The sequence below is a fragment of the Gibbsiella quercinecans genome (genome assembly GCF_002291425.1).
Lineage (GTDB): Bacteria > Pseudomonadota > Gammaproteobacteria > Enterobacterales > Enterobacteriaceae > Gibbsiella > Gibbsiella quercinecans.
The window spans coordinates 4,659,527-4,717,197 of sequence record NZ_CP014136.1 but is presented as its reverse complement, the minus strand read 5'-3'; the positions used below and the strand labels follow the sequence as shown (position 1 = coordinate 4,717,197).

Sequence of the window (57,671 nt, the reverse complement as noted above, 5' to 3'; positions counted from 1 at the left end):
GGGACTATCGCCGAAAACATCGCCCGCTTCAGCCAGCCGGATGCCGAACAGGTGGTCGCCGCAGCCCGCCTGGCCGGCGTACACGATCTGATCCTCCGCCTGCCCCAGGGTTACGACACACCTCTGGGCGAAAACGGCAGCGGCCTGTCCGGCGGGCAAAAGCAGCGGGTCGCGCTGGCGCGGGCCGTCTACGGCAGGCCGAAGCTGACGGTGCTGGACGAACCCAACGCCAGCCTGGATGAGGAAGGCGAAAAAGCGCTGCTGGCGGCGATCGCACAGCTAAAGGAACAGGGCGCCACCCAAATCCTGATAACCCACAAACCGGCTCTGCTTAGCTGTGCCAATAAGCTGCTGGCGCTGCGTGACGGGCAAGTCAGTTTCTTCGGCCCGGCGGAAAAACTGCAACAGCAGATGACGAAACGCAAGCCGCCGCCCGCCGCCGGGGCATTCTCTCCTGGCCTGAGCATGGTCTATAACGCCAAAGGGCCACGCCAGGCTGCGCCCGAACGTTAATTTTCACTATTTGTGGGCATTTGCGCGGCCACGCTACCTTCACGGCGCGTGGCACCACGGAATCCCCTTATTGCACGAGGAACCGCATGTCTCTACACCCCGAGTCAGCACCGCCCCATGTTAACCGCCCGCCGACATCCTCCGCGGCCAGCCCCGCGCCAGAGCCCGCCGTGCTGCCGCTACACACCGACTCCGGGCGCTATCTCAAATACGGCTTGATGCTGGTGCTGCTGGGGTTCGGCGGTATGCTGCTGTGGGCTGGCCTGGCGCCGCTGGATAAAGGCGTCGCGGTTTCCGGCAAGGTGATCGTCACGGACAACCGTAAAGTGGTGCAGCCCGCCGCCGCCGGGCGCGTCGCTCATTTATATGTCCGCGAAGGGGACAGCGTGCTGCGGGGGCAGGTGCTGGCCGAGCTGGACGTCACGCCGGCCAAAACCCAGCGCGACAATCTGCGCATTCAATTATTGGAAGCCCAACTGCGCGCGGCGCGTCTGCAGGCCGAACGGGATGCGTTGCCGCAACTACCCACACCCGATCCGGCGCTGTTCACCACACTACCCGGCGATGAATTCCCTGCCTTAACCGTGCAGCAGATCCAACTGGGGCAACAGCAGTTGTTTCTCAGCCGCCGCGCGGCGCTGCGCCAGGAGATCGCCGCCATGCGGGCCGCCATCGACGGTAACCGCGCCCAGCAGCAAGGGACGCGCGCGCTGTTAGCAAGCTACACCCAGCAGTCCCGGCTGCTTGGCGAACAGCTCGGCAACCTGCGCCCACTGGCCGCAGAAGGCTACATCCCGCGTAACCGGCTGTTGGAGACGGAACGCCAGGCGGCCCAACTGCACGGCGATCTAGCCCAACAGAACGGCACGCTGGCGCAGATTGGGCAGCAGATCACCGAGCTGGAACAGAAAATGCTGCAGCGGCAGGAGGAGTACCAAAAAGAAGTGCGCACCCAGTTGGGCGAGGCCCAGCTCAGCATTCAGGATCTCGCTCAGCGTCTTGCGGCCGCAGAATATGAGCTGCAAAACACGCGCATCACCGCGCCGGCCAGCGGCAACGTGGTCGGCCTGACATTGCACACCGAAGGCGGCGTGGTCAGCAATGGGCAAACGTTGATGGAGATCGTGCCGCAGGGGCAACCGTTGCAGGTCGAGGCGCAACTCCCTATTGAGTTGGTAGACCGGATCGCGCCCGACTTGCCGGTTGAACTGATGTTTTCCGCGTTTAATCAAAGCACCACACCGCGCGTAACCGGGCGCGTCGCACTGGTGGGCGCCGACCAGCTCACCGATCCCCAAACTAACCTCCCCTACTACCCGCTGCGCATCAACGTCGACGAACAGGGCAAGCGTCAGCTATCCGGTCTGCATATCCGCCCTGGCATGCCGGTCGAGGCTTTTGTTCGAACCGGTGAGCGTTCCCTGCTGAATTATCTGTTTAAACCGCTGTTCGATCGCCTGCATATCGCTTTATCGGAGGATTAACTATGCGCGTTGCCGTTCGTCCCGGACGTTCATTTACCCAGCGCGTTCGTCTGCTGTTATGGTGCGTTACGCTGGGCTACAGCGCCCCAAGCCAGGCGTTGGGATTGGTCGAGGCCTGGCGGCAGGCGCTAAGCCACGATCCCGTTTTCCAGGCCGCCATCCATGCACGCAACGCCGAAGCGGAAGAGAAAAATATCGGCCGCGCCGCGCTTTTGCCGAAAATCAATTACGACTATAGCCATTCGCACAACGACTCCACCGTCACCAGCGGCGAATTGCGCAGCGATCGCAACTACAACAGCCACGCTTCGACGCTTTCGTTCCAGCAACCGCTGCTGGATTATGAAGCCTGGTCGCGCTATCAGCAGGGCGGCGCTTCAGCGCAGATGGGCAACGAGCAGTTGCGCGATGCCGGCCAACAACTGCTGGTGCGGTTGTTTCAGGCCTACAGCAACGTGCTGTTCAGCCAGGAAGAAATCGCGCTGGTTCAGGCGCAACGGCGAGCCTACCGGGAGCAATATCGGCTCAACCAGCGGCTGTTCGAACAGGGGGAAGGCACGCGCACCGACATACTGGAAACCGAAGCCAGGCTGAACCTAGCCGACGCGCAGTTGATCGAAGCGCAGGATAACCTCAACCTGAGTGAACAGGAACTGGCGAAGCTGCTTGGTGCGCCGATCGCCGCCGCACAGCTCGCGCCGCTTGACGCCCGGTTCGCCCCGCGCCCGTTGCAGCCGGCCAACTTCGGCCACTGGCAAAATCTGGCACTGCACCACAATGCGCAACTGCTGGCGCTCAGCCAGTCGCTGGCGGTATCTCGTTATGAAATTGAACGCAGCCGGGCCGGCCACCTGCCGCGTGTTACTCTGGTCGCCAACGCGCGCAAAAGCAGCTCAGACAGTGAAAGCAGTTATAACCAAAAATACGACACCCGCTCAATCGGCGTGCAAATCAGCGTGCCGCTGTTTGCCGGCGGCGGCGTATCGGCGGCCACGCGGCAGGCCGGCGAACGCTATCAGCAGGCGGCGAAAGAAAAAGACGAACAGATACTGACAGTACAATTAGAATTGCGCCGCCAGTTTAATCTGGTGACCAGCAGCCAGGCCAAAATCAAAGCGTATCAGTTGGCGGAACGTGCCGCGCAAGCGCTGGTGTTGGCGACGCGGAAAAGCGTGAGCGGCGGCGAACGGGTCAATCTGGATGTTTTAAATGCCGAACAGCAGCTTTACAGCACCCGGCGTGATCTGGCCGAGGCCCGTTACGCCTGGCTGAGCGCCTGGCTACAGTTACGCTACTACGCCGGCACACTGGATGAGCAAACGCTGCGGCAGTTGGCGGCCTATTTCGGCTAGCCATATGAAGAAGCCCGCTTCACCAAGGTGACAGCGGGCGAAGTGATTAGACTTGGTTGTGCTGCAACCGTTCACTGCGGTAAAAGTGCAACAGGCACCAGCCCAGCGCAATCAGCGCCAGCGGCGCGCCCACAAAGCCGACGTTCGACATCCCCAGGTGCAGGCTCACCTGGTTCCCCAACAGCGCCCCGCCGCCGATACCCAGATTGTACAAGCCGGAATAGATAGAGGTCGCCACGTCGGTGGCATCCGGCGCCTGGTTCAGCACCTTGGCCTGCATCGACAGACCAATCGACATGATGGCAATCCCCCAGACAGCGCACAGCATGGTCATGGTGGATTCACTGTAGGAAGCCGGCAACAGCAACAGCAGGCTTATCGCCAGCAACGCAATAGCACCAATGAAAAAACCGGATGGAAAACGCTCGCTAAAGCGGCTGAACAACACGCTGCCGATGATACCGAATGCGCCGAACAGCAACAGCATCAGGGTGGTGAAATTATCAGACAGGTGGGCCACATCCTGAATAAACGGCTCAATATAGCTATACGCGGTGAAGTGCGCGGTAATCACCACCACGGTCATCATATACAGGCCAACCAGCTCCGGGCGCTTAAACAGCATCGGGACGCTGGCCAGGGAGCCGGAGTGTTCACTCTTGAGCACCGGCAGCAGGCGCCACAGCATCAGCAACGCGACGGTAGCCGCCACTGCGATACCGATGAACGTCATGCGCCACCCCAGCAGTTGCCCGACGATACGCCCCAGCGGCAGGCCAAGCACCATGGCCAGCGCCGTACCGCCTGCCAACATGCTCAGCGCGTGCGCTTTTTTGCCCGCCGGCGCCACACGGATCGCCAGCGAGGCGGTGATAGACCAGAACACCGAGTGCGCCAACGCCACGCCGGCGCGGCTCACGATCAGCGTGGTAAAACTCCACGCCACGGCGGTCAGCACATGGCTGACGATAAACAGAATAAATACCCCGATCAGCAGTTTGCGCCGTTCAATCTTGCTGGTCAGTAGCATGCAAACCAAAGAGAACGCGGCCACAATCCAGGCGTAGATGGTGATCATCAACCCCACCTGCTCCGTTTGCATATCGAAGCTGCGGGCGATATCACTCAATAAGCCCACCGGGATAAATTCCGTGGTATTGAAAATAAATGCGGATACGGCAAGCACAAGAACGCGCATCCAAGCAGTCGAGCGCGAAACGCGAGATTCTTCTTCCATTTTTAACAAGGTCCAGAGCGGGTGGGTGCAGTCAATGCGGTATTTTAGCCAAGCATGATTACAAATGCGACATTCATCACATTTTTATTACGTGTTTTTATCAACAGCATCCTATCAAGAAACATTAGCGATAAACGCCGCCGGGCCGGAAAACTGCCCTGATTTCAATCACCGGCTAGACTTGGTGGAGATATAAGATATTCAATCCACATTTTGGGGCCACCATGTCAATAATTTACGATCGGGCCGTCGCCGGGTTACGCCATCTTTACGACAGCCGCATCAGCAGCCCGCCGGTGCTTAACAGCGCAGAGTTGTTCCCCGCCGCACAGCGCTTCACGGAAAACTGGCGGCAGATACGTGAAGAAGCGCTGAATGTGGCGCACAACCTGCAGCACATCCCGCGTTTCCACGAGATTATGCAAGAGCAAGCCTCCATTTCCGCCAACGATGCCCGTGACTGGCGAATGTTCGTTATGCAAGCGTACGGCCAGCCAATCCACCGCAACCTGGCGCGTTGCCCACAGTTGGCTGCGCTGATTGCCCGTTCGCCGGACGTGCTTTCCGCCTCCTTATCTTTTTTGGCTCCTGGGAAACAGGTGCCGCCGCATCGCGGCCCGTTCAGGGGGATCCTGCGCGGTTATCTGGTGCTCTCGATGCCCAAACGCGCCGACGGCGCTCCCGCCGCAGTGCTTAAAATCGCCGGCCGGGAATATCGCCTGAACGAAGGCGAGTTTTTACTGTGGGACGACACCTTTGAGCATGAGGTTTGGAACGATAGCGACCAGGTACGCACCGTTTTGCTGCTGGACGTGCGCCGGCGCGATCTGCCCACCGGGCTGCGCCTGCTGTCCAGCGCCATTATCGCCATGGTGAGGCTGAACGTCCGCGTGTTCCAACGTAACTGGTAAAAGCGGCCCACTTTATAACCACAACGGCCAATCCTGTTTAAAAATCATTCATTTCAAACGGATAGCCTTTCCTCTTCGTTATTTGACGCCATACTTACAACAACAGACAAACCACAGAGGAGTAAGAATGGAATTTCTTGGCTGGACTGCCGCAACTGGCGGTTTATTACTGTTGATGTCGCTGGCATCGGGTTGGATCAAACGTGGCCCGATCACCGTTTTCGCACTCTACCTGACGGCGGGCATCGTATGCGGCCCCTGGGTGTTAAACCTGCTGCAAGTGGATATTACGGCCCACGCGGAGCTGGCAAAAAATATCACCGAAATCGCCATCGCCGCGTCGCTGTTTATTACCGGCCTCAAGCTCCGGCTGCCGCTGAAAAGCCAGGGCTGGTACATCGGCCTGCGGCTTGCCTTTCCCGGCATGCTGCTGACGGTCGCCGGTGTGGCGCTGGCGGCGCACTACCTTGCCGAACTCTCCTGGCCGCTGTCACTGGCGTTTGGCGCCATCGTTGCGCCGACCGACCCGGTGCTGGCAAGTTTGATTTCGGTTAACGATGCCCGCGACAGCGATAATCTGCGCGTTTCGCTTTCCAGCGAGGCGGGCATGAACGACGGCAGCGCCCTGCCGCTGCTGATACTGGCAGTAATGATGATAACCACGCCGGGCGGCCTGTCGCTGGCGGCATTCGGCCAGTGGGCGCTGGTGGACGTGCTGTGGGCCATTACCGCCGGGGTGAGTATTGGTTTTGCCATGGGCCGCCTGGTTGGCCAGTACGCCACGCATCTACGCCACACCCATCAGGACGTGGCGCCGAACGATTTTCTGGCGTTGGCGCTGATCGCCCTCAGCTACGCAGCGGCGCAGGCGCTGGATGCTTCAGGCTTTCTGGCGGCCTTTGCCGCCGGCGTTGGGCTACGCCGGGCCGAGATCCGCGTGGTCAATCTGCAACCCGCCGACCAGTTTTCCGACAGCAACAACCGCCCGCCTGCCGAAGAACTGGTCAACCCGCATATCCGCCACGAACCGGGTGAAACCAACCCCACCAGCTCCGCCGGTTTAGTGGTGGGTGATGCCCTGTCGTTCGGCGATACGGTGGAAAGGCTGTTTGCCGCGATGATTATTATCGTGCTTGGCATTACGCTGGCCCACCACTGGGCGCCCATGGGGCTGCTGATGGCGGCGTTGCTGTTTGTGGTTATCCGGCCGCTCTCCGTCTGGATCGCCACCGCCGGCATGAAAGCCCCCGTTGAACAGCGCCTGATCCTAGGGTGGCTGGGCATTCGCGGCATCGGCAGCATTAACTATATCGCCTTTGCCTTTACCCATGGGCTGGCCGGCAGTGAGGTGACGCGCATGGCCGATATGGCCTTTACGCTGATCGTCGCCAGCGTGGTGGTGCATGGCATGTCGGTCACGCCGCTGCTCAGTTGGCGGCAGGCCAAAAAAACCGCCAGGGAGCGCGATAAGCCCTGATCCGCAGCGGTGCAAACACCCTTGAAATAAGCTGGGATTTCCTGCTTAACCCCGCGGGGCTACACCCTGCGGGGAAAATTATTTTAGCCGCGGCGGAATATTATCCCAGTAAACTTACACCGCTGTTTTTTATAAAACAGGCCTTATTTAAAACAAAATAGGAACATTGCAATAACAAAAAATACATAATGGCACATGAAAATAGCAGAAATAAGCTAAATTAAAAATAAAGATAAAAAAAGAAGATAAAAGCAATAATTAATATGTAGATCATCAGGTTAGCAAAGGTTCCTATCAATAAAACCGTATCAATATCTATTTGTTATTGGGATCTACCTCTCCTATCTTACATAAATTATAAAATTTTTTTAATTAATAGAGTTAGATCAAAAAATCAATTTGAATGAATAACCTATAGTACCCCCTAAAGAAGTAGGACAATTTTTTAATTAACGTAAGTGTCTCTGTGAGCGATGGGGTTACTATGGACTTTATTATTCAACTGGTCATTGTCCTGATCTGCCTATTTTACGGCGCAAAAAAAGGTGGTATCGCGCTGGGATTACTGGGTGGCATCGGGCTGGTCATCCTGGTTTTCGTGTTTAAACTCGAACCGGGGAAACCGCCTATCGATGTGATGCTGGTCATCATTTCCGTTGTGGCAGCGTCGGCAACGCTGCAAGCCTCGGGCGGCCTTGATGTGATGCTGCAAATGGCGGAAAAATTGCTACGGCGCAATCCTAAATATGTCTCAATCATCGCGCCTTTCGTGACCTGTATCCTGACCATTCTCTGCGGCACCGGCCACGTGGTGTATACCATTTTGCCGATTATCTACGATGTGGCGATTAAAAATAATATTCGCCCCGAACGGCCCATGGCCGCCAGCTCGATCGGCGCGCAGATGGGCATCATCGCCAGCCCGGTTTCCGTCGCCGTGGTGTCGCTGGTGGCGATGCTGGCCAACTTCACCTTTCACGGTAAGCACCTGGAATTTCTCGATCTGCTGGCGATCACCATCCCCTCCACTCTGCTCGGCATTCTGGCGATTGGGATTTTCAGTTGGTTCCGCGGCAAAGATTTAGACAAAGATCCGGAGTTTCAGAAATTCATTTCCGTGCCGGAAAACCGGGAATATGTTTACGGTGATACCGCCACGCTGCTGGACAAAAAGCTGCCGCGCAGCAACTGGGTCGCGATGTGGATTTTTCTTGCGACTATCGCCGCCGTTGCGCTGCTAGGGGCAGTGGCAGAACTGCGCCCGGCGTTTAACGGCAAGCCGCTGTCGATGGTCCTGGTGATCCAGATGTTCATGCTGGTTTCCGGGGCGCTGATCATCATCACCACCAAAACCAACCCGGCTTCCATCTCCAAAAACGAGGTTTTCCGCTCCGGGATGATTGCGATTGTGGCGGTGTACGGCATCGCCTGGATGGCGGAAACCATGTTCGGCGCCCATTTGGAACAGATTAAATCCGCCCTCGGGACGCTGGTGAAAGAGTACCCGTGGGCGTATGCGCTGATCCTGCTGCTGGTGTCCAAGTTTGTTAACTCGCAGGCTGCCGCGCTGGCGGCCATTGTGCCGGTGGCATTGGCGATCGGCGTTGACCCGGCCTATATTGTGGCCTCTGCGCCGGCCTGTTACGGCTATTATATTCTGCCCACCTACCCGAGCGATCTAGCCGCCATCCAGTTCGACCGCTCCGGGACAACGCATATCGGGCGCTTTGTGATTAACCACAGCTTTATTCTTCCCGGCCTGATTGGCGTGACAACCTCCTGTATCTTTGGCTGGGTGTTTGCCGCCATGTACGGCTACTACTGATTGTTAGCCCACGCGCTGGCGCCCTTGTGCAGGTTGTTCAGGATGCACAAGGGCGCCGCGAGGATGAGGTTAAAGACGCAAAATCGTCGGTTCGATAATCTCTACATCCGGGTTGGCGGCCTTCACCGCCGCCAAAAAGCCTAAAAAGTCATTATTAAAAAAAGTGATGTTATGCCTGAAACGGAACTCTTTTGCCCCACCATAGCGAGAATATCGCACAGCCCAGACGCGCCGGTTATTAATCTTCACCTCTGTCGGGCTGATTTTAACGATATCTGATAGCGGCACCTTGTAAACTTCGCTCCCTTTAATTTTATAAATATACGCTAAATCATAAAAATAGTTATCCGTTTTAATCCCCAGCAGCCTTCGAAAAAAAGACCTTTCAGAGATGCGTTTTATTTCGCCCGGTTTAAAATTCATATTATTTTTGGCCGAGGATTTATAAGAAGATAACTTGGATGAGAAAACCATGATGATAGCGAATAAAAACAGGATAATTATAATGCTCAGGATGATATTCATTCGCGGAACCTTTAAACACGGGCTACAAGATATAACATCAGTCTTTGTTGTGGTCAAGGCTAAAGCTACGGCACCATAAGTTGTATATAAACACTTCACCCAGAACAGGTTATATCCTGCGATTTTGGTAAGAAAAATATTAAAATATTTTTTTGCAAAAAAACGTTTGGCTGATAAAAAATGAACACCATTACATTAACGTAAACTAAAGGGCAACACATTCATGAACATTTACATCCACGAAAGATATTAATCCATACGGATTATAAGCCCCCCCCCCCCGGAATGTATCTTTACATTCCGGGGCGTGATCATCAGAACCAAATTTCAGTTTGCACACCAAAGCTCCAGTTGCCGCCGGAGGTAAATCCTGCACTACCGAAATCATCATTAACAGCATAACGATCCAATTCTTTATCCCAGTTCATGTACGTGACAAAGAAACGAATTTCCGGCCGAGCTTTAATATCAAACACATCGCCCACTTTAAACGTAGGGGAAAAAGTTAATTTGTAAAAATCCCCTTTTACTGCCTGATAGGTCTCTACAACGCCGTCATTATTGTACGTCCTGCCATTCGGATTTAGATCCATGTATTGCCACGAGGCTTCGTAAAGCAACGCAAAGTTTTGAGTGATTGCCTGTGAGGCACGCAGGTTAAAGGAAGCCCAGTCGTAACGGTCACCACTGCGATAACGATTTTCACTGTGTTGTGCAATCATTGACGGGGCGATTTCCCAGTTTTTCGTGACCGGCAGAATACCGTACGTTGCGAACCTCATCGAGGTTGCATCACGGGTCAGGTCACCATCACTTCCCGGCTGCCGTGCTTCTGCGCCAAGCCCACGCCCGAACTGCAACGCACTTTCTGAGCTGCCCGGCAATAAACCGTAAAATCGCTGTTTGTCGTGATAAGCCAGCATCGCGTAATAGCCATGCTGAGCTGTGTTGTCACTGCGCAATGCGTAACTTCCCGTGGTCGACGCATTGTCTTTCAGTCCATCATTACCCTGAGCCGTCATACCGGTAAGCATCAATTGCCAGTTGTCATAGAAATTATTTACGGTCAGCATCACGTTTTGCACATCATTATCGTGGTACCGATCACTACCGAGATCGCCAAAGTTACGAGCATAGAGCGAAAAGTCGTTTTTGAAATGCGGGGTCCACTGTACGTCATTGATCCCGCCCCCCGTACCCCCGAGGAACATGATGTCGCTGTCGGTGAAATGGATATCGAAATTATCTCTGTCGAACCGTTTGCCGGCCCACAAGGTGGCGTTTTTCACCGGCCCACCGAAACTCGGCAAGTCCATCATTTCCACGTAAATCTGTCGAATATTCAGATGATGGCTGTCGTTATCCTCAACCCATGGATTTGGATTATTCGCCCCATCGGCCAGCATGGTTTTAAACCGCGCTTTTGATCCGTCATCAAACTGAAGGTGTTTGATAAAACTGAGCTCAACGTAGTTATCTTTTTCATTACCCAGACGACCAACGTGCGCATCACCGCCGATTGAGCTGGCAGGAGAAATTCCCGGCCCACCCCGCGCACCGTGCCCATTACTATTGAATAACATACCGGAGCGAGCATAGCCAGAGAACTCAAATCCATCGGCTGTCGTGGTATTTTTACTCGAAGCCAATGAGGTTTCTGCAATTTTTTCCCCCGTAGTGGCCGTCTGTACTTCGACGGCCGACGTGCGGTATTCTAGCTGCCGTATCCTGTTTTCAGCCACCTTTGCACGAGTATTAGCATCCAGTGTTTGCTGCTCAGCCTGTGTGGCGCGTAACTGAGCCTGTCTGGCATCGTTTTCAGCCTGATTCAAACGTTTTTCCAGTAAAGACAGGCGTTGTTCTACGGTTAAAGTTCTTTCGTCGGCGAAGCTAATTGCCGGTAACATCATGCCAATAAAAAGACATAACATTCCTGCGTAATTTGTCGTAAAACGCATAGAGAGTCCCTTTGTCGTGGTCAGGAAATATTACTGTGCTTGACGGTTTTTCGTAAAATATCATTCACTGTTTAATTATTAATATCACGCGTGGCACTACCAATGGCATTACATTTCCTTTCATCAAGCTCATTTTTTATTTTTTCATAATTATCATCAAGGCGATAATAACGGCCAATCCAGAACATTGAGCAAAGAATAAGGGCCGCGGGGATATACAGGTAGCAAGCTTTGATAACCACTAGTGCCTGGGTGTTTTGCACCTGATTTGCCGCGTAACCGCCCGCAGAGAGCAGTATGCCACTGATTGCGCCAGCGCCGGCCATAGCAACCTTACCCAGAAAACCGTTGATTGAGGTCAGGATACCTGCCGTATTGATACCGGTTTTCCATTCGCCATAATCGACAGGATCGGCCTGCATTGAAAAATAGATGGCCGTGCGTTGCCCTGCACCTATAGATAATATAGTCACACCGACAAGCAGCCCCAAAATGGCACTCCCGGAGAATATCATTACTAACATACCCGCTAAATTAATGGCACAAGCGAATAAGTAGACGTAGCGCTTTTTCATTTTCTCCGCCATAAAGGGAACGGTTAACGTCCCTAGTAAGGGGACAAAAGTTGAGATACCTGCAGCAATTGCCGTAATATTCGGGTTACCAACATAATAATTAAAAAAATACACCAGTGCGCCAGTCTGGAAAAAAAACGCTCCCCACATCAGAAAAATATTAACGGCAAAAACGAACCAAGGACGGTTGTGACGCAAGCTGGTCCACGCCCGGTGAAGGGTCATTTTTTCATTTTGAACGTTAATGCTTTCTTTCACGTTAGCAAAGCTCAGCAACAGGAAAAAGACGGCAATCCCGCCGAAAATCATTGCGGTATAAAAGAATCCGGATTGTTGATTGCCATTGCCGAGTGAATGTACCAGCGGCAAGGTCGCCACGGCCACAACGGTAGAACCGAGCGACCCCATAACAATGCGCACTGCTGAAAGTGTTGTGCGTTCTTTCGAATCATTGGTGAGAAAAGGCAGCATTGCGCAGAAAGGGATATTCACCAACGTATAAAGAAACGACAGGCACAAATAGGTTAGAAATGCATACCAGAGTTTGCCCGTCAGGCCGAAATCAGGGACATAAAACGACATGATGCACAACAAACCAAACGGCACCGCGCCGATCAACAGATAGGGGCGGCAACGCCCCCAGCGGGTATTGGTATTGTCAATAACGAGCCCCATCAGAACATCGGCAACGCCATCGACCAACCGGGTTACTAAAAATATCAGTCCGGTATAATAGGCGGGTAGCCCCATAATATCGGTATAAAAGAACATGAGGTAGAGCGAGATCATCTGCCAGACCAAGTTACAGGACAAATCGGCGATCCCATATCCCAGGCGTTGCCGCCACAGGGAAAATGTCATTTTTTGCATGGTTTATTCTCTTGAGGGTGGTGGTTATTTTTTAAATGCGTTACAACCCGTATTTACGAATGAAATAAGCGGGAGTACAGCTCCAGGCATGGCAATAACTGTTAATTAATTTGCTGCCATAGGGAGAAAAATCGGGACGATTGGGGTCGTACAACTCCCAGAACGTATCAGCTCCGGCCTGAACCATGCCCCCCCAGTATTTTTTAATTTCGTGCACTGCGCGCTCGGTTTCACCAACACTTATCAATGCGTCGATAAAATGGTGCATCATGTAAGGCGTGTTCATCCCGATTTCGGGTTGTGTGGCCAACAGATTAGCAACCAGCCGCGAACGAAACGCTTCATCACCGACTCCCGCCAGCACCAGCCAAACCTGGGATGCACAGGATATTTGCCCATCTGAGCCACTAATGAAAAAGCCTTTATCTTCGTCCCACAATTCACGCATTGCCGCTGTTTCCAGTCGTCTTATATTCAGATCCAGCAAGGCGGTTTTGCCACGATCCGTCCGTTCTGCCAATTGGTCTGCTTTTTTAAGGCAATAAATCAGCACCCCCTGTGTAGCAGCTTGCTTATTCAAGGACGCATGCCAGTCAATAAACGACCACCAATTGTCACTGTCGCGAAGAATGCCATTTTCTTTGACGAGTTTGAGAGCAAGTTCAATCTGACGCCAGGCCGTTGGCCACAGATCATCCAACGTTGCCAAATCGCCTGTTACGGCAATATAATCAGCAAGTGTTGCAACAAAAAATAGTGCGTAATCAAGCAAAAAAGTATCGTCGGCAATCACCTCGGGTTTTATAAACAGGTTGGAGGAAACCATGCCATCCTCACGTGTCACCCCGGCAAACAAATACAGGCAGCGTTTCACCAGATCGTTCTGACCAAAAGTCTGGTAATTGACCAGCGCCTGCAAACGCAAATCCCCCAGCCACAACCGACGGTCACGTTTAGGCCCATCCTCAAACACTTCCTGCATGCAATTACGTAACGTCAGCACGCTGACCTGGTCGATTTTCCCCAGCAGAGCATCCGGGTGATGGACATGGGTGAGCGTAGTGCTATCTGCCGACGTCACTGTAGTAAGACGGATATCACTGAGCCGGAGATTGAACTTCGCGGAAGTCGACACAACGTGAATTTTTACGTACCGGCAGCAATAGCGACGTGGTAATCGAAGCTGTACCGGCAAAACGTCAAGGTACACATCTTCCTGCTGTAACCAACTGCTGCTCAGCCAGCCATCATAGCCACTGAATGGTTCGGCGACTTCGGCCGGCGTTTCACCAAATATTAATTGCAGATGCGCCGGGGCGTCCGGTGGGCTCCCTGCCGCTTCGCAACGCAAGCTCAAATAACCGACACAATGCGTCCCGAAATCGATAATGATCTCATCGCTGGGAGCCAGTTCCCACTGCGTCAGACTGGATATCGCGCCGCTCATTTCAGTTCGCCATCCCAAAATCTGCGAACTGTCCTCTGCGACATGAATCAAACAAACCGGCAGGCAGCAGGACTGCTGCAAAGTCGGCAGCAGTCCTGCTGCGGTAGTAAGAAAGTGTGGGTTGCGGTTAAATATAAGGTCGTTATTTTTCTGAATCCCTTGAGACATTCACTTACTCCTGTTCAATAATGTTGTGGAATCAAGTGTGCTCCTGGCGATATCTGCCAGCCATTCCGAAATTGCCAGTATTACTGCTGTAATGGCAGCCATAGTGGGGTAGTTACGGTAATGATCACAAATCCTGAAAAACTATTGGCTGCCCTGCAGGCAATAATTTATGTTGGTTTTCTGCCCGGAGTTAAGAACGATATGAGATACGTTGCCCTATGGATAAGCTCAGAGTTGAAGCCTATTTCCCATCCGTTGATGAAAAGCTGTCGATCTATTCCAGTGATCCGGAAGATAATAACCGCGAGCATTGCCATGATTTCAACGAACTCGTGATCGTCGACAGTGGGCACGGCCTCCACGTGATCAACGGGAAACCGGTGTTTATTCAAGAAGGCGATGTTTTTTTCGTGAGAGACAACGATTACCACTTCTACGATGAGCTGGGCACGCTCAAGCTGATTAATGTGTTAATAAATCCACAAACACAATTCCATTACCTGACGAACACCGAGGAGTTACTATCCCGCTTTTCAGCTAGCGAAAATAGCCATTACGGCTGGTTGATGCCGGAAGTGAAAAATCATTGCCGCAGCTTGATTGGTCAGATGTTTGAAAATGCACCAGACATCCAGACGTTACAACAAGAAGGGTTGTTTTTTCAGCTGATAATGAACCTGGTCAATCAGCAGGAAATCGGGGATCGTAGCCATACCCAATATAAGCTGCATCGGGTGCTCAATTATTTGCAAGAGCATTGCTTCTCTGAAATTAACTGGATCGACGTAGCGGATGAGTTTTTGTTGACGCAACGTACGCTATTTCGTCGCATCAAAGAAACGACAGGTATGACGCCGGAAAATTATCTAAAAAGACTACGGCTAGTTTCTGCCCGAATGAAAATTAAAAATACTGAAACATCCATTACCGATATCGCTTTTATCTGTGGGTTTTCAAATAGCAATCATTTCACTGCATGCTACAAAAAGGTTTTCGGGATAACCCCAAGTCAGGAACGGAAAATAAAATAAATGCTACATAATTACAAATCGGGGCTTATAACTATTGAACAATAGATATTTTAAATTTCCAAGTTTATTCTTAGCATTTACCTGAGTATTTTCCTATCATAGGCTAATAAGAAAAAATCCACTGCACTGCGCCAATATATCATCAAGCGACCGCGCCCTGTTCATCCAGGGCGCGGTGGGTGTAGATCAGAATTGATATGACAAGCTAACCGAGAAATTACGCGGCTCGCCGTAAACATAGTTATTCATGTAGGTGTAGTAGGTGCGATCGAACAGATTATTGACGTTTGCCTGTACCGCCACCTGTTTGGTGGCCTGGTAACGCGCGAACAGGTTAGCCAGTGGGTAGCTGCCCTGATAAACGCGCTGGGTGCTGCCATCCGGGGCGCTAATATCCTCAAACACGCGGTTCTGCCAGTTGATGCCGCCGCCAATAACCAGATCCGGCAAGCTGGGGACCTGATAACGGGTAAACAGTTTGAAGTCGGTTTGCGGCTGGTCCGGATTATAGCGGCCGTCTTTATCACGCGCGACATAACGCGTCGCGCCGAACGTCAACTGCAGATTGTCGGTGAGTGCGCCATTCAGTTCAAATTCCGCCCCTTTACTCCGTGCGCCCTTGGTGGCGTAATAAGCCTGCTCGCTGCTGTTATTAACATACACCCCATTCTCTTCAGTACCGGCGTTGTCCTGCTCAATACGGAACACCGCAACGGTGGTGGTCAGGCGGCCATCAAACCAGGCAGCTTTCAGCCCTGTCTCATAACTTTTACCGGTAACCGGCGAGAGATAGTGGCCGGAAGCGTCGCGATAGGTTTGCGGCTGGAAGATCGAGGTATAGCTGGCATAGGCCGACCAGATATCGTTAATGTCGTACACCAGGCCCGCGTACGGCGTGATATTATTTTTTTCCATATCGCCACTGCTGCCGTTCGTGCTCCATTGGGTATAACGCGCGCCGACAATCAGTGACAGCGGATCGGCCAACGAGAAACGTGCGGCGGTATAAGCGGATTTCTGGCGAATCACATCATCCGCGTTCAAATACCACCCCTGCCATTGCGGCTCGGCAATATCGCCATTCCAACTGTTGTTAAACGCGCCCATATCGCTGGCGGCGATATTGTAGTTGTCGAGATCGGTAATACCGTCCTGGCTGTAGGTCGCGTTATGCTGGCGATTGTAGCTGATCCCGGCCATCAACTGGTGGTGGCGCCCCAACAGCTGGAACGGGCCGCTGGCATAGCTATCGACCGAGGTAAGTTCACGCCTGCCGCGATCCATACTGCCCCAGCCAGTAGCGCCTTCGCCGGTGCTTTCATCCGGATAGGCCGAGTAAGCGACATACAGCAGTTTGTCGCTAAAGGTATTTTCCGCGTGGGTGCCGTTGACGTGGAAGCTCCAGCCGTTATCAAAATTATGCACCAGATCGGCATACACTTTGCGCGCGTTAGTGTGGAAATTGGCCCAGTCGGCGGCGGAGTTCAGGCTACGGTTATAGTGCGTCAGTGAGCCATTGCTGTAAAACACCGGCAGCCCGCCCCAGGTGGGGTTGCCGGTGTCGGCGTCTTCATAGTCGTAACCCAGCGATAAAGTTGTGCGTGCGGTGATATCCGCATCCACCACGCCGTAGAGGAATTTTTTGGTTTTATGGTAGCGATCCAGCCAACTGTCCTGATCCTGATACCCGCTCACCACACGGCCGCGTACCGTGCCGTCTTCATTCAACGGCCCAGAAACATCAGCAACGTAGCGTTGATTATTCCAACTGCCATAGCTGGCGCTGACGGTGCCGGTGAATTCTTTGCTGTCCGCATGTTTGCGCACCATATTAACTGACGCGGATGGGCTACCTGCGCCGGTCATCAAGCCGGTGGCACCACGCACCACTTCGATACGATCATAAATCGCCGTGTCTGAAGCGGCATCCCCGTAGTTCCACGAATCGCCTACCGAAGTAGGAATACCGTCAAAGGTAAAGTTAGTGATTTTGAAGCCGCGAGAATAATATTCGGAACGTTCGCTGTCGACCTGGTTGCTGGTGATACCGGTGGTGTTATTCAGCACATCAGTAACGGTTTGCAGTTGCTGATCCTGCATGCGCTGTTGGGTTATCACGCTGACTGACTGCGGCACATCACGGGGCGTCAGCAGCAGTTTGGTGCCGGCGCGCGTGGTTATTACCTGATAATCCTGTTTCTCGTCTATCGCCACGTCGCTGGCTGCTGCGGTGGCATCCACCACCATATCCTGTTGACTCTTGCTGGCCGCCGTCTGGGTGATGGTTTCACTCGCCTGCGCCAGCATCGGGTTGAGGAAGGCGTGTACCAGCATGGCCAACGACGACACCGTGAATGTTTTACCGATAGCATAAGCGCATGCTGCAGCGCGAGCTCCCCTGCGATTCAAAGACATTATATTCCCCGTGAAATTAAGCGTGAGCGGCTTCGTATCGCTTCTGTTGTTATGGGATTACGACACCGAAATAGCGGGAGAAAATCGCCCATTTCGAGGCACATAAAATAGAGAAGCGCATAAATTTGTAAGGATAATGATAATCATTTGCAAGAATAATCCTAAAGAGGTTTTATTTAAATATGTAAGTTTATGTAAAGACCATAATGGTCAACGAGTTATGCTGAATATTAACCCGGTAATTACTGGCGTTTTCATTTTTTAGCCCGCCATTAAGCGTGAACGTGGCGAAGAATTTTGCTTTTTCTGCTGCGGCGGATACCGCTTTGCGCGGCGTCGATTTGCTTAGTTTCCGTTAATGCGTATTATTCTCATCCTTTCCTTAACCTTTCCGTATGGCTATTGCCTGACGGAAAGCATTCATCCATTAAATGGAGTTCTGAATGAAAGCGTTTTTTAGTTCACGTATAGGCGCGGTTGCAGCAGCGGTTATTACCGCGTTGAGTCTGACAGCTTGCCAGGCACCGGCCAAAAAAGCGGAAACGCCGGTGGCTGCTGCCACTGCAAAACCGGTTGATCAGGCAGTGACACAGCGTGTATTAGGCGATGGGCTGTATGAACTGGCGTATTCGCCGGCGGCCAACGCCTTGTATGTCGCCAGTGCGCAGAGCTTTAAAGACGTGAACGGCGGTATGCTTTATCGCCTCGATCCGGTGACCCTTGCGACCAAAGGCGAAACCCATACCGATCTGAAAAACTTCGGCATGGCGATTGATGGCGAAGGCAACAGTTTCTATACCACCAATTCGCTGGACGGTAGCGTATCCAAAGTGGATGCGAAGAGCGGCAAAGTGTTGCAACGCCTGGCATTGGGCGGCGGTAAAGATAAAGACGGCGATGCGATTGGCGCACGTGAGATGCTGCTGCACGGTAACGAGTTGTATGTCGGCCGCGTGGCCGATCCTGGCTTCATTACCGTTATCGACACCAAAACCTTTCGCGTAAAAACCACCATCAAAAATGCCGGCAAATGGGTGACGGGCATGATTTATTCGCCGCAAACCGGGCGCATTTACGCCGCCAACGGCGGGGGCGAGATTCTGGTGATTAATCCCCGCAGCCATAAAATTGAGCAGCGCTGGAAACCGGATGATGGCAAAGCGTATCTGTTCCTGAATATGGCGGAAGATCCGGCCACCGGCCGCCTGTTCGTGACCGATGATTCCAAAGGCAAAACGACACTGGTGTTTGATATCCACACCGGCAAAGTGATCAAACGCATCGACGGCGACGCATTGGGCATTAAGTTCAATGCCAAACGCAATGAGCTCTACCTCAGCCAACGTGAATCGAAAAAAGTGCTGCAACTGGATGCTACCAGCTACGCGGTGAAAAAGAGCTGGGCGTTCGACACCAGCCCGAACAGCCTGCTGGTCTCAGCCGACGGTGAAACGCTGTATGTTTCGCTGAAACAGGCGTTTAACGAAGACAGTTCAACGAAAGGCCCGGATAGCGTGGCGCGCATTGCGCTGAAGTAGGTCCGCCAGGGAAGGCCTGCAGGCCTTCCCTGCGTGAAGCAGGTTTGCTCATGTGAACGCTTTCCCGTCAGCTCGCTAAATAATAATATTTTTTGAGGGTGATCATGTCCCGTTCTCCATGCCACAACTGTGTCAATCGCGTTGTTGATAACGCCTGCGCCAATTCTTTGTTGCCGAAACTTTCGCTATTAACGATGGTTATTGCCACTGCGCTGCATATGCCTTATGTCTCCGCCGCTGACACAACCAACAAAGAGGAAACGCTGGAAGTCACGGCGGCCGCTGGTAACGCGGGGAGCACGCAGGATACGGACTATAACGTGCCGGTGACCCGCGCCGCGACTAAAATGGCGTTGACCGCACGCGATATTCCCCAGTCTGTCAGCGTGATCAGCAAGCAGCGCATGCAAGATCAAAAGCTGGAAACCCTGAATGACGTATTAAAAAATACCACCGGCATTAGCGAGTTTAATTCTGGCGCAAACCGCAGCAATTTTTATTCGCGCGGATTTATGATTGATAACTATCAGATTGACGGCGTACCGGTCCTGATTGATTCCGCCTGGAATATCGGCGACACGCTGTCTGATACGGCGATTTATGACCGGATTGAAGTCGTCCGTGGTGCGACGGGCCTGATGACCGGGGCCGGCAGCCCTGCGGCCTCCATCAATATGGTGCGTAAGCATGCCGACAGCAAAACGTTCGAGGGCAATGTCTCTGCGAGTTACGGTAGCTGGGATAATCAACGTTATGTTGCCGATCTTTCCGCGCCACTGACCGAGTCAGGTAATGTGCGTGGGCGGGTTGTGGCGGGTTATCAGGACGGTGACAGCTGGCTGAACAATTACCACACCCAGAAGAAATTCCTTTATGGTGTCGTCGATGCCGATCTGACAGACTCAACAACCCTTTCCGTCGGTTACGATTATCAAGAAACGCATATCGCGGGAGCGACCTGGGGCGGCTTGCCCACCTTCTATCTTGACGGCAGCAAAACCCACTATGACCGCAGCACCAACCTTTCGCCTGACTGGGCCTACAACAACAGCGACGCTAAAAAAGTCTTTGCCAGCCTGAAGCAGACGTTTAGTAACGGCTGGGCGTTCAACCTGAGCGGTACGCACTCTGAAGCGACGATGGACAGTAAGCTGCTCTATATCGACGGCTATTTTGATAAGACCACCGGTATCGGTATCGGCCCCTATGCGGGATACGATTTGTTAGGCGGCACGGGCTACAACACGGCGAAACGTAAAGAAAACGCGGTAGACGCTTATGCCAGCGGCCCCTACACGCTTTTTGGTCGTCAGCATGAGCTGATGGCCGGCGTGACCTATATCCGCCAGAACGATCGTTACATCGGCACATCGACCAGCTTTACCTCGGCAGACGTCGGTGATTTCAATAACTGGGGCAATTATCCGCAGCCTGACTGGGCCGACCAAACGCTGGCGCAGGATAATACCATCCACCAGAAATCCGCCTATTTAGCGACACGCATCTCGCTGGCCGATCCTCTGCATCTTATTCTTGGCGCCCGTTATACGAAGTACAACGCCGCTACGCTGACGCAGAATATGGAGAAGAACAATATCACGCCGTACGCGGGCCTGGTCTATGACATCAACGACACCTATTCTGCTTACGCCAGCTACACGTCAATTTTTAAACCACAGACCTATCGCAATGCGCAAGGCGCTTATCTGGCCCCCGTCACCGGTAAAAGCTATGAAACCGGGATAAAAGGTGACTGGATGGACAGCCGCGTTACGGCGTCATTAGCCGTATTCCGCATTGAGCAGGACCATCTTGGCGCCACGGATTACGCGCTGGTGCCGGGCAGCACTGATTACGCCTATTACGAACAGAATGGCACGGTCAGTAAGGGGATTGAGTTCGAAATCAACGGAGCAGTGACAGACAATCTGCAGATGACGTTCGGCGCGACACGCTACGTTGCGAAAGACGGCGAAGGCGCAGCGTTAAACCCAACCCAACCGCGAACCTCGTTAAAACTGTTTACCCGCTATCGCCTACCGATACTGCCGGATCTGACCGTTGGCGGCGGTGTTAACTGGCAGACGCATACCTGGGATAACGTTGCCGGGCCGGACGGTGCATCCACGCTCTATGCAGAGCAAGGCAGCTATGCCCTGGTTGATCTTTTTGGCCGCTATCGCGTCACTAAGCAGCTTTCAATCCAGGCGAATCTGAACAACCTGTTCGACAAGACGTATAACATCGATGTCGGCAGAAACACGGTATACGGTGAACCCCGTAACGTTTCCGTCACGGCGAATTACAGTTTCTAAGGCGGTTAAGCGCGCCCTGACATGATGGCGTCTTCAGCCACTGTGCAGGCTACGGCAGAGGATAACGGCCTGGCCTGTGTGGGATGAAAAACGTTCAGGTTCAGGCTATTTCTGTGCCGCGGAGCACCCAACGCCAGGGCGAGAGAATAATTCGCACTAGGCAAGATAGACAAAAGCCCGCTTAAGGAAACTTAAGCGGGCTTTCTAAATATGGTTCCGCTGACTACTGGGAGCGCGAGCCTGTTTATAAAATTGTGTAATTGCCTTATTTTCCCGCATATCATTCAGATATGTGAGTCATGCTCTTCTTCCTGTATAGCTTGACTGACTTTCTTCTTAACTAACAAGAGGAAATCTCTAGGGGTAATTCCCCAGAGTTCGGGTGCAAAGTGAAGCCATAGTAATCCTGGAAGGTAGAATCCAGAGCGTCGCCGAGTGCTAGAAAACTGTCAATATCTTCAAGTAGGGCATGTTTCATTCCTGTATGAGAAGCAGCAATATATGCGTTAATTTTGGGTTCAATTTCATCGCTGTCATCAATTAGATCATAATCCTGGCCGAAATAAATTATGACGAGGTTATTGAGTTCGCTACTTGAATATTTTTCAAACATAATCAGTCTACCGGAAAGGATGTTAGAATGAAGTAAGATTTCCCATTATATTCGGTGAGTTCCAGACTCACTGTAACCCTGTAGCTATTGATGGTTTGATGATAGGTTCTTAGTCGACAGTAACTCTAATTTATCTTTATATCAATCTGCGATCTGTCTTCCACTATTCCCACTTGCCGTTTTTGACCAATCGCGATATCTTTTCTCCGCACCTGCAAAATCAGGCGCCAGGATTGGAACCCTGAGAAATGTTACAGGCGACATATGACGCGTCCGCGTCTTTTTTTATGTCGTGCGCTCGGCTATACCTCTATGGTGGGCTGGGCGGGGGCACCGTAAGGTGCGCCGGTTGCCTGTAACGCCGGTAGTTCCAACCCCGTTCAGTCCACCACCATGAGATTGGAACCTCTGGTGGTGGGTTTTAAAACCGTTACAGGAGACTGCCATTATGGCTACGATCCCCACTCAGATACACCCGTTACTTGCTGTTCCCTTCAATGCTGCCACGGATTTCACCGTATTGGCCGTTCACTGTGAAAATTTTGCCGAAACCCTGATTGAAAGCAACGATCCCACGCTGAAAATGGCGCTCTGCGGCAGAATTAATGCCTGTATGACACTGCTCCAACCCACGTTGTTAGAGCCTATTCCTCCCCATCTGGTTGAAAGCCTGACTGTTGACTCGCTTCCTGTCAGTTCTCCACGTTTTGATCCTGAATGCACTGAACTTTGTCACTACTGTATTGCTCTGACCCAGACTCTGTCAGGGCTGGGATTTGCCTCTGAAACGGAGAAGCATCTTAGCTGGCTGTTGTACGATCTGATTAACTACTTCACTGCGGAAATGAAAGCCCCGCGTTGGCTGCGTACTTCCGACGGCGTGAAGTTTATTGACGGCGTGGAGGTCAAAGAATGATGCAGTCTGACTGGCATCCTGCCGACATTATCGCCGGGCTGAAAAAACGTGGCACCTCGCTGTCAGCGCTTTCGCGTAACGCGGGGCTGGCGTCCTCCACGCTGGCTAATGTGCTTACCCGCCGCTGGCCCAAAGGCGAAAGATTGATTGCTGAAGCGTTAGATGTTGCGCCTGAGAACATCTGGCCTTCACGCTATCGCTGATGTTCCTCCGGCGCAGCCCGGATACGGAAGCTGCGCCGCATTTCGTTTATCTGATCCGTCATAATCCTTTGAACCGCAAAAACAGTTTTCTATTATCGGCCTTCTTACCACGAACTAAGCTCCCGCCAGCACGAAATGCTTCATGGCCTGAAAGAAGCGCCTGATGTATCAGTATGGTCGCCGTTTTACCAGCAATGCCGCCTTTGAAAACTGCCGGATCTGTCCTTCGATGGATTAAGGCTTTCTTCACGCTTTATTACGCTAAGGAAATCACAATGAATCTGATGAATAATTGTGCATCGCCTGCCGTAGATGTTATATTAAAATATAATATTCGGAGGTGCTCTATGTATACAACTCGCCTGAAAAAGGTCGGCGGATCCATCATGCTGGCGGTTCCTCCCGCCGTGCTGAAAACGCTGGAGCTGTCGACGGACAGCGAAGTGGGTATGACCATTGATAATGGCTGTCTGATTATTGAACCCCAGAAACGGCCCCGTTATTCGCTTGAGGAGTTGCTGGCGCAGTGCGATCCGCACGCCGAAATGAGTGAAGAGGATCAGGAATGGATTGATGCGCCTGCGGTGGGCAAGGAGATCCTGTAAATGGACAGAGGGGAAATCTGGCTCGTTTCACTGGATCCGATTGCCGGCCACGAGCAAAGTGGAAAACGTCCGGTGCTTATCGTATCGAAGGCATCGTTTAACAAGCTGACCCGGCTACCCGTTGTTGTTCCCGTCACCAGCGGCGGAAACTTTGCCCGCACAGCCGGTTTTACCGTCTCACTGGACGGCGCGGGAACAAAAACAACGGGCGTTATTCGCTGCGACCAGCCCAGAACCATTGATATGGGAGCCCGGAGCGGTAAGCGGCTGGAGCGTATACCCGATGCTGTCGTGAATGAAGTGCTGGCCCGACTGGAAGCCATTCTGAGCTGATGTTTTTTATGTAACCTGAACGAGGGCGCTACCACATACAGCGCTCTCATTTTTTATAACAACAAGTGATTAAAAAATCCTTTTGCAGGTAAAAACAGTTTCTCCTTTCCGCGCCATTGGATGTTGGTTTGATACTGCGGATTTGCGCATCGAAAAGGTTTATCACGCAAAATAATGGATAAAAAGCAAAAAACCAGACATCCGTAGATATCTGGTTTCTTTAATATGGCTCCCCTGACTGGACTCGAACCAGTGACATACGGATTAACAGTCCGCCGTTCTACCGACTGAACTACAGAGGAATCGTGTGAACGGGGCGAATAATAACGGGGGCCTCGCGGTTTGTCAAAGCGCGAAACAGCAAAAAAAGTGCGTTTGCTGCGCGAATGAACACATTGGCCTGTTTTTATCCATTTTGCTGATTTTTCGAAAGTTGTTGCACCCCTTTCACCGCCGCCGGGAAACCGTGCCGTTTCGCCGCCTCTACCACCGCCAGCGCCGCGGCCAGCAAGATAAGCAAGGCGGGAGAAAATGCGCCGGTGCCGAACCGCTCAAGCAAAATGCCGCCGATGATGCCGCCACCGGCAATAGCCACATTCCAGGCCGTCACCAGCATCGATTGCGCGACGTCCGCCGCGTCACCGGCCGTTTTCGCCAACGCCGTTTGAAACAGCGTCGCTGCCCCACCGAAGGCCAGCCCCCATAGGGCGACCGCCGCATAGACAATGGCGGGCTTATCGCCGGCGACGCCGAGCGCCAGCGCTGCAAAGGCAAACAGCAACGTGCTGGCGAGCGTCAGGGGCCGAAGGTAACGGTCAATCAGCACGCCGGTGAACCAGATACCGGCCAGTGACGCGATGCCGAACACCAGCAGCACCAGATCCGTGCGTTGGGCCAGGCCAGCAATCGCCAGGAACGGCGCGATATAGGTATAAAGAATGTTATGCGCCAGCACAAAAGCCAGCACGGCGAACAACACGGGGCGAATGCCGGGCAGCATAAACGTGTGCCCCAGCGGGCGGCGTTTGCTCTGCGCTTGCCCGGCGAAATCCGGCACCTGAAGGCGCACCCAGCCCATCAGCAGCAGTGCCAGCAGGCTCATAATAGCGAAGCAGGCGCGCCACCCTACCACCGCGCCCAACAACGTTCCCGCCGGCACACCCAACGACAGCGCCAGCGGTGTTCCCACCATGGCGATCGCAATAGCTCGCCCTTTCTGCTGCGCAGGCACCATGCGCGCGGCATACCCGGCCAATAACGCCCAAAGCAGCCCCGCCGAAACGCCGGCCAGCAAGCGTGCCACCATCGTCAGGGGATAACTGGTGGAAAACGCCGTGACGGTATTCGCGGCGAAAAATCCCAGAATGGCCGCCAGTAGCAGCGGCCGACGCCGGATCCCTTGGGTCGCCGCCGTCAAGGGGATGGCGGCCAGCAGCGAACCCAGCGCATAAACAGTGACGGTCTGGCCGATCCAGGCTTCAGAAACCGCCATACTGTGCGCCATCTGCGGCAACAGGCCGGCCGGCAACGCTTCGGTGAGGATGGTGATAAACGCCGCCATCGCCAGTGCTAACAACGGTGCCAGGGGCAATTTGGAATCGGTCACGGGAATACCTTGTGGTTAATAACGGTTCCGCAACGATAATTACCCATCGATTAAAGAAAAAGTAGGCTACAGTTCCTTGTTATGCGGAAATATCTGTCCGCAATGAGGGAGTGAGATGGAAAACTTAAACGGCTTTGCGGTGTTCGTGCAGGTGGCGGAAACCCGCAGCTTTGTCGCGGCCGGCCGCTTGCTTGGCGTTTCGGCTTCGGCGGTGGGTAAAAGCGTGGCGCGTCTGGAAGAGAAGTTCGGTGCGCGCCTGTTCCACCGCAGCACGCGCAGCGTCACGCTGACCGCCGAAGGCGCGATGTTCCTTGAACGCTGCCGCCGCATCCTCGCCGAGGTTGAAGCCGCGGAGCTGGAACTTTCGCAGGCTACCGCCGCGCCGCGTGGCAACCTGCGTATCAGCCTGCCGCTGGTCAGTTCGCTGGTGCTGCCGGTGCTGGGCGAATTTATGGCCGCATACCCCGAGATCGTCCTGGATTTGGACTTTACCGACCGGCTGGTGGATGTGGTCGAGGAAGGCTTTGATGCCGTCGTGCGTTCGGGAGAACCCGCCGACTCGCGGCTATCCGCACGCAGGCTGGGCAGCTTCGAGCTGATGCTGGTCGCCTCCCCCGCTTACCTGGCGCAGCACGGCACGCCGCAGGTGCCCGAAGACCTGCTCGAACACACCTGCCTGCACTACCGCTTCCCCAACAGCGGCAAGCTCGAAACCTGGCCGCTGCGCCGTGCGCCCGGCGAACCCGAATTGCAACTGCCCACGTCCATGATCTGCAACAACATCGAAACCCGTATGTGTTTCGCGATGCAGGGCCGTGGCATCGCCTGCCTGCCGGACTTTGCCGTCAGAACGCCGTTGGCCGAAGGCGGGCTGCGCCGCGTGCTGCCCGAACATGCCCAGCGTTTCGGCACCTTCTATGTGCTCTGGCCGGCCAGCAAGCACCCTTCCCCCAAGCTGCGGGCGCTGGTTGATTTCCTCTGCAGCCGGGTGTTTCCGCAATCGGAAGCCGGCGTGGCCGCAAAAGCCAGAACCAACGCATCGCCTGTGGCACGGCAAGATTGACACATGGAAAAGCATGCCGGGCCGCCAATGCAAGGCCGGCGGAAAAGACAATGGCCTGATCACACCCGCTGTCTGGCAATAGCCCCGAACAGGCTTTATTTATATAGGGTAGTGTTTCATGCCATTACCCATTCTTTTAATATCCATTAAAGTATCAGATTCAATTCTATACCCTTCATACTTCAAGTTGCAGGTGTGTTGGCTTTCCTCGCTCACCCCAGTCACTTACTCCAGTAAGCTCCTGGGGATTCGCTGCGTTGCCGCCTTCCTGCAACTCGAATTATTTTGGGTATATTAAATTACATTGTTTCTAATTTTAAATTAACAAATTAAAAACAACCCGCCATTGCACCAATTTGGCGCCCCGAAATAACACACCTCACCAATTTAGCGCCACACAACCCAATAAATAAAATTAATACATAAATATCAAATAGATAACCAAATAACAATAGGCGGTAATTTGTTATTTACACATAAGAAAATCACATCATTTTAAAATAACACCACAGCACAGAATTTAACTTCAAAAACTACGTTTATTTCTGAATTTAAATTCAATAAAAAAACAAAAACCAGATATTATAACCATAACAGTATTGTTATTGACAATTATATGACTACGGATATTATCAATTGTGAAGATTGATTTTTACCCGTAATTTTTATCCCACCATGTTATTAACGTTCACGCTTTTTTGCTTGTGAGGATGAATAATGGATATTAAAAAGCCCTATTTATTATTCCTTGGCGACGCGCACGATCAGTTAGCCGCTAAAGTGGCTATCGGGATCAAACAGTGGCACCCGGAATATTGCGTTGGCCAGTACCGCATGGCGGGCTGCCATGCCGACTGCCAGTTACCCGATATGGACATTAGCGCCGCCCGTAAGGCGGGTGCGCAAACGCTGGTTATTGGCGTCGCCAACCGTGGCGGGATCATCTCTGATGCGTGGATCGCCATCTTGCAAGAGGCGCTGGAAAGCGGCATGGATCTGGCCGCCGGGCTGCATAACCGCCTGGCGGATGTGCCGCAGTTGCGTGAACTTGCCGCCAGGCTTGGCCGCTCGCTGTTCGACGTGCGCCACCCTTCGCAAACCTTCCCGGTGGCCAACGGCCGCAAACGCCCGGGCAAACGCCTGCTGCCCGTCGGCACCGACTGTTCCTGCGGCAAAATGTACACCGCCCTGGCGATCGAAAAAGAAATACTATCCCGTGGCGGCAACGCCACCTTCCGCGCCACCGGCCAAACAGGCATTCTTATCAGCGGTGCGGGGGTGAGTATTGATGCGGTGGTCGCCGATTTCATCGCCGGCGCGGTTGAAACTATCGCCCCGGCCAACGATGCCGATCACTGGGACGTGATTGAAGGGCAAGGATCGCTGTTTCACCCTTCATTTGCCGGCGTAACGATCGGCATCATCCACGGCGCGCAGCCCGATGCGCTGGTGCTGTGCCATGAGCCTACCCGTAAAACCATGCGCGGCGTTGACTACCCGATTCCGGATCTGGCCGCCTGCATGGCCTTGAATTTATCCGTTGCGCAGTTGACCAACCCCAAGGCGCGTTTCGTCGGCATCTCGGTCAATACCGCGGCGCTCAGTGAACAAGACGCGCTGCAGTTAGCCCGCGATCTTGAGAAAAAATTCGGTTTGCCAGTGGTGGATCCATTCCGCCAGGGTGTTGGGCGCATTGTTGACCAATTGGCGGGCCTATGATCGACATCGAACTGCTGCAGGAAGGCTGGCCACTGCAGAGCACCTTTACCATTTCGCGCGGCAGCAAAACCCAGGCGGATGTGGTGGTGGTCGCCCTGAGCGCCAACGGCGCAGCGGGCTATGGCGAATGCGTGCCCTATGCCCGCTATGGTGAATCCGTCGACAGCGTGATGGCGCAGATCGCCGCGCTGCGTGACGATCTGCGCCACGGCCTCGATCGCGAAGCGTTGCAAACCCGGCTGCCGCCCGGCGCGGCGCGCAATGCCCTCGACTGCGCCTTTTGGGATCTGGAATGCAAACAGCATAACCAACGGATCTGGCAGCGCCTGAACCTGCCGGCGCCGGGGGTATTGCAAACCGCCTATACGCTGTCGCTGGATACCCCGGCGCGCATGCAGCAGGCAGCGCGGCAAAACGCCCACCGCCCGTTGCTGAAGCTGAAGCTGGCGGATCACGACGATTTAGCCAGGGTGGCGGCGGTGCGCCAGGGTGCGCCTGCCGCCCGCCTGATTGTTGATGCCAACGAAGGATGGGATGCCGCGCTCTACCTGAAACTGGTGCCGGCGCTGGCGGCATTGGGCGTGACGATGATCGAACAGCCGCTTCCCGCCGGCAAAGACGGCATTTTAGCCGAACTGCCGCACCCGATCCCGATCTGCGCCGATGAATCCTGCCATGATAGCCATTCGCTGGCGGCGATCGCCGGTTGCTATGACATGATCAACATCAAGCTGGACAAAACCGGCGGGCTGACCGAGGCGCTGCGGCTGCGTGCCAGCGCCCAGGCGCAGGGGTTGCAGATCATGGTGGGTTGTATGGTCAGCACCTCGCTCTCAATTGCGCCGGCGATGATCGTGGCCCAGGGCGCGCAGGTTATCGATCTTGACGGCCCGTTGCTGTTACAGCGCGATCGCGCTCACGGCCTGCACTATGACAGCAGCACCCTGCACGCGCCGCAAGCGGCATTGTGGGGTTAACCGGCGAACTGCAACAACGCGATAATTAAGGAGTTCGTGATGCAACGTCTTGTTTATGTCGATGGGCACTATGTGCCAGAAAACGAAGCCAAAATTTCAGTCTTTGACCGCGGTTTCCTGTTTGCCGATGCCGTGTACGAAGTCACCGCCGTCGTTAATGGCAAACTGGTGGAGTTTGACGGCCACATGGCGCGTTTACAGCGCTCTTGCCGCGAACTGTCGCTGGCGCTGCCGGTCACCCTTGCCGAACTGCAGGCGATCCATCAGGCCATGATCGAAAAGAACGGCTTGCAAGAAGGGGCGATTTATTTGCAGATCAGCCGCGGCAGCGCCGGCGATCGCGATTTCAGCTTCCCCCCCGCCGGGGTGCAGCCCACGCTGGTGCTGTTTACCCAGGCCCGCGCCGTGCTGGATAACCCCAAAGCGCAAAGCGGCCTGCATGTCGTTACCTGCCCCGATATCCGCTGGCACCGCCGGGATATTAAAACCGTCAACCTGCTTGCTCCCTGCCTGGCCAAAGAGTACGCCCACGCGCAGCATGCCGATGATGCCTTTCTGGTGAAAAACGGCTTCATTACCGAAGGCAGTTCCTGTAACTGCTACATCGTTCTGCACGATCGCACCGTGGTCACGCGCCCGTTAAGCAACGACATTCTGCACGGCATTACTCGCCACGCGCTGTTGGCGTTGGCGGCCAGCGATGACATCACGCTGGAACAACGGCTGTTCACCCCGGAAGAAGCCTATCACGCCAGCGAGATTTTCATCAGTTCAGCCACCACTTTCGTGCTGCCGGTGGTCACGCTGGATGGCAAAACCATCGGCGACGGCAAACCCGGCCCCGTCACGCGCCGGCTGCGGGAAATATACATTGAGCGGGTGAAGCAGCAGGTTAGCGATCGCCCGGCGCACGCGGGCTAACAGGCTTAGCTGGCTAAACCGAACTCGGCCAGCAATGGCGGTGGTGGGATTTGGCGTAAATCAGCGCTAACGGGATATCCGCAACGGCGAAATCAATGAATTGCACAATTGCCGTTAATCAACGTTACCCGCAGTTCGACTTCCAGGCTGGTACCACCCACGCCGCTGATGTTATTTTCCCGCTGTGGGGGCCCAGATCGTCACCGCCTGCGCATCGATCCGCTTAGGCAACAGCCCGGCGTCAAAAAACGCATCGGCGATTTGCTGTTGCTCATGCAAACCTTCACGCGTCACCGGCCGCACCTGGTAAGTGCGGCGGGCGTTGGCCTGTTCGACGGTTGCGCTGTCCAGATTGCCCCACAGCGGCCCCAGCAGCGCTGCCGCTTCGCTGGGGTTGGCTTTAATCCAAACGCCGGTTTTCGCCAGCTCGCGGTAAATCAACGCCAGGATTTCAGGGTGGTTACGGGCATAGGTGCTGGAAGCCAGGTAATAGCGCTGGTAGCTGGCGATACCCTGCCCCTGGCTCAGCACGCGGGCGTGCTGCTGGCGCTCGGCGCTGGCGACGAACGGCTCCCACGTCACCCAGGCATCCACCTGGCCGGTCTCAAACGCGGCGCGGCCGTCCGCCGGCGCCAGATAGGCCGGCGTAATGTCTTTAAAGCTCAAATGCGCCTTGGCCAGCGCGGCGATCAGGAAATAGTGGCTACCCGCCGCTTTGGTTACCGCGATGCGTTTGCCTTTCAACTGCGCCAGCGTGGTTAAGCTGGACGTTTGCGGCACCAAAATCGCCTGCGCGTCCGGCGAGGCCTCTTCACGGGCAAAATAGGTTAAATCCGCCCCGGCCGCCTGGGCGAACACCGGCACGGTATCGGCCACATCCGCAGAGATATCCACGTTGCCGACATTCAGCGATTCAAGCAACGGCAGGCCGCTGGAAAACTCGAACCAGCTGATGTTCACCCCCTGCGGGCCAAGCTCCTTTTCCAGCGTGCCCTGCAACTTCAGCAGCGTCATCAGGGTTGAGGATTTTTGATAACCGATCCGCAATTCGGTTTGCGCAGCGGCCGGAAATTGCAGCAGCAACGCGATCAGTACCATGGCGCTATAGAACACCCGGCGTGGAATAAGGTTGTGAAAAGACATAGCAGCACCGCCCAATAGCAAAGGAAAACCATAAATTCCGGAACTTACCCTGATAAGTCAAAGCACAAGATTGGCTATAGAAAGACGTTTTCCTGATTTACGTAGCGCAGGATCGGCCCAGGCTGCACTCGGCCCCGTGAGATACAAACGGCCCTCCCCCTACGGCACCGGCCGGAGGGATTATACTCAACCTGTCAGCACGCCAACGACCGTGAGTTATTCGGGCCCGATCCATGAACCGTTGCCGGCCATGCCGCTGGGGAGTACCTATGGCGAATCTTCATGCATTATTGCACCACGGGTTAAACATTCAGCCAGGCGAAATCCGGGCGGTCGCAGCGGGTTTCATGCTGCAGTTCAGCTTGTTTGCCAGCTATTTCGCCATGCGGCCGATCAGGGAGACGATGGGCATCGTCGGCGGCGTTGAGAATTTGCAGTGGCTGTTCACCGCCACCTTTTTCGCCACCCTGGCCGTCAGCCCACTGTTCGGGTGGCTGGCTTCGCGGGCAAAACGCAAACATATCGCCCGCTGGGTTTACAGTTTCTTTGCCGTAAACACCATGGCTTTCGCCGGCGCCATTTATCTGCATGGTGAAACCCTTTGGCTGGCACGGATCTTTTTTGTCTGGCTGTCGGTCTTTAACCTGATTGCGATTTCACTGGCCTGGAGCATTCTGGTTGATGTGTTCACACCAGAGCAAGCTAAACGGCTTTTCGCCGTGATGGCCGCCGGCGCCAGCCTTGGTGGCCTTGCCGGCCCGCTGATCGGCGTGCTGTTTGTGACCGTCATCGGTAATGCCGGGCTGCTGCTGGTTGCTACCGTGCTGTTGCTGCTCACCCTTTTCTGCGCCGAATACCTGCAAAAAACCTTCGCGGCCAGCGCCGGCACATTGGCGCCCGGCGACAATACGGCGCTGGGCGGCAACCCGTTTGACGGCGCGGTTCACGCTTTCAGGACGCCGTTGCTGTTTGGCATTGCGCTGTTTGTCACGCTGCTGGCCAGCGTGAATACCTTTCTTTACTTCGAGCAGGCACGTTTCGTGGCCGAGCACTTCACCGATCGCGCCGCGCAAACCCGCTTCTTTTCGGGCGTTGATACCCTGGTTCAATTCCTGACCCTGATGCTGCAGCTTTTCGTTACCGGCCGGATTGCCGCCGCGTTCGGCATCCGGGCGCTGCTGCTCATCGTGCCGATATTAATGATCGGCGGGTTTATCATGCTCAGTTTTTCCGCGCTGCTGGGGGTATTGGTGGTCGTGATGGTGTTGCGCCGGGTGGGTGAATATGCGCTGATCAAACCCGGCAGAGAGATGCTGTTTACCGCGGTGGAAACCACGGATAAATACAAGGCCAAGAACTTTATCGATAGCGTGATTTATCGCGGCGCCGATGCCGTCAGCGGCTGGTTGAAAGCAGCCTCCGATCTGCTGCTCAGCCCGCAAATGGGTGGGTTCGCCGGCGCAGCCATGGCGTTCGCCTGGTGGCTTTCCGCCGTTTGGGTATTGCGCCTGCACCGCCGGCAGGAAAAAACACCGGTGTACGCCGGCACGCGCTAAGCGCGCCGCACGCTATCAGGCATGGGGCGGTTTTTCATCACCGGCCGGTTGCACAAGCGACAGCGTGGCCTGGCCGCTGACGGAAACATCGCCGGATTGGCCTTCCTGCACCCCGGCATCCAGCAAGGAATCGCTGTCGTCATGGGCGATGCCGTCGGCACAAACCTTCAGCCCCAGCCCCTGCCCCAGACCAACAAGGGCGCGCACCAGCTTCGCGCTGGATTCCTGATCCATCCGTTCAACCAGCCGGCGGTCGATCTTAACCTGATCGAAATGGAATTCGCTCAAATGATAAAGGTTGGAGTAACCGGTGCCGAAGTGGTTCAGCACAATAGCCACGCCGTGCGCCTGTAACGGCGCCACCAGTGCTTTGGCGGCGGCCAGATCCTGCACCACCATGTTTTCGGCGATGTTCATCTGTAGCCGCTGCGGCGCCAGTCCCGTGTTATCCAGCATTTGCAGGATCTCTGCCGCCAGGCGGGGGTTTTGCATTTGGCCCGGCAGCACGCTGATCGCTAACGCCACCTGCGCCGGCCATTGCAGCGCCTGCGTACAGGCACGGTGCCAAACCTGCATGGCGAGCGTGTGAATCAAACCAGTTTCCGCCGCGATCGGCAGGAAACGTTCGGGCGGCAACGGCTCGCCCTGTGTGCAAAGCCACTGCGGCTCCACCTCGAAGCCAACCACCGCGCCGGTGCGCAGATCGCGCGATGGGCGGAAGCTGGGTTGAATTTGATCTTGGTCGAGCGCCAGCTTCAGGTCTTTTTCCAGTTGTTCACGTTCACGGATGATTTGATCCATTTCTTCTTCGAAGAAACGGTACGCCGCACGCCGCTCCGCCTTGGCGCGATACAACGCCACATCGGCCTTCCGCATGGCCTCTTCGGCGGTTGCCGCATCCAACGGCAGCAGCGCGATGCCCACGCCGGCGCTCAAATTGTGTGCCACGCCGTTGACCATGATGGGGTTTGCCAGGCTCTCCAACAGCCGCATGGCGATGCTCGACGCCGCCTCAGGCCCAAGCAGGTGCCGGGCAAGCACCACAAATTCATCACCGCCCAGACGGGCGACGGTTTCATCTTCGCGCAGCGATTGGCAAAGGCGCTGTGCGACAATCATCAACACCGCATCGCCAGCGTCGTGCCCATAAACGTCATTGACCTGCTTGAAACCGTTAAGATCCAGCATCAGCACGGCATGCACCGCCCCCGCGCGCGGCGGAGAAGCGACCGCGATATCCAACGCCTCATCAAACTGGCGGCGGTTGGGCAAACCGGTGAGCGGATCCTGATAGGCCAATTCACGCGCGCGCCGTTCGGCATTTTGGCGCCACAGCATCTCGCGCTTCTGTTCATGGTAGCGGCGGACGGCAAACACCAAAAAGCCCACGAGCAGCGCCACGCCGATCAACAACGCTTCGTCCAGTTCGATCATCGCTTTGGCGACGCTGACCCGGCCTTCATTAGTGAAGAGATCATAAGCAAACGCCACATAGCTTAACAAAGCGACCAGAGAGGCGATGATACCCAATTCGGTCAGGCTGATACGGTTTCTCACGATAAAACGCCATAGGTGACTCAGGGAGGTGTATTGCTCTATCTGGCCTGGCATAACAGCTTTCCCTAACGGTTAATTCAGCGGCACGGAGTAGCGCCTGCCGCATAGGTGGCGCCGATACAGCGCGGGCGGCCTGGCCTGCGCATGCACCCCTACCTGGATTGCGGCATTTACGCCATACAGCACATAAATGCCTTATAGTCTGATGCTACACGAAACACAGCGTTCGCATAGCGTGACGACGAACAATAATACTACCATCAATGCCGGCCAGGCGCGGCTGCCTGCTGCCATGACGAGCACCCGCCTGGCCGGTTGGTGCCGCTTAGCGTAGGTTATCCTCAATCATCGCAGTAAGATTATTGACGATCCCGTCCTCGGCGCAACCGCGCTCCACCGGGCTGCCGTTTACCACTTCAAAAATGGGCAGATCGAACGCGGCATCATCCGGCAGATACCCAACCCGGTCGTTAACAATCGACATCAACAAGGTGTTTTTCAGCGGCGTGGCGCGCGCCAAACGGCGGGCGGTGTTAGTCATCACTTCCCCCGACACGCCGGCCAACGCCGTCTGGTTCAGGGTGATAACGCCAAGATGAATATTCACCTTATCGACTTTCTGCTGGTTGATGCTGCCCATGTCCTTAAGGCCGCTGCGCATTGGGCAAGAGAGAATGCGCTCCTGGGCATTAATTTTCACCTGCGCGCTGGTGTGCTTCACGCTATTGGCCAAACGCACCATTTCAGCACCGGCCATCGTGCCCTGGGCATTCATCGCTTTCCAGGCAAATTCGGCATCCTTACCGTGGTCGGCTTTCTGACCAGCGTTAAAGATACGCGGGTTTTGATCGCCGACTGAACTGAGCGTCCAGAGCACGACCGCATCACCGCCCAGCTTCTCTTCCGCATAGTTCGTCGCAGCACCGGCCAAATCGCCGCTAAGTTGATTGATGCCCAGGCTGACCACCGAGTGCACCGCATAGTTGGAAACCAGCGCAATCGGCTGCCCCTGCAGATTCTCGAACTTCATCACCCACATCGCCTTATCAGACGGCCCGTCTGGATTGTAGCCAATATCCCAGCCTTTTGCGCTGTAGGCATCACGATTGATATTAATGTCCAGTTGACCTTGCGCGACGCCGAAACGAGCTGGTTGCTCGATACGCTGCGCCTGCTGTAAAGAAGCGATCATCTGTTGGTAAAGCCATTCGCTCCACTGGTTCGATGCCGGCGTGCCGTCATGCGCCAGCGCGCCGGGCGAAACGTTGCCCACGCGTGGGGCGCTGTGGTTGTGGGTTGCGGTAATGAAAATATGATCGGCGCCGATACCGGTCGCTTGCGCGATGCGCTTGCGCACTTCAGTCATGTCCCCCACTTCAATCGCGTCCACCACGATCAGCGCCGCGCGAACCTTGCCGTTATCAAGCAACAGGGTGCGCATATAAATGGGATCCTGGACGCGGGTAAAATCGCCGCCCATCGGGTTCATATCGCGCAAATCTTTGGGCGTGATATCCGTTTTTACCGCCCCCACCTTAAGCGTGCCGCTTTCCGCGGCCTGAACGGCGCCCGTCCCTGCGGCAAAAAGTAATGAGGATGAAATAATCATACTCATCAAACGTAACTTCATCATGTTTTCTCCTGGTTCATGCTAAATAAACAGGTGGTTGATTAAAAACCATAATAGACACCGGTAACGATTTTATTCCCGGTTCCTGCAAACAACCCACCGACATTGTCGGTATAGTCATTCTTCTCCAACAGGTTATAAAGAAAGTCCAAATACACGCCTGCATGGGAATTGAGCGCATAGCTTGCCCCAATCTCGATATAATTCGCCATTTGCGCCTTGCCGCCTTTAAAACTGCCGCTGGCTGGCAGATCAACCCCTTGAGTATAAACCCAGGAAAGTGAAGGTTTTAACCCAAAAGGAAATTGGTACTGGCCGATAATCTCGAAGTTTCGGGTTTTATTCGCCACGTTATCGTTAGCCTGCATGGTCATATTGCGGGTTTCTGCATAAACGGTACCGAAATAAAAATTGCCCGGTTCCCATTTCATGCCAATTGCCCAGGCTTCGGCGCTGTCGCCCTGGTGATCCACCTTTTGTTCCGCGGTACGTTCGGAGTGGCTGAAACCGGCGATCACGCTATACGGCTCAAAATCGTAAGAGAGCGATAGCCCGGCGCCATTGCCGTTGGAGCGGGCCAGCGTTGATGCCTCGTTAGCCGCCTGGAATTGGCCGGTAAGCTGTAATTTGCCATCAAGGCCCAAGAAATCGTTATTACGGTAGGTTAATACGCTGTTCGTCCGGCTGACCATGTAGTTGTCGTCTTTCGCCCAGGTTTTCCCGGTCACCGAAGGCGCCACGTCCGCATAGGCTTCGACGTTGTACATCACGCCAAAGGCGCGGCCGTAGCTGATAAAGTTATTGCGGCCCAATTGCAGGCCGGCATAAGCCTCGCGCACTTCTGTGGTTTGTTCATCTTCCGGCGCCGAGACATAAAAGCGGTAGTTCAAAAAGCCAAAGCCGCTGAGATAATCATTAACCTGGGTTTGGCCGTTAAAGCCGAGCTGGGCGAAACTTGAATTGCCACGCCCTTCGCGTGCGCCGCTGGTAATATCGCTGTACTCGCCAATCATCACACCGAATAAATCAAGCCGGTTATCATCTTTATCGTAAATAACAGCGGCGCACGCATTCCATGACATCAGGCACAGCGCGTAAAAACACATATTATATTTTTTCATGCTATCACACCAAAATCAAAGACAGGGGAAGGTATGGGGCGGTTATTCCGCCCCGGATAATTCATTTCTTATACCCGTCATACTTCAAGCTGCAGGTGTGTTGGCTTTCCTCGCTCACCCCAGTCACTTACTCAAGTAAGCTCCTGGGGATTGATGAGAGACATCCTTGTCTCTCACCGGAGGCTGGCCAGAGGCCAGGCAAATTCGTTCCTGACGAATTTGTCGCAGCAAAGCCGCCTTCCTGCAACTCGAATTATTTTGTGTATATGAGGAATTAGTTCGAACAAATAAAACTTTCTGCGATATTAATATCTCCTGTCCCACTATATTTTGCGGTTTGTGGGTAAGCACAAATTGGCCGGCTACGCACGACTTGATTATTTTTCACTCTCAGCGCCTTAATCACATCCGGCGCTTTATTTTTCTCGAACCAGTCATCCAGCGCATCGATTTTATTAAAGGTGTCGCAGCCGTCACCGCTATGGCAATGCGCCATGCCCGGAATAACAAACAACCGCAGAAAATCATTATTGGCTTTTCCTGCGTTGGCAACGACGTCGTTATAATAATTAATCAGATCGAGAGGATTGTGGAAATCATTCCAGCCGATAAACATCAGCATTTTACCGCCGCGTTGAAAGAACGGGCGCAGGTTTGCATCCACCTGCAAACGGCCATTGAGCACCGCTTGCGAATGGGCAACGTCTTTCCGCCAGTCAAACTGTTTCCAATCCCAGTCCGGGTTTTGATAAACCGCATAGCGGAACAGATCTAACGCCGTCTGGTGCGGCTTGCGCAGATAGTCGTCGATTTCAAGCTCGCTGCCCTTCGCCGGCCCCTGGAAAATCACCTCGCCGGTTTGCGGATCAACCGGGCCGCGATAGATATTTTCCATCAGCGTAACCTGGGCCGCCGTCAGGCAATCGGCGCTATCCCCGTTTTTACACAACAGCTGTTTCGGTTCGAACTGGCATTTATCCGGTTCTTCGATAAACCCTTGCGCTTGCCCGACGGGTGACGCGCACTGCTTGATAATGGCGTTATGCAGCAGCGCCAGCTTTTCACGCGGTATATCCATTTCCGGGTGTTGATTAACCAGCCACATCGGCCAGAGCTGCGCCGCATTAAAGTTCAGCAGAGGGTTAGGCGGTGCGCCAACCACCATGCCGTCATAGTCTTCCGGGAAGTTTTTCGCTTCAATCAACCCTTCCAGCCCGCCGAGCGAACAGCCGATCCAATAAGAACGCACCGGCCCTTGGCCAAAGAAAGCCCGAATAATTGTTTTGGCATCCACCGCCATCAAATGGTGGGCCCGCCAGGCATAGTCGGTCAGCTTTTCCGGGTGGCCGGTAATGAATTTCCCGCCTTTCTGTAGCGGGTTGCCCTCATCATGCCCGGTGTCGGTGCTGGCCGTAGCGTACCCTTTCTCCAGGCCGCTTAGCATCACCGGATACATGAAGTAGCCGCCCCAGCTAAAGTTGCCGGTTCCCATAAACTTGCCGTTCCAGTTATCCATTGGTAACCAAACCTCAAGGCGGATCTCGGAATCGGCAGACGGGCGTTGAATGGCCTTCACCCGGCAAAACGCGGGGTTGGGCCCTAATGTTGTTTGGCCGCCGGCGTTAATACCGGTGAGGGTTTGCAATAGCGCCATGGGCCCCGGCCCGGCCGGAACGGTGAATTCGCCTTTTTTCACCACTTCCGCAGAAACGACTTCCAGCCCCGACAACGCTTTTTGACTTAACGCGGCGCACGCATCGGCGCCGGCTTTCGTTGCCGCCAGCGATTGCCATGAAACTATCTGTATACAGGCTGCAAAAAATAAGAGCGCCTTGCGGCGGCAAAGCGCATGGGGGGATTTCCCCCTTGGCATATTGTTGATCTGCATTTTTACACCATCCTCGCGGGGCACCCCGATGATCCCCCGTCATAAAAACCGGTACCAATGAGTACCATTTTTACTTTTTTTTACAATATGTTTTTATGCAGAAACAGATAGCGATCACAATTTGAGTGCCAGAAATAAGCGGAAGTGGAAAATTAAAAATTATATAATCTATTGAAATATAGCCATAAACTTACAGTTTCCTTTAATGGGAAAATGCAAGTGGGGATAAATGAGGCGGGAAAATCGACATAGCTAATCGCGGAAGCAGTAACAGGAACCGGCAAAGCTTGGCGCTTTTATGGGTTATCGGCATAGCGCTCTATCCCATACAGCACCACCTGTAACGCAGCAATAATATGCGCTTTTCGCGACGGTAAATCATCAAACCCCGGCCTTTTCGGCACGAGCGCGCCAAAAACAATATCCATGATCATCGAAGCCAGAAAAGTTATTTTTTCTGGATCTTTGATGCCAAGTTTACCCTGTTTCTGTTGTTGGCTTAGCCACTCAATCAATTCTTCACGGTGCCTGACCACGCCGGAATCATACATTAATTGATAAAGCGCGGGGTGCTCGATCGCATCTTTTAATAACATCGTCAAAAATTGATGCCTTTGCGGTTCTTCTTCATCTTCCGTGTTCAGATGAAATATGCCGAGCAGCCCTTCCAGCGTTGTTTCGGCATTTTCGCCTGCGGCGATAGATAATACCTTATGTGTATTACTGGCGATCGCCGCAATATACAGTTCATTTTTATCAGGGAAATACTTATACAAATCCCGTTTGGATATCATGCACTTGCTGGCAATCATGTTCGTCGTGGTCGCGGTGAAGCCGTGGCTGAGAAATAGCTCGAATGCCCCTTGTACAATTGCCGCTTTTTTCGTGCTTTCCATTTCTGGTGTTTTTTTCATCGCGTATTTATCTTATCCATCAGGCCACAACATTTCTCCCCTACATACTGCAAATTGCAGGGGCTACTCAGCCCCTGCGGGCAGCGCCAGCGCTGTGCAAAAACGCATTTGCATTTTTGCCCTGCAATGCGAATGCGTTGGGGTATATCCAACAGAATAACCGATATCAGTCATGATTTATATCGGCCGGCTGCCAATTGGCCACCAGCGCCAGCAAGCCGGGGAAGCGCGCATCCAGATCTTCACGGCGCAGCCGGCTGCGCCGCTCCAGGCCATATTGCCGTTGGCGGATCACCCCGGCCGCACGTAGCGCTTTGAAATGGTGCGTCAACGTCGACTTGGGCCGATCGAAGCCAAACCAGCCGCAGGGGTGGTCATACGCGTCGGAATCCCGCATCAGTTTATACACGATGGTCAGCCGCAGCGGATCGGCCAGCGCCGCCAGAATGGCTTCCAGGCGAATCTCATCGGCCGCCGGCTCCGGAAGCGGTGGAGGAAGGTCTTGCGCTATCTCTGCCTGGCTGGCAAGCGCGTTGTCATCAGCTAATTTTTTCATCGTCATATCATCATAGCTCTTGTACGAGTTTTATCGAACTGCTATACAGTACGATAAAACTCGTACAAGGAGTCGGTTTATGTCAGATCTCTCCGTGGCCAGCAATGCCCCCCCATCTATCGCCCGCATGCGGGCGGCGGCCTGGATGGTCACCGGGGTGTTTATGCTCTCCAACACCCCCACCCCATTGTATGTGCATTGGCAAGAGCAGTTGGGCTTTTCCTCCGGCATGCTGACCGTGATATTCGCACTTTATATCGCCGGCCTGCTGGGCACGCTGTTGCTGGCGGGGCAACTGTCAGACCATTATGGCCGTAAGCCGGTGCTCCTGCCAGGCCTGTTCGCCGCGCTGGCCGCCTGCGGGCTATTTGCCGGCGCGAGTTCGATCGGTATGCTCGCCGCAGGCCGCTTGTTGACCGGCATCGCCGTCGGTGTGATCGTTTCGGCCGGCATGGCCGCGGTTGTCGATGCCGGCGGCCCTGAACACCGGCGCCGGGCGGCGCTGCTGGCGTCTATCGCCATGGTGCTGGGGGCGGGCTTGGGCCCGCTGCTGGCTGGCGGGTTAAGCCAGGCGCTGGCGCAACCCGTGGTGCCGATCTTCACCCTTGAAGCCGCCATACTGCTTAGCGCATTGGCCATCGCTCTGTGCCTGCCGGCACGCAATACGCAGGCAAGGCCGCCGTTGCGCCTGCGCTTACCGCACGTGCCGGCGCCTAACCTGCGCCAGGTGCTGTGCGGCATTGCCACGTTCGGGCCCGGCATCACCGCCACATCCTTCGTTCTGTCGCTCGGCCCCTCGCTGCTGGCGCGTTTGCTGCACGAACGCAGCCCGCTCCTCGCCGGCGGCATGGCCTGCGCGATGTTTTTTGCTGCGGTTGGCGTCCAGTTCGCCGTGCGGCGTTGGCCGGTTGCCCGGATCTTTCTGGCCAGCGCGCTGGCGACGGTGCTGGCAATGCTGGGCCTGCTGCTGTGCATCTATGGCGCATCCGCTACGGCATTCGTGGCCGCCGCCCTGTTTGCCGGCGCGGCACAGGGGCTGGGGCAGTTGGGCGGGCTGACGCTGATTGGCCTGCACGTGCCGGATAGCCACCGCGCGCAGTCAAATGCCGTGCTGAATATTGGCGGTTATATTCCCGCGGGCCTGTTGCCGGTGGCGACCGGCTACCTGATCGACGCCGTGGGGCTGGCCCAGGGCGCAACGCTCTTCGCCGTGGTGCTGGCTGCGATTGCCCTGATTGGCGGGCTTTGGGCCTGGCGCCAAACGCCATAAATCACCGCGTGCTACCGATTAATGACGCCACACCAGGTCCCCTTCGGGGGCATAAAATAACGGCCGTGTTGACCAAGCGGCGATATAAAAAAGTATCATCAACACCCTTAAACACTTTAGCGCCGATGGCTAAAGTGTTTTTTTTGCTGTAAAGCACAACGCCACGCCTTTCTTTATCTCTTTTTCAACAATGCATTGCCGATATTTTTGGTTAGCGGCTTATGGCCGAAGGGTATAATACATTCAGTAAGTTACAAAAAATTAATTCATTTTAGCATCGTACTTATTAACCAGCGCGGACCAAAACCACGGTGGTTTTATTTTGCCGGCGCGTATTGGTATTCAATGTGCTTTCATCAGGAGCCCCACCTGCCATTTTCACCTTATTTAAACATCGCTAACAAACCCAATATCTTAACTTTTTAAATATAAGCCCGAAACGGGACTGTATTTCTCATGCGTTAAAGGAAACGGCAATGAAAAAAAATCTTTCCATGTTACTGATCGCCGGCAGCCTGTGGGCAACGGCAAGCCAGGCAGAAACGCCACCGGCGGAAGTGCGGGTGGCCTACAGCGGCGGTTCACAGGTATTGATGTTGGCGAAGGCCGACGGCTCGCTGGATAAAGCGCTCAACAGCAAAGTGAAATGGGTGCAGTTCGCCTCCGGCGCAGACGCCCTGACCTATTTTGCCAGCGATGCCATTGATATCGCCAACTTCGGCTCCAGCCCGGCCACCGCCGGGGTGGTGCGTAAACTGCCGGTAGAGATTGTCGGCGTCTCCGGGGTGATCGCCACCTATGAGCGGCTGATCGGCAAACAAGGTATTAACAATATTAAAGATATTGAAGGAAAACGAGTCGCCTATCCGCCAAACTCCACCGCCCAATATGCGCTGGAAGCCGCAATCAGCGTCAATAAGCTCGATCGGCGTAAAATCACCCTGCTGCCGCTGCGCCCGGCCGATATGGTGGCCGCCTGGAAACGCGGGGATATTGATGCCGGCTATGTATGGGCGCCATTTGCACAGGAGCTGGAATCCTCCGGCGGCCATCAGGTGTTCGCCACCAAAGATCTGCAAAAAGACGGTTACCTGATTTACAACAACTATGTGGTCAGCAAGCGTTTTGCTGAAAAATACCCGCAGACCGTCAGCGCCTTCCTGCGCGTCCACCAGCAGAAAGTCGATGAGTTCCGTAAAGATCCGGAACACGCGGCGGCGTTGGTGGCCAAAGAGGTTGGCGCACCGGTCGCTACCGCAGCCAATACCCTGGGCGGCCTGGAGTACCCTTCGCTGGCGGAACAAGGAACGGCGGCCTGGCTGGGTGACGGCAGCCATACCACGCAAAGCGGCATCGGCCAGGCGCTAAGTAAAACCGCGCACTTCCTGGCGGATATCGGTGAGATCCGCCAGCGTGATATCCCGGATAACTGGGATAGCGCGATCAACTCCCGCTACATTCGTGATGCGGCGGCAGCGGCAAAATGAAGCTCGGTCATCATGTCGCCATCAGCATTCTGTCGGTGGCGCTATTCCTGGCGCTGTGGCAAATCGCCGCCAGCCGGCAATGGGTTGATCCGCTATTACTGCCCTCGTTGACCGATATCGGCCTGACCGCCGGCGAACTGCTGGCGGACGGTTACCGGCAAGTGCCGCTTTGGCAGCACATCACCGTCAGCCTGGCGCGGGCGCTCGGCGCCTTTGCCGTCGCGATTGTCATCGGTATCCCGCTCGGGCTGATGATGGGCCGCTCCGATGCCCTTACCGCCGTGCTGGGGCCGTTTGTGCAATTTTTGCGCCCGCTGCCCAAGATTGCCTTAATCCCTCTGGCAGTGGTGTGGCTGGGCATCGGTGAAGCGTCCAAGTTCTTTTTAATCTTCATCGCCACGTTTTTAAGCGTGGTGGTGGGGGCCAGCGCGGCGGCCGAACGGATAAGCGCCTCCCGCATCCGGGTAGCGCAAACGCTGGGGGCTTCCCGCCACCAGATATTTTTACGCGTGGTGCTGCCAGACGCCCTGCCGGAATTATTTACCACCGTCCGGTTGTCGATTGGCATCGGCTGGACCTCATTAATCGCCGCAGAGATGGTGGCGGCCAGTTCGGGCCTGGGCTGGATGGTGATCAACGCCAGCTCTTATCTGCGCACCGATATTGTCATGCTGGGGATTTTACTGCTGGGCGGCATTGGCTATTTATTGGATTTATTCATCCTGGGGCTGCAACGGCTGCTGGTGCCCTGGACGGGGAAAGAGTAATGGCCACACATATTTTACTGGAAAACGTGTCGCTGCAGTTTGCGGCAAAGCCCCGCCCTTTTACCGTGCTGGAAGATATCTCGCTGGCCATAGAGAAAGGGGAATTTGTGGTGCTGCTCGGCCCCTCCGGCTGCGGCAAATCCACCATTTTGAATCTGGTGGCCGGGTTTAACCAACCGGATAGCGGCCGCATACTGTGTGCAGGGAAAGCCATCAAGAAACCCGAGCCTTCACGCGGCATGATATTCCAGCAGCCGAACCTGTTCCCGTGGCTGTCCGTGCTGGACAACGTCACTTTTGGCCCGCGCCTGCACAAATACAATAAGGCGGAGGTTAACGCCCGCGCAATGGACTGGCTGCAACGCGTGGGGCTTCAGGGCTTTGAGCACCATGCGCCGTGGCAGCTTTCCGGCGGCATGAAGCAGCGGGTGGCGCTGGCGCGCGCCTGGCTGCCGGGGCCGGAAGTGCTGCTGCTGGATGAACCGTTCGGCGCACTGGACGCGCAGACCCGCATCATGATGCAGGAACTGTTGCGCGCCGCCTGGCAGAGCACCCGTACCACCCTGCTGTTTGTCACGCACGATGTTGAAGAGGCGCTGTTTCTGGCAGACAGGATCCTGATTATGTCCGCCCGCCTGGGCAAGATCGTCGATGAGATCGTGCTGCCGTTTGGCCAGGATCGCGATATTGAAACGCTGGCCGAACAGCCGCAATACCGGGAAGTCAAACGCCACGTACTGCACCGCGTGCGCCAGGAGGCCAAACGGCATCTCGGCTAATGCAGCCTCTGGCCAAACACACAAAAAAACGCCGGCAGCGAACTGACCGGCGTTTTTTATTCCTCTGGGCGCAGAGGGATTATGTAGCGCTAACTGTCATCCTTACACTGGCGCGGCGTGATCTGGTTGGCTTTGGCATAGTCGCTGGCCGATTTTTCAATAATCGGCCGTAGCAGCGCCCAGTCCGGCGCAATCCAATCGCTTATCACCGACCAATGGTTGCCGTCCCATTGCTGGAAGGTCACCCGTCCCTGCCCTTCATGATCTTCACAGGTGACGTTGATCGAATGGAACAGCCCCTTGGCACCCAGTTCCGCCACTCGCGTCGGATCCAGGCGCAGATGCTCGAACCCCCAGCGGATCTCATCGCCGGTCAGGGTTCGGTGGCCGAACTTGGCCTGTGCAATGCGGATGGCCTCAACGTTCAGAATGCCGTTAACGATGCCGAGGTTGTGATACACGCTGCCGATACGCTTACGATCCTGCAGGTTGCCCTGATTGGCGCCGTAAACTTTATCCACGATCTCTTTCACCACCGGATACACCGAACCAGAGGCCTGCGTGGTCAGGGCAATGTAGCCTTTGGCCGCGCTGCCGGCCGGGATCACGTCTTCTTCCGAGTTGGACCACACGTTGCCGATAATATGATCGGCCGGGTAGCCCACTTTCTGGGCGGTTTTCAACGCCACCGGGTTCATCACGCCAAAGCCACGCAGCACCACAAAATCTGGTTTGGCCCGGCGGATGGTCAACCACTGGGATTGCTGCTCATTACCCGGGTGCGGCACTTCAATCTGTTGCAGATCAAAGCCGTACTTTTTCGCCAGCAGTTCAAAAATAGGGATGGTTTCCTTACCGTATGGCGAACCGTGGTACAGCACGATGATCTTTTTGCCCTGCAATTTCTCAAGCCCACCCACGCGGCTGCCGATAAATTTGATGATGCCGGAAGTCTCGCTGTACGGGTTTAGCAGCAACGGGAAGACATAGGGGAAAACCCGGCCGTCGGTGGAATCGGTTCTGCCGTGATCGATGGTGATAAGCGGCGTTTTATCGCGCGTTACGTCGTCAATCATGGCATAGGCAATGCCCACGGAAAGCGGGTTCCATGCCGCAACGTTGGGGCGGCTTTTCTGCCGTTTGTAACACTCCACGCCACGTTCGACTTCGTATTGCGTTTCGCATTCGTCCCAGGTGAGCTTCACGCCATTCACCCCGCCGTCGCGCAGGTTAATCAGCGTCAGATAATCGATAAAGCCGCCGAAGAAGCCGCTGCCCGCCGCGGCGTAAGGGCCAACCCGGTAGCTTTGCAATGGGAAGTACTGCTCATCCGCCCTGGCGCTTTGCGATAATTGCGCCGCCAGCAACATCAATCCAACGATAAAACGGGCAAGCAATGTGATTGCAGGTGATGATGTCATGTTAATTTTGACCATGTTTATACCCTGTTATCTAGCATTATTATTTTGGTTATCTGGCCGGCGACAATCAGCTCCAGGCGTGCAGCGGTGGGTTAACGCCATTCAAGGCATAGTTGCCCAAAATGGCATACTTCCAGCGCACCGGATCGTGCAGGGTATGGGTGCGGGCGTTGCGCCAGTGGCGATCCAGGTTGTGCTCGGCCAGCGTGGAGCGGGTGCCCGCCAGCTCAAACAGGCGGTTGGTGGCTTCAATCGCGATTTCCGTACTTAACACTTTGGCTTCGGCAACGGCGATCTGCGCCTTCGCCACGTTTTCGGCGGTGGGTTCGGCCACCGCACGGTCTATCTGCAGGCCGGCCTTTTCCTGCAGCGCTTCGGCGGCATGCAGCCGCAGCGTTAAATCGCCAATACGTTGGATAGTGTAAGGATCCTGACTGGCGTGCTCTTGCCCGCTGTCTACCCAGGCACGCGATTTCTCGCGCACAAAGGCGATGGTGTCGTTAATCGCCGCTTCGGCGATGCCGGTATCCACGGCAACCTGAATAATCTGGAAGATCGCCCCATCGGCGCTGGGGGTTTCATAGCCTTTATAGCCGGGCACCAGGTGGGTTTTCTCGACCCGCACATTGTTCAGCAACACGGTGCCGCTGGCCGTGGTGCGCTGGCCGAAAGCAGACCAATCGTCGATCACCACCAGCCCTGGGGCATCGCGTTCGGCAATCGCATACCATGCCCGGCCCTGGTCATCGAGCGCCACGATCGGCACCCAATGCGCCAGCAGCGCGCCGCTGGAATAGAACTTTTTGCCGCTGACCAATACGTGATCGCCGTTATCCACAAAGCGGGTTTCAAAGTCCGCCGCTCGTTTACTGCCAAATTCGGAGAATGCATTGCCGAAGCGCTCGCCGCTGAGCACCTGGGCAAACAGCGTTTTTTGCTGCTGCTCGTCGCTGACCGTGCGGATCGCCGCCACTACCCCTAAATGGTTTTGTGAAATCTGCGAGATGGATGGATCGGCCGCCGCAATGATCTGCACGACACGCGCCAATGTAGCATAGGATACCTCCGGGCCGCCGAAGCGCTTGGGCACGTTCAGCGACCATAGCCCGCTTTGTGAAAAAGCGTCCAGCTCGTCGATCGGCAAAATCCGCTGTCGATCGCGTTCGGCGGCGTTCACGGCAAACTGCGCGGCCAGCGCCTGCGCAACGCGAATCGCTTCTTCATCGCTTTTGATGATATGGGCCGGCGCCGCCGGCTTGGGATAGCCCGGAACGCCGCGCGGGGCGCTGTCCGCCGGTGTTTGAGAAACGGAAACGGCGTCTTGAGTTTGAATAGTGCTCATGTTGTACTCTCCTGTAAGAAAGGTCATGCCGCAAAGCCGAGATAAATTCTCTGCACATCTTCCTGCTGGCTCAGTTCCTGCGCATTGCCGGAAAGCGCCACGCTGCCACTGTCCAATACGTAAGCCCGATGGGCATGGCGTAATGCAACGGTGGAATTCTGTTCCGCCACCAGAATCGACAGCTTTTGCCGCTGATTAAGCTGGCTTAATACGGTAAAAATCTCCTCGACGATCCTGGGCGCCAGGCCCATAGAAGGTTCATCAAGCAATAACAGCCTGGGGTTGGCCATCAGCGCCCGGCCAATCGCCGCCATCTGCTGTTCGCCGCCGGAAGCCAGGCCGGCCGGCAGATGGCGTTTATCTTTCAGACGCGGGAAAATCTGATAAATCTCCTCCAGCCCCTGGCGTATCTGCCCGCGGGACGCCGAACGCGCCAGCGCGCCGGTGATCAGGTTCTCTTCCAGCGTTAAGGAAACAAAGCAGTGCCGCCCTTCAAGCACCGGCACAATCCCGCGCCGCACCAGCTTGTGCGGCGCTTCGGCGGTGATATCCTGGCCGGCCCACAGCACCCGGCCAGCGCTCACTTCGCCACGGCGCGCCGGCAACAGGTGTGAAATCGCCTGCAGCGCCGTCGATTTACCGGCGCCGTTGCGCCCGAGCAGGGCGACAATCTCCCCTTCCCCCACGGTGAGGGAAACATCTTCCAGCGCGATAATATGCCGCTGATAACGGGCGCTAAGGTGAGTGACGCTAAGCAAGGGGGTGCCGTCAGACATGGCGTTTTCTCCCAGTTGTGAAGTAGGCGGCCAGGCGCTGCGTTAATGCCGCCAATCCTTTGGGCTCGGCGATCAGAAAGCCGATCAGCAGCACGCCGATAATGATGTTCTGCACCAGTTCCAGCACGCCGGAATCGACCCGTTGCCCGAACAGCCATTCGCAGGCGCGGGCGAGCAACAGCGGAAACAGCGTCAGCAGTGCCGCGCCGAGAAACGCCCCGCGCACGGTGCCCAACCCGCCGATAATGATGATGAACAGCAACTGGAACGACCGCTCCAGGTTAAAACCTGCCGGCTCGATGTTGCGCAGATAGGTAAACGACCACAGCACGCCGGCGATCCCGATGATGAAAGAGGACAGACCAAAGGCGATCATCTTGGTACGCAGGATCGGCACGCCAATCACCCGCGCCGCCAGCGGATTATCGCGAACGGAAATAAAATTCCGGCCGGCGGACGAATTCACCAGCCGCACCACCAGCCAGGTCAGCAAACTGACCACCGCCAGAGTGAACAGATAACGCCGCACCGAACTGTCGATAGCCCACGCCCCCAGGTGCAACGGCGCCACCGACACCACGCCAGAAGCGCTGTTAAGGGAAAACCAGCCGAAGTTATTCAACGCCCACTGGACGAAAAACTGGGTCGCCAAGGTGGAAATCGCCAGATAAAAGCTGCTAAGCCGCAGGCTGGGCAAGCCAAAAATCAGCCCCAGCAGCGCACTGATGGCGCCGGCCAGCAGCAGTACGATCGGCAACGGCAGAACAGGCAGCCGGCTGATAAGATTCAGCGCGGCATAGGCGCCCACCGCCATAAAAGCGGCGCTGCCAAGCGATATCTGCCCGGTGTAGCCCGCCAGCACATTCAGCCCCAATGCCGCCAGCGACAGCGCCAGAAACGGCGTCAGTACCGCATCAAAAAGATATTCATCGCCAATCCACGGCAACAGAACAAACGCCACGCCCAGCAGGGCAAGCAGCCCAAGGGGCAGGCTCCGCAGTGGATAACGGCGGATAGCGAAGGGCAATATCGACATGTTCACAACCTCGACAAACGGTGGGAGCCGAACAGCCCTGCCGGGCGGATCAACAGGAACAGCAGCGCAACGGCATAGGCGATCCAGCTATCAATGCCGCCGCCCAATAATGGGCCGAGATAGACCGAGCCTAGCTTCTCAATGGCGCCGACCAGCAGGCCGGCGACAATCACCCCGGCGATCGAATCGAAGCCGCCAAGCACCAACACCGGCAACGCTTTGAGCACCACCAGAGAAAGCGAAAACTGCACCCCTAGCCGCGCCCCCCACAGCAGGCCGGCCACCAGCGCCACCACGCCCGCCGCCGCCCAGACCACCGCCCACAGGCGGCCAATGTTCAGGCCCACCGCCAGCCCGGCGAAGGTGTCGTCGGCGACCGCGCGAAACGCGAGCCCGGTGTGCGTATAGCGGAAGAACAGGCTCAGCAACAGCACCAGTAGCCCGGCCACGCCGGCGGCAAACAGATCAAACAGGCTGATCAGCACCCCGCCCACCTCAAACGGGGTGTCGTCGATACCGAGATCCAACGCATGCACCTGGGTGCCCCACAGCAGTTGCGCCGCACCTTCGATGATGTAGGAGACGCCGAGCGTGGCGACGAACAAAATAATCGGCGGCTGATTCACCAGCGGCCGCAGCACCGAGAACTCGATCAACATGCCCAGCAGCGAGATGATCACCAGCGTGATCGGCAGCACCGCCCAGACCGACCAGCCGCGCTCGACCAGGCAAACGAAGGTTAACGCGGCAAACAACAGCATCGATCCCTGGGCGAAGTTGAATACGCCCGAGCTTTTGTAAACCAGCACAAAACCCAACGCCACCAGCGAATACATCACGCCGGATAACAGCCCGCCGACCAGCACTTCGATTAAAAACAGCCAGTCGATATTCATCACACCGCCTCCGCAGAAGGCGCTGGCCCGGAAGCAGTGCCCAGGTAAGCGGCAATCACCGCCGGATCCTGCCGAATAACCTCTGGCGTGCCCGCCGCGATATTGCGCCCATACTCCAGCACCACGATGCGATCCGACAGGTTCATCACCACGCCGATATCATGCTCAATCAGCAGGATCGTGGTGCCGAAATGCGCACGAATGTCGCGGATCAGCCCGCTAAGCCGCTGTTTGTCGGCCAGCGTCATGCCCGCCATCGGCTCGTCCAGCAGCAGCAGGCGCGGCCGCGTCACCAGCGCGCGCGCCAGTTCAGCGCGCTTTTGCAGGCCATAGGACAAGCTGCCTATCGGGTTATCGGCAACCGGTTGCAGGCCAAAAAAATCGATCACCGCATTGGCCTGTTGCCGGTGGCTAGCCGTCTCGCGCCGCGCGCGCGGCAAACCGAACACTTCACTAAACAGCGCCGTTTGCCGCCGGTGCGCCAGGCCTTGCAGCACGTTGTCCCGCACCGACAACCCATGGAACAACGCCAGGTTCTGGAACGTGCGCGCGACACCGGCGCTGGCCAGCTTTTGTGCGCGCATGGCGCGGTAGCGCCGGCCATCGAGCACAATCTCCCCTTTATCCGGCCGGTATAGCCCGGAAATCACATTCAGCAGCGAGCTTTTGCCGGCGCCGTTCGGGCCGATGATCGCCAGCAGTTGCGATGGGCCGGCCTGCAGCGAAACATCGGTTAACGCGCTGACGCCGCCAAAGGCGAGGGAAATACCGGAAAGCGCCAAGGACGCACCGCTATGCTCGGCGTCGATCGGTTCTGCATCGCGCTCCCCTGCCAACGCCTGCTGGAATGCCGCCAGCGAGGAAGGCGATGTTTCTGATAACGTCATAATGATCTCCAGGCCGGTGGGGGTTATCGTCAGTTAACCGGGGCAATGGCGGGCCGAGATTGCTTTTCCAGCTCGCGCACCAGAGGGATCACTTCCCTGCCGAAGAACTCGACTTCCTCCTGGAAATGCAGGAAAGCCAGCAGCAGCAGATTGACGCCCGCCTGTTTGAGCGCAATGATGCGTTCCGCGATCTGCTGCGGCGTGCCAATCAGGTTGGTTTTAAAGCCGTCGTTGTATTGCACCAAATCTTCAAAGGTGGATTTGGCCCAGTTGCCCTCGCCCTCCGGCGATGCGCTGCCGGCGTTTTTCACTTCGTGCTGGAACCCTTTCACCGCGTCCGGATTGGCGTTATCAATAATTTCCCGCAGCACCGCCTGCGCTTCTTTTTCGCTTTCACGCGCGATAACGAAGCCATTAACCCCGATCTTCACCTGATGCTGGTTTTGTGCCGCCTTGCGCTGGATGTCATCCACCTGTGCTTTGATGCCTTCAGGCGTGTTGCCATTGGTGAAATACCAATCGGAAACGCGCGCGGCCATATCCCGCGCGGCACGCGAGCTGCCGCCCTGGAAAATTTCTGGCAACGGCGCCAGCGGCTTGGGCTTGAGGGAATAATCACGAAAACGATAGAAATCGCCGGCAAAGGTAAAGCTGGCTTCGCGCCAGATGCCTTGCAGGCAGCGAATGAACTCTTCCGAACGCAGGTAGCGCTCTTCGTGGTCGAGCCAGGGCTCGCCGATGGCTTTAAACTCCCCACGGAACCAGCCGCTGACGATATTGACCGCGATGCGCGGGCCGTACAGGTGGCTGATAGTGGCGATTTGCTTTGCCGCCAGGGTGGGGTTCCAGGGGCCGGGGAGCAAGGCGGCGATCACTTTCAGCTTTTCCGTCGATGCCAGCAGCGCCTGGGAAAAAGACACCGATTCATGCTGGTTGTCGGCGCCATAACCGGCGGTAAAACGGATCTGCGTGAGCGCATAGTCAAAACCGGCGCGTTCGGCGATTTGCGCCAGTTTTCGGTTGTAGCCGATATCCCAACTGGTGCGCTGCGGAATATTGCTGATCACTAACCCGCCCGACACGTTCGGCACCCAATAGGCAAACTGCAGCGGATGATTACCTGGCTCTGAAATGGACATAGGGCACTCCCGTCTTTTATTGATGAATTTTTATATCCGCCATACATCAGGTTGCAGGCGAAGTGGCTTGATATGACGTAGGGTGAAAAACGCTTTCGCCGCGAATTATCGTTTTTCTATATAACGTTTTCTGCTTTATGAAAATAAAAAGATAATCATTGGTTATAAGTGTGTTAGCAGAATGTGTGCCAACTTCAAGAGGGGAAATAAATGATGAAAATCAATTGAGTGAAAGGAGCATGGCGCCTGGTTGCTGTTGCATTTCCAACCAGCCATGTTGCATCTATGTTACATTTGCAACAACCGATTGGCGGCGGCCGGCATCTGGCGGAACCCGCGCAGCGCGCCGCAGAGATACGGCGTGGCTGATACCCTGCGTTTCCCCCCGGTTTTTAACGCGCTTTCGCCGGGTGAAACGCATGAAAAATTTTGTGCAAAACGGTAGCAAAAAAGACTTTGCATAATGCCGAATCTTTTACCATCATGATTCAAAACGCTGTTCCACTTTTCCTGGCATCTGGACTCTCTTGCAAAACGTCATCCTCTCTTTGCGCAAAGCGATTGAGCGCACGCCCTGGTATCCCAAACGGCGTTCCTATCGTGTGCTGTTCTGGCGTGAAATAACGCCCCTCGCCGTACCTATTTTCTTCGAGAATCTGTGCGTACTGTTAATGGGCGTGCTCAGCACCTTCCTGGTGAGTTGGCTGGGCAAGGAAGCCATGGCGGGCGTGGGCCTGGCAGACAGCTTCAATATGGTGGTGATTTCGTTCTTCGCCGCGGTCGATCTGGGCACCACGGTGGTGGTAGCGTTCAGCCTCGGTAAGCTGGATCACGAGCGCGCTCGCGCCGCCGCGCGCCAGTCTTTAGCGATCATGACGGTGTTTGCGGTTCTGTTGGCGCTGGTTATCGAGTTTTCGGGGCAGCAAATCATCAACATGATTGCCGGCAGCGCCGCGCCGGAAGTCAAAGCGTTGGCGCTTTCCTATCTGCAAATGACCAGTTGGAGCTATCCGGCGGCGGCTATTGCGCTGATTGGTTCAGGCGCGCTGCGCGGCGCGGGGAATACCAAAATCCCGATGCTGCTCAACGGCGGCATGAACATTCTGAACCTGGTGATCAGCAGCCTGCTGATCTACGGCTGTTTCTCATGGGACGGCCTGGGCTTTATCGGCGCTGGCCTTGGCTTGACCATTTCCCGCTATATCGGTGCCGCCGCCGTGATCTTTGTGCTGATGACCGGCTTCAACCCGGCACTGAAAATCCCGCTGAAAAGCTACTTCCTGCCGATGAACACCAATATCCTGCGCGAAGTGCTGGGCATCGGTATTCCGGCCAGTATCGAATCGGTGCTGTTCAACGGCGGCAAACTGCTGACGCAGGTTTTCGTCGCGGGGATGGGGACCAACGTGATCGCCGGCAACTTCATTGCCTTCTCGATCGCCTCGTTAATCAACCTGCCGGGCAATGCCCTGGGCTCCGCCTCAACCATTATCGTCGGCACGCGGCTGGGCAAGGGGCAAATCGCCCAGTCGGAGCGCCAGCTGCGGCATATTTTCTGGTTATCCACGCTGGGGCTTTGCGCGCTGGCGATGCTCTCGGCCCCATTCGCCGGCATGATGGCCCGTTTCTATACCAATGAAGAAGACGTTATCGATGTGGTCAAAACCTTAATCTGGCTGAATGCGGCCTTTATGCCGTTCTGGGCCGCCTCGTGGGTGTTACCGGCCGGGCTGAAAGGCGCGCGCGATGCGCGCTTCACCATGTGGGTTTCCATGCTGGGCATGTGGGGCGGGCGCATTTTGGTGGGGTATTTCCTGGGGATCGTGCTTAATTTCGGCGTGGTGGGCATTTGGCTGGGAATGTTCTTCGACTGGATCCTGCGCGGCCTACTTTTCTACTGGCGGATGGTCAGTGGCCGTTGGCTCTGGAAATACCCGAAGACCAAAAAAACGTCGTAAGGCGCCAGGCGCGCCGCCCATACCGGGCCGCTTCAAACACGGTTGTGTGACGCAACCAGCGCTTTCGCCTGCCGCCCGGCGCTAACATGCCTTTGGTTCAGCCTACCCAGGAGGTAACCCAAATGGTAAAAGTCATCGGTATTGACCACCTCGCCATCCGCGTGAGCGATTTGGCGCGCTCGAAGCAGTTCTACAACCGTGTGCTCGGTTTTATGGGATTCAGCATTGAGTGGGAATTTGACCGTGTAGTCGGTTGGACGAACGGCGAGACCATGTTCTGGATCACCGAAGCCGACGAACAGGGCCGCAAGCACCACCACCGCACGGGAGACGTGGGGTTCCATCACTATGCGTTTGAGGTGGCCAGGTATGAAGATGTCGATGCGCTCTATGGCGTGTTGTTGAAAGAAAACGTCACCATCGTTGACGCGCCCGCCGCCTATCCAAGCTATGGCGAGGGGTATTATGCGGTGTACTTTCTCGATCCGGATGGCCTGAAGCTCGAAGTGATGTTCTTCCTGGAAAAACAAAAACGCCGCGCCGCAAGAACGCAGTAAAGCACTGCCGGTGCCCATGCACCGGCGTGCTGATAAAGAGAGACCGTGGCCCGCTACACCAGGTAGCGGCGGAACCAGTCGATGGTCCGCCCCCAGGCCAACTCTGCCGCCGCCTTGTCGTAACGCGGCGTGGAATCGTTGTGGAAGCCGTGATTCACCCCTGGGTAGATATACGCCTCGTAGTTTTTACCGGCCGCTTTAAGCGCCGCCTCGTAAGCCGGCCAGCCTTCGTTGATCCGGGTATCCAGCTCCGCATAGTGGATCAACAGCGGTGCCTGAATGCGCGGCACGTCTTCCGCGCGCGGCTGGCGGCCATAGAACGGCACCGCAGCCCCCAATTCAGGATATGCGACGGCCGCCGCATTGGCGACGCCGCCGCCATAGCAAAAACCGGTAATGCCCACCTTGCCGGTGATCGACTTATCGGCCATCAGAAACTCAACGGCGGCAAAAAAGTCATTCATCAGCTTGGTGGGATCAACCTGGCTTTGCAGCTCACGCCCTTTATCATCATTGCCCGGATAACCGCCGACCGAACTCAGCCCATCCGGCGCCAATGCGACAAAGCCGGCCTTCGCGACCCGGCGCGCCACATCTTCGATGTAGGGGTTCAACCCACGGTTCTCATGCGCCACCACCACGCCCGCTAGCGGCCCCTCGGTTTTGGCCGGGCGCACCAGATAGCCGCGCACCTCCCCATGGCCGTTAGGCGATGGATAGGTAATGTATTGCGGCAGGATATCCGGATCGGTGAATTCAATCTGCTGCGCCAACGCATAGTTGGGGCTTAGCGAAGACAACAGCGCGGCGGCAGTCAAACCGCCGACGGTATACTTGGCGGCGCGGTCAAGGAATTCACGGCGAGAAATCTTGCCGTGTGCATAGTAATCGTAAAGCTCAAGCAGTTCAGGGGGGAAATCTTTCGCGGTGAGACGACTCATCCATTCCTCCTTACATTATGACATGCACGTGGTATTACCCATGAGCCACGAAAACAACCTATGGCGTTGGCCGCGCCCGGCGCTGCGGGCACGGTAAGATCCTTAACGCTGCAGCGGCGTATAAGGCGTAAAGAAGTCTGCACCAGCCCAAGCCGGCATGTCAAAGGCAATCGCCGGGCCGCGGACAAAACTGGCGTGCTGGAGCCATAGCGGCTGTAGATTCAATCTGTCAACGCAACACCCCTTTCAATTATCTCTTTCGGTGTTTTGAACTTCAGTGTCTTTCTTGGTCTGTTGTTTAGCTGAGCTGCAACCTGATCCAGCTCATGTTGAGTATATTGGGCAAGGCAAGTCTTTTTGGGAAAGTACTGTCTAATTAGCCCATTAGTGTTCTCGTTTGTTCCCCGCTGCCAGGGACTCTGAGGATCGCAGAAGTAAACTTTAACTCCGGTGCTGCCAGTAAATTCCAGATGCCTGGCCAGCTCCATTCCTCTGTCCCATGTCAGTGATTGCCGGAGTTCAGGCGGCAAGCTCAGGAATTTGTCGGTAAGAGCCTGATTCACTGAGAAAGAATCTTTGCCCCTGAGTCTAAGGATGATCGTATAACGTGATTTTCGGTCTACAAGTGTGGCTATATGCGAGTTTTTTGTGCCTGATACTAAATCGCCTTCCCAGTGCCCCAGAGAGCGTCTGTTATCGATATGCCGGGAGCGTTCGTGAATTGGCGTTCCGTTCACTATATTGATCGTACCTCTTTCACCTTTGCGGGTATGGCGTCTGCCATGACGAAGGCTATGCGATCGGCGCAGATGCTGTACATTCAGGTGGTGTAGCGCTTCACGGCTACGAAAGTACAGCGTTTTATAAATTGTCTCAGGTGATATTCGCAGTGTTTTTTGACGCGGCTTCGTTCGCCTTAACCATCCTGATATTTGCTCAGGAGACCACTTCATCACCAGCTTTTCCAGAACAAGCTCTCGCAACGGTAAATTCTGATCCAGTAAGCACGGTTTTGGTCTTTTCGCCATCCTGCTGGCCCGGTTATTAGCATCTACAGCTTTGTAATAGCGCCTGCCTCGATTACGCTGAACTTCACGTGAGATCGTCGAAGGACTACGATTTAGCGCAGTAGCTATCGCACGAATGCTCATTTTGGCTGACAAACCGGCTCGTATTTCCTCGCGCTCAGACAGCGTCAGGTGAGCTACAGCCCGCTTGCGCTCATTGGGTTTTATGCCGCCAGTATCTCTTAACATAGTGAAGATTGTTCCTGGTTTCGAACCCAGGATATTAGCTATTTCACTGAAGCCTGTTCCGTTCTTCCACAGTTCAAAAACAGATGCTTTTTCCTTTGCTGTAAATGTCCGTCTCATTCAAAAATCCTCCGCAACCCCATGTTTTCACATGACTGTTGCGTTGACCAATTGAATCTACAGCGGCGTTTTTTGTCATC

General features: G+C 55.2%; 48 protein-coding genes and 1 tRNA gene (1 of these 49 cut by a window edge). 24 read left to right on the top strand and 25 right to left on the bottom strand.

Features of this window, described 5'->3' with window-relative positions; genetic code table 11:
• The 3 genes from ACN28Q_RS21460 to ACN28Q_RS21450 form a co-directional block, all read left to right on the top strand.
• Positions 1 to 513: the end of a type I secretion system permease/ATPase gene (locus ACN28Q_RS21460; protein ID WP_095849139.1), read on the top strand. 1,293 nt of this gene lie to the left of the window's left edge; 513 of the gene's 1,806 nt are visible here — the last part of the coding sequence; its start codon lies off the left edge, out of view; it ends in the stop codon at positions 511 to 513.
• 86 nt (positions 514 to 599) lie between these two features.
• Complete coding sequence (locus tag ACN28Q_RS21455; RefSeq protein ID WP_095848199.1) at positions 600 to 1,997, top strand: HlyD family type I secretion periplasmic adaptor subunit; 1,398 nt, start codon at positions 600 to 602, stop codon at positions 1,995 to 1,997.
• A gap of 2 nt (positions 1,998 to 1,999) precedes the next feature.
• The gene (locus tag ACN28Q_RS21450) at positions 2,000 to 3,349 is read left to right on the top strand and encodes a TolC family outer membrane protein (RefSeq protein WP_095848198.1); all 1,350 of its coding nucleotides are present in this window, start codon (positions 2,000 to 2,002) and stop codon (positions 3,347 to 3,349) included.
• A gap of 46 nt (positions 3,350 to 3,395) precedes the next feature.
• Here the strand turns inward: ACN28Q_RS21450 and ACN28Q_RS21445 are convergent, their stop codons facing one another.
• A complete protein-coding gene (locus tag ACN28Q_RS21445) occupies positions 3,396 to 4,586 on the bottom strand; it encodes a sugar transporter (RefSeq protein WP_095848197.1) in 1,191 nt (396 codons plus the stop codon).
• A gap of 224 nt (positions 4,587 to 4,810) precedes the next feature.
• Between ACN28Q_RS21445 and ACN28Q_RS21440 the strand changes: the two genes are divergently transcribed.
• The 3 genes from ACN28Q_RS21440 to ACN28Q_RS21430 all read left to right on the top strand — a co-directional run bounded on the left by ACN28Q_RS21440 (position 4,811) and on the right by ACN28Q_RS21430 (position 8,799).
• On the top strand, positions 4,811 to 5,497 hold the full coding sequence (locus tag ACN28Q_RS21440) for an aspartyl/asparaginyl beta-hydroxylase domain-containing protein (RefSeq protein WP_095848196.1): 687 nt from the start codon (positions 4,811 to 4,813) through the stop codon (positions 5,495 to 5,497).
• Positions 5,498 to 5,624: 127 nt separating this feature from the next.
• Positions 5,625 to 6,974: a cation:proton antiporter gene (locus ACN28Q_RS21435; RefSeq protein ID WP_095848195.1), complete on the top strand. Its 1,350-nt coding sequence runs from the start codon at positions 5,625 to 5,627 to the stop codon at positions 6,972 to 6,974.
• Between the two features lie 484 nt (positions 6,975 to 7,458).
• Complete coding sequence (locus ACN28Q_RS21430) at positions 7,459 to 8,799, top strand: anaerobic C4-dicarboxylate transporter (RefSeq protein ID WP_095848194.1); 1,341 nt, start codon at positions 7,459 to 7,461, stop codon at positions 8,797 to 8,799.
• 69 nt (positions 8,800 to 8,868) lie between these two features.
• Here the strand turns inward: ACN28Q_RS21430 and ACN28Q_RS21425 are convergent, their stop codons facing one another.
• From ACN28Q_RS21425 to ACN28Q_RS21410, 4 genes are all read right to left on the bottom strand, one after another.
• Positions 8,869 to 9,324 (bottom strand): hypothetical protein, encoded by a 456-nt coding sequence (locus tag ACN28Q_RS21425; protein ID WP_095848193.1) that lies wholly within the window; start codon positions 9,322 to 9,324, stop codon positions 8,869 to 8,871.
• Positions 9,325 to 9,638: 314 nt separating this feature from the next.
• On the bottom strand, positions 9,639 to 11,282 hold the full coding sequence (locus ACN28Q_RS21420) for a carbohydrate porin (RefSeq protein ID WP_413541213.1): 1,644 nt from the start codon (positions 11,280 to 11,282) through the stop codon (positions 9,639 to 9,641).
• 71 nt (positions 11,283 to 11,353) lie between these two features.
• Positions 11,354 to 12,727 (bottom strand): MFS transporter, encoded by a 1,374-nt coding sequence (locus tag ACN28Q_RS21415; protein WP_095848192.1) that lies wholly within the window; start codon positions 12,725 to 12,727, stop codon positions 11,354 to 11,356.
• A gap of 40 nt (positions 12,728 to 12,767) precedes the next feature.
• Complete coding sequence (locus ACN28Q_RS21410) at positions 12,768 to 14,342, bottom strand: alpha-L-rhamnosidase-related protein (RefSeq protein WP_095848191.1); 1,575 nt, start codon at positions 14,340 to 14,342, stop codon at positions 12,768 to 12,770.
• Positions 14,343 to 14,560: 218 nt separating this feature from the next.
• Between ACN28Q_RS21410 and ACN28Q_RS21405 the strand changes: the two genes are divergently transcribed.
• Positions 14,561 to 15,373, top strand: a complete 813-nt coding sequence (locus ACN28Q_RS21405) for a helix-turn-helix domain-containing protein (protein WP_095848190.1) — start codon at positions 14,561 to 14,563, stop codon at positions 15,371 to 15,373.
• Positions 15,374 to 15,559: 186 nt separating this feature from the next.
• Here ACN28Q_RS21405 and fhuE (ACN28Q_RS21400) read toward each other — a convergent pair whose 3' ends face one another.
• Entirely contained in the window at positions 15,560 to 17,788 is a 2,229-nt protein-coding gene (gene fhuE, locus ACN28Q_RS21400; RefSeq protein ID WP_183096706.1) for a ferric-rhodotorulic acid/ferric-coprogen receptor FhuE, read from the bottom strand.
• Between the two features lie 443 nt (positions 17,789 to 18,231).
• Here fhuE (ACN28Q_RS21400) and ACN28Q_RS21395 point away from each other — a divergent pair, with 443 nt between their 5' ends.
• Positions 18,232 to 19,326 (top strand): YncE family protein, encoded by a 1,095-nt coding sequence (locus tag ACN28Q_RS21395; protein WP_095848188.1) that lies wholly within the window; start codon positions 18,232 to 18,234, stop codon positions 19,324 to 19,326.
• Positions 19,327 to 19,520: 194 nt separating this feature from the next.
• Entirely contained in the window at positions 19,521 to 21,641 is a 2,121-nt protein-coding gene (gene fhuE, locus ACN28Q_RS21390) for a ferric-rhodotorulic acid/ferric-coprogen receptor FhuE (protein WP_335589311.1), read from the top strand.
• 340 nt (positions 21,642 to 21,981) lie between these two features.
• Here fhuE (ACN28Q_RS21390) and ACN28Q_RS21385 read toward each other — a convergent pair whose 3' ends face one another.
• Positions 21,982 to 22,254, bottom strand: a complete 273-nt coding sequence (locus ACN28Q_RS21385; RefSeq protein ID WP_329957327.1) for a contact-dependent growth inhibition system immunity protein — start codon at positions 22,252 to 22,254, stop codon at positions 21,982 to 21,984.
• Between the two features lie 448 nt (positions 22,255 to 22,702).
• Here ACN28Q_RS21385 and ACN28Q_RS21380 point away from each other — a divergent pair, with 448 nt between their 5' ends.
• The 4 genes from ACN28Q_RS21380 (at position 22,703) to ACN28Q_RS21365 (ending at position 24,311) form a co-directional block, all read left to right on the top strand.
• On the top strand, positions 22,703 to 23,170 hold the full coding sequence (locus ACN28Q_RS21380) for a hypothetical protein (RefSeq protein WP_095848186.1): 468 nt from the start codon (positions 22,703 to 22,705) through the stop codon (positions 23,168 to 23,170).
• Entirely contained in the window at positions 23,167 to 23,373 is a 207-nt protein-coding gene (locus ACN28Q_RS21375; RefSeq protein ID WP_095848185.1) for a helix-turn-helix domain-containing protein, read from the top strand. The genes ACN28Q_RS21380 and ACN28Q_RS21375 overlap by 4 nt, the downstream gene beginning before the upstream one ends.
• Positions 23,374 to 23,720: 347 nt before the next feature.
• Positions 23,721 to 23,978 carry an AbrB/MazE/SpoVT family DNA-binding domain-containing protein gene (locus ACN28Q_RS21370; RefSeq protein ID WP_095848184.1) on the top strand — a complete coding sequence of 86 codons (258 nt, stop codon included), beginning with the start codon at positions 23,721 to 23,723 and terminating at the stop codon, positions 23,976 to 23,978.
• Positions 23,979 to 24,311, top strand: coding sequence for a type II toxin-antitoxin system PemK/MazF family toxin (locus ACN28Q_RS21365; RefSeq protein ID WP_095848183.1), 333 nt, complete (start codon positions 23,979 to 23,981; stop codon positions 24,309 to 24,311).
• A gap of 226 nt (positions 24,312 to 24,537) precedes the next feature.
• Here ACN28Q_RS21365 and ACN28Q_RS21360 read toward each other — a convergent pair.
• Both ACN28Q_RS21360 and ACN28Q_RS21355 read right to left on the bottom strand, forming a co-directional pair.
• A tRNA-Asn gene (locus ACN28Q_RS21360) sits at positions 24,538 to 24,613 on the bottom strand.
• Positions 24,614 to 24,717: 104 nt separating this feature from the next.
• Positions 24,718 to 25,872 carry an MFS transporter gene (locus tag ACN28Q_RS21355; protein WP_095849137.1) on the bottom strand — a complete coding sequence of 385 codons (1,155 nt, stop codon included), beginning with the start codon at positions 25,870 to 25,872 and terminating at the stop codon, positions 24,718 to 24,720.
• Positions 25,873 to 26,032: 160 nt separating this feature from the next.
• Between ACN28Q_RS21355 and ACN28Q_RS21350 the strand changes: the two genes are divergently transcribed.
• From ACN28Q_RS21350 to ACN28Q_RS21335, 4 genes are all read left to right on the top strand, one after another.
• On the top strand, positions 26,033 to 26,980 hold the full coding sequence (locus ACN28Q_RS21350) for a LysR family transcriptional regulator (RefSeq protein ID WP_095848182.1): 948 nt from the start codon (positions 26,033 to 26,035) through the stop codon (positions 26,978 to 26,980).
• Between the two features lie 717 nt (positions 26,981 to 27,697).
• Positions 27,698 to 28,699 carry an N-acetyltransferase DgcN gene (gene dgcN / locus ACN28Q_RS21345; RefSeq protein WP_095848181.1) on the top strand — a complete coding sequence of 334 codons (1,002 nt, stop codon included), beginning with the start codon at positions 27,698 to 27,700 and terminating at the stop codon, positions 28,697 to 28,699.
• On the top strand, positions 28,696 to 29,676 hold the full coding sequence (gene dgcA / locus ACN28Q_RS21340; protein ID WP_095848180.1) for an N-acetyl-D-Glu racemase DgcA: 981 nt from the start codon (positions 28,696 to 28,698) through the stop codon (positions 29,674 to 29,676). The genes dgcN and dgcA overlap by 4 nt, the downstream gene beginning before the upstream one ends.
• A gap of 39 nt (positions 29,677 to 29,715) precedes the next feature.
• Complete coding sequence (locus ACN28Q_RS21335) at positions 29,716 to 30,597, top strand: D-amino-acid transaminase (RefSeq protein ID WP_095848179.1); 882 nt, start codon at positions 29,716 to 29,718, stop codon at positions 30,595 to 30,597.
• Between the two features lie 171 nt (positions 30,598 to 30,768).
• Here ACN28Q_RS21335 and ACN28Q_RS21330 read toward each other — a convergent pair whose 3' ends face one another.
• Positions 30,769 to 31,740 carry an aliphatic sulfonate ABC transporter substrate-binding protein gene (locus ACN28Q_RS21330; RefSeq protein ID WP_095848178.1) on the bottom strand — a complete coding sequence of 324 codons (972 nt, stop codon included), beginning with the start codon at positions 31,738 to 31,740 and terminating at the stop codon, positions 30,769 to 30,771.
• 269 nt (positions 31,741 to 32,009) lie between these two features.
• Here ACN28Q_RS21330 and ACN28Q_RS21325 point away from each other — a divergent pair, with 269 nt between their 5' ends.
• Positions 32,010 to 33,296: an NTP/NDP exchange transporter gene (locus ACN28Q_RS21325; RefSeq protein ID WP_095848177.1), complete on the top strand. Its 1,287-nt coding sequence runs from the start codon at positions 32,010 to 32,012 to the stop codon at positions 33,294 to 33,296.
• Positions 33,297 to 33,311: 15 nt separating this feature from the next.
• On the opposite strand, the gene ACN28Q_RS21320 is transcribed toward ACN28Q_RS21325, so the two are convergent.
• From ACN28Q_RS21320 to ACN28Q_RS21295, 6 genes are all read right to left on the bottom strand, one after another.
• Positions 33,312 to 34,853 carry a putative bifunctional diguanylate cyclase/phosphodiesterase gene (locus ACN28Q_RS21320; RefSeq protein WP_165907051.1) on the bottom strand — a complete coding sequence of 514 codons (1,542 nt, stop codon included), beginning with the start codon at positions 34,851 to 34,853 and terminating at the stop codon, positions 33,312 to 33,314.
• 325 nt (positions 34,854 to 35,178) lie between these two features.
• On the bottom strand, positions 35,179 to 36,486 hold the full coding sequence (locus tag ACN28Q_RS21315; protein WP_095848175.1) for a neutral/alkaline non-lysosomal ceramidase N-terminal domain-containing protein: 1,308 nt from the start codon (positions 36,484 to 36,486) through the stop codon (positions 35,179 to 35,181).
• 38 nt (positions 36,487 to 36,524) lie between these two features.
• Positions 36,525 to 37,604, bottom strand: a complete 1,080-nt coding sequence (locus ACN28Q_RS21310) for a porin (protein WP_095848174.1) — start codon at positions 37,602 to 37,604, stop codon at positions 36,525 to 36,527.
• 274 nt (positions 37,605 to 37,878) lie between these two features.
• Complete coding sequence (locus tag ACN28Q_RS21305; protein WP_095848172.1) at positions 37,879 to 39,492, bottom strand: tannase/feruloyl esterase family alpha/beta hydrolase; 1,614 nt, start codon at positions 39,490 to 39,492, stop codon at positions 37,879 to 37,881.
• Positions 39,493 to 39,788: 296 nt separating this feature from the next.
• A complete protein-coding gene (locus ACN28Q_RS21300; protein ID WP_095848171.1) occupies positions 39,789 to 40,406 on the bottom strand; it encodes a TetR/AcrR family transcriptional regulator in 618 nt (205 codons plus the stop codon).
• A 166-nt stretch (positions 40,407 to 40,572) separates the two neighbouring features.
• Entirely contained in the window at positions 40,573 to 40,962 is a 390-nt protein-coding gene (locus ACN28Q_RS21295; RefSeq protein ID WP_095849136.1) for an ArsR/SmtB family transcription factor, read from the bottom strand.
• 79 nt (positions 40,963 to 41,041) lie between these two features.
• On the opposite strand from ACN28Q_RS21295, the gene ACN28Q_RS21290 reads away from it, so the two are divergent.
• The 4 genes from ACN28Q_RS21290 (at position 41,042) to ACN28Q_RS21275 (ending at position 45,265) form a co-directional block, all read left to right on the top strand.
• Positions 41,042 to 42,232, top strand: coding sequence for an MFS transporter (locus ACN28Q_RS21290; RefSeq protein WP_095848170.1), 1,191 nt, complete (start codon positions 41,042 to 41,044; stop codon positions 42,230 to 42,232).
• 476 nt (positions 42,233 to 42,708) lie between these two features.
• Entirely contained in the window at positions 42,709 to 43,719 is a 1,011-nt protein-coding gene (locus tag ACN28Q_RS21285) for a taurine ABC transporter substrate-binding protein (RefSeq protein WP_095848169.1), read from the top strand.
• Positions 43,716 to 44,486 (top strand): ABC transporter permease, encoded by a 771-nt coding sequence (locus ACN28Q_RS21280; RefSeq protein WP_095848168.1) that lies wholly within the window; start codon positions 43,716 to 43,718, stop codon positions 44,484 to 44,486. Before ACN28Q_RS21285 ends, ACN28Q_RS21280 begins: the two co-directional genes overlap by 4 nt.
• Positions 44,486 to 45,265 (top strand): ABC transporter ATP-binding protein, encoded by a 780-nt coding sequence (locus ACN28Q_RS21275; protein WP_095848167.1) that lies wholly within the window; start codon positions 44,486 to 44,488, stop codon positions 45,263 to 45,265. The genes ACN28Q_RS21280 and ACN28Q_RS21275 overlap by 1 nt, the downstream gene beginning before the upstream one ends.
• An 89-nt stretch (positions 45,266 to 45,354) precedes the next feature.
• Here the strand turns inward: ACN28Q_RS21275 and ACN28Q_RS21270 are convergent, their stop codons facing one another.
• The 7 genes from ACN28Q_RS21270 to sfnG are packed head-to-tail and all read right to left on the bottom strand — an operon-like array spanning position 45,355 to position 52,762.
• Positions 45,355 to 46,701 (bottom strand): ABC transporter substrate-binding protein, encoded by a 1,347-nt coding sequence (locus ACN28Q_RS21270; RefSeq protein WP_230469521.1) that lies wholly within the window; start codon positions 46,699 to 46,701, stop codon positions 45,355 to 45,357.
• A gap of 52 nt (positions 46,702 to 46,753) precedes the next feature.
• Entirely contained in the window at positions 46,754 to 48,028 is a 1,275-nt protein-coding gene (locus ACN28Q_RS21265) for an SfnB family sulfur acquisition oxidoreductase (protein ID WP_095848166.1), read from the bottom strand.
• Positions 48,029 to 48,051: 23 nt separating this feature from the next.
• Positions 48,052 to 48,804: an ABC transporter ATP-binding protein gene (locus ACN28Q_RS21260; RefSeq protein WP_095848165.1), complete on the bottom strand. Its 753-nt coding sequence runs from the start codon at positions 48,802 to 48,804 to the stop codon at positions 48,052 to 48,054.
• Entirely contained in the window at positions 48,797 to 49,840 is a 1,044-nt protein-coding gene (locus ACN28Q_RS21255; RefSeq protein ID WP_095848164.1) for a branched-chain amino acid ABC transporter permease, read from the bottom strand. The genes ACN28Q_RS21260 and ACN28Q_RS21255 overlap by 8 nt, the downstream gene beginning before the upstream one ends.
• A gap of 2 nt (positions 49,841 to 49,842) precedes the next feature.
• Positions 49,843 to 50,736: a branched-chain amino acid ABC transporter permease gene (locus ACN28Q_RS21250; protein ID WP_095848163.1), complete on the bottom strand. Its 894-nt coding sequence runs from the start codon at positions 50,734 to 50,736 to the stop codon at positions 49,843 to 49,845.
• The gene (locus ACN28Q_RS21245) at positions 50,736 to 51,623 is read right to left on the bottom strand and encodes an ABC transporter ATP-binding protein (protein ID WP_095848162.1); all 888 of its coding nucleotides are present in this window, start codon (positions 51,621 to 51,623) and stop codon (positions 50,736 to 50,738) included. The genes ACN28Q_RS21250 and ACN28Q_RS21245 overlap by 1 nt, the downstream gene beginning before the upstream one ends.
• A gap of 29 nt (positions 51,624 to 51,652) precedes the next feature.
• Positions 51,653 to 52,762 (bottom strand): dimethylsulfone monooxygenase SfnG, encoded by a 1,110-nt coding sequence (gene sfnG, locus ACN28Q_RS21240; RefSeq protein WP_095848161.1) that lies wholly within the window; start codon positions 52,760 to 52,762, stop codon positions 51,653 to 51,655.
• 527 nt (positions 52,763 to 53,289) lie between these two features.
• Between sfnG and ACN28Q_RS21235 the strand changes: the two genes are divergently transcribed.
• Entirely contained in the window at positions 53,290 to 54,720 is a 1,431-nt protein-coding gene (locus ACN28Q_RS21235; RefSeq protein ID WP_095848159.1) for an EmmdR/YeeO family multidrug/toxin efflux MATE transporter, read from the top strand.
• Between the two features lie 86 nt (positions 54,721 to 54,806).
• Positions 54,807 to 55,277 (top strand): VOC family protein, encoded by a 471-nt coding sequence (locus ACN28Q_RS21230; protein ID WP_230472541.1) that lies wholly within the window; start codon positions 54,807 to 54,809, stop codon positions 55,275 to 55,277.
• Between the two features lie 53 nt (positions 55,278 to 55,330).
• On the opposite strand, the gene yghX is transcribed toward ACN28Q_RS21230, so the two are convergent.
• Together yghX and ACN28Q_RS21220 are read right to left on the bottom strand one after the other, a co-directional pair.
• Positions 55,331 to 56,218: a YghX family hydrolase gene (gene yghX / locus ACN28Q_RS21225; protein WP_095848157.1), complete on the bottom strand. Its 888-nt coding sequence runs from the start codon at positions 56,216 to 56,218 to the stop codon at positions 55,331 to 55,333.
• Between the two features lie 221 nt (positions 56,219 to 56,439).
• Entirely contained in the window at positions 56,440 to 57,591 is a 1,152-nt protein-coding gene (locus tag ACN28Q_RS21220; protein WP_095846572.1) for an IS30 family transposase, read from the bottom strand.
• Between the last annotated feature and the right edge of the window lie 80 nt (positions 57,592 to 57,671).

Coding starts and splice junctions, on each gene's coding strand:
- ACN28Q_RS21385 (WP_329957327.1), bottom strand. CDS start 22,254: ATGTTTGAAAAATATTCAAGTAGCGAACTCAATAACCTCGTCATAATT.
- ACN28Q_RS21330 (WP_095848178.1), bottom strand. CDS start 31,740: ATGTCTTTTCACAACCTTATTCCACGCCGGGTGTTCTATAGCGCCATG.
- ACN28Q_RS21265 (WP_095848166.1), bottom strand. CDS start 48,028: ATGAGCACTATTCAAACTCAAGACGCCGTTTCCGTTTCTCAAACACCG.
- ACN28Q_RS21290 (WP_095848170.1), top strand. CDS start 41,042: ATGTCAGATCTCTCCGTGGCCAGCAATGCCCCCCCATCTATCGCCCGC.
- ACN28Q_RS21220 (WP_095846572.1), bottom strand. CDS start 57,591: ATGAGACGGACATTTACAGCAAAGGAAAAAGCATCTGTTTTTGAACTG.
- ACN28Q_RS21410 (WP_095848191.1), bottom strand. CDS start 14,342: ATGTCTCAAGGGATTCAGAAAAATAACGACCTTATATTTAACCGCAAC.
- ACN28Q_RS21370 (WP_095848184.1), top strand. CDS start 23,721: ATGTATACAACTCGCCTGAAAAAGGTCGGCGGATCCATCATGCTGGCG.
- ACN28Q_RS21260 (WP_095848165.1), bottom strand. CDS start 48,804: ATGTCTGACGGCACCCCCTTGCTTAGCGTCACTCACCTTAGCGCCCGT.
- ACN28Q_RS21355 (WP_095849137.1), bottom strand. CDS start 25,872: ATGGCGGCGTTTATCACCATCCTCACCGAAGCGTTGCCGGCCGGCCTG.
- ACN28Q_RS21335 (WP_095848179.1), top strand. CDS start 29,716: ATGCAACGTCTTGTTTATGTCGATGGGCACTATGTGCCAGAAAACGAA.
- ACN28Q_RS21435 (WP_095848195.1), top strand. CDS start 5,625: ATGGAATTTCTTGGCTGGACTGCCGCAACTGGCGGTTTATTACTGTTG.
- ACN28Q_RS21255 (WP_095848164.1), bottom strand. CDS start 49,840: ATGTCGATATTGCCCTTCGCTATCCGCCGTTATCCACTGCGGAGCCTG.
- ACN28Q_RS21350 (WP_095848182.1), top strand. CDS start 26,033: ATGGAAAACTTAAACGGCTTTGCGGTGTTCGTGCAGGTGGCGGAAACC.
- ACN28Q_RS21430 (WP_095848194.1), top strand. CDS start 7,459: ATGGACTTTATTATTCAACTGGTCATTGTCCTGATCTGCCTATTTTAC.
- yghX (WP_095848157.1), bottom strand. CDS start 56,218: ATGAGTCGTCTCACCGCGAAAGATTTCCCCCCTGAACTGCTTGAGCTT.
- ACN28Q_RS21455 (WP_095848199.1), top strand. CDS start 600: ATGTCTCTACACCCCGAGTCAGCACCGCCCCATGTTAACCGCCCGCCG.
- ACN28Q_RS21275 (WP_095848167.1), top strand. CDS start 44,486: ATGGCCACACATATTTTACTGGAAAACGTGTCGCTGCAGTTTGCGGCA.
- ACN28Q_RS21405 (WP_095848190.1), top strand. CDS start 14,561: ATGGATAAGCTCAGAGTTGAAGCCTATTTCCCATCCGTTGATGAAAAG.
- ACN28Q_RS21420 (WP_413541213.1), bottom strand. CDS start 11,282: ATGCGTTTTACGACAAATTACGCAGGAATGTTATGTCTTTTTATTGGC.
- ACN28Q_RS21440 (WP_095848196.1), top strand. CDS start 4,811: ATGTCAATAATTTACGATCGGGCCGTCGCCGGGTTACGCCATCTTTAC.
- ACN28Q_RS21300 (WP_095848171.1), bottom strand. CDS start 40,406: ATGAAAAAAACACCAGAAATGGAAAGCACGAAAAAAGCGGCAATTGTA.
- ACN28Q_RS21375 (WP_095848185.1), top strand. CDS start 23,167: ATGATGCAGTCTGACTGGCATCCTGCCGACATTATCGCCGGGCTGAAA.
- ACN28Q_RS21415 (WP_095848192.1), bottom strand. CDS start 12,727: ATGCAAAAAATGACATTTTCCCTGTGGCGGCAACGCCTGGGATATGGG.
- ACN28Q_RS21450 (WP_095848198.1), top strand. CDS start 2,000: ATGCGCGTTGCCGTTCGTCCCGGACGTTCATTTACCCAGCGCGTTCGT.
- ACN28Q_RS21305 (WP_095848172.1), bottom strand. CDS start 39,492: ATGCAGATCAACAATATGCCAAGGGGGAAATCCCCCCATGCGCTTTGC.
- ACN28Q_RS21230 (WP_230472541.1), top strand. CDS start 54,807: ATGCCTTTGGTTCAGCCTACCCAGGAGGTAACCCAAATGGTAAAAGTC.
- ACN28Q_RS21380 (WP_095848186.1), top strand. CDS start 22,703: ATGGCTACGATCCCCACTCAGATACACCCGTTACTTGCTGTTCCCTTC.
- fhuE (WP_183096706.1), bottom strand. CDS start 17,788: ATGTCTTTGAATCGCAGGGGAGCTCGCGCTGCAGCATGCGCTTATGCT.
- dgcN (WP_095848181.1), top strand. CDS start 27,698: ATGGATATTAAAAAGCCCTATTTATTATTCCTTGGCGACGCGCACGAT.
- ACN28Q_RS21270 (WP_230469521.1), bottom strand. CDS start 46,701: ATGGTCAAAATTAACATGACATCATCACCTGCAATCACATTGCTTGCC.
- ACN28Q_RS21280 (WP_095848168.1), top strand. CDS start 43,716: ATGAAGCTCGGTCATCATGTCGCCATCAGCATTCTGTCGGTGGCGCTA.
- ACN28Q_RS21445 (WP_095848197.1), bottom strand. CDS start 4,586: ATGGAAGAAGAATCTCGCGTTTCGCGCTCGACTGCTTGGATGCGCGTT.
- ACN28Q_RS21425 (WP_095848193.1), bottom strand. CDS start 9,324: ATGAATATCATCCTGAGCATTATAATTATCCTGTTTTTATTCGCTATC.
- ACN28Q_RS21310 (WP_095848174.1), bottom strand. CDS start 37,604: ATGAAAAAATATAATATGTGTTTTTACGCGCTGTGCCTGATGTCATGG.
- ACN28Q_RS21365 (WP_095848183.1), top strand. CDS start 23,979: ATGGACAGAGGGGAAATCTGGCTCGTTTCACTGGATCCGATTGCCGGC.
- ACN28Q_RS21315 (WP_095848175.1), bottom strand. CDS start 36,486: ATGATGAAGTTACGTTTGATGAGTATGATTATTTCATCCTCATTACTT.
- ACN28Q_RS21395 (WP_095848188.1), top strand. CDS start 18,232: ATGAAAGCGTTTTTTAGTTCACGTATAGGCGCGGTTGCAGCAGCGGTT.
- fhuE (WP_335589311.1), top strand. CDS start 19,521: ATGGTTATTGCCACTGCGCTGCATATGCCTTATGTCTCCGCCGCTGAC.
- ACN28Q_RS21325 (WP_095848177.1), top strand. CDS start 32,010: ATGGCGAATCTTCATGCATTATTGCACCACGGGTTAAACATTCAGCCA.
- dgcA (WP_095848180.1), top strand. CDS start 28,696: ATGATCGACATCGAACTGCTGCAGGAAGGCTGGCCACTGCAGAGCACC.
- ACN28Q_RS21245 (WP_095848162.1), bottom strand. CDS start 51,623: ATGACGTTATCAGAAACATCGCCTTCCTCGCTGGCGGCATTCCAGCAG.
- ACN28Q_RS21285 (WP_095848169.1), top strand. CDS start 42,709: ATGAAAAAAAATCTTTCCATGTTACTGATCGCCGGCAGCCTGTGGGCA.
- ACN28Q_RS21250 (WP_095848163.1), bottom strand. CDS start 50,736: ATGAATATCGACTGGCTGTTTTTAATCGAAGTGCTGGTCGGCGGGCTG.
- ACN28Q_RS21295 (WP_095849136.1), bottom strand. CDS start 40,962: ATGAAAAAATTAGCTGATGACAACGCGCTTGCCAGCCAGGCAGAGATA.
- sfnG (WP_095848161.1), bottom strand. CDS start 52,762: ATGTCCATTTCAGAGCCAGGTAATCATCCGCTGCAGTTTGCCTATTGG.